Here is a 57,671-nt window from a genome sequence, read left to right on the forward strand (position 1 = left end):
AGAAAAATCATAGAGAAAGATTTAGATAATATTGAACACTTTGTCGAAAGGTGGCATGAAATGCATGAACCTTTAGTAACTACATGGGAAGGACACCTAATTGAAGGCAAATAGTTAAAATTATTAATTCATAAAAAGAACTTGCGCTAACCACACCTTTACGGCAGCTACGCCACCGCAAAGCCAAGTCCGTTAGGCACCATTTAAATTAAACTTACCAGATTCATGGAAAAACAAAACCCTTTCTCAGTGTATGATTTCTTAGGCTACCTGATTCCTGGTTCAGTATTAATTTATTCTTTGCACATCATTAATCAAATAGAGAATCCTGATAGGCTTATATTCAAAGAATTAACAACAGTTGTTAATGATTTTCAATTTGAGAAATTCTTTGTCCTGATTGTCTTTTCCTATATCCTTGGTCATTTTATTAGCTTTTTTTCATCAATTACCATAGAGCGTTATGCAAACTGGAAGTATAGTTTTCCTTCCAAGTACCTACTCGGCATGAGCCATAAGGGGTATTGGAAAACAGCACGTAATTGGACTGACTATGGCTGGAGGGTAGTATTAATCATAATTCTAGCTCCATGTGTTATTCTTGACTATTTATTAGGTTCAAAACTAGCCTTCAGCAGATTCTACCAACAACCTATGGACCCATTCCTCCAGGATATAACAAAGAGTAAAATCAGAAAGCTGATAAATCATATAAGCCCAGAACATTCAACAAATTTGGATGATGAGAAATTATCTCAGTATGATTTCCATAGAATTGTGACTCACTATTCTTATGAAACGAGTAAAAATCATCAATCAAGAATGAGTAATTATGTTGCTCTCTTTGGGTTTTTAAGAAATACATGTCTAATATTCAACGTGCTAACTATATATTCAATAGCTTACATGATTTTGAATGGAACAGAAAATTTTATATTTCCTGTCATGTTTACTTTAGCAACATATTTATCCTTTATGGCATTTATGAAATTTTACAGAAGGTATACATTAGAAGGATTTATGGTGTTGTTGATTAGTAATATAGAAAAAACAGTTCCTAACCACGCCTAAACTTTAGCTACGCCACAGTTTAGACCAGCCGATGAGAATAATCAATTTATGAAAAGGATCTATATCGGCCTGTTAGCCGCTTTACTTGCTTCATGTAGTCAAGTTGACGAACAGAAGCTAAGTACAAGCAAACACCAACCTGCACTTATGGATCAGGAAATAGCTGCAGATAGTAGTTCAATGAATCCTGAACAAGCAAAGGAAGAAGGCAGAAAGCCAAGCTACTACGAAAGGAACTTCAGAGAGATTAGACTTGATGAAATGGTTGGCTCTAAGACCTTACAAGAGCATCTTGCTGACCCCTTAATTCCCTTACTTTTCAAAGATATTTTTCAGAAGAAGGCAGAACTACAAGATGATCAGGCTCACGCTATTCCAGACAGCTTGTTCAGTAAAGATAAAGAAAGACATCCCTTTTATTTTACTCTTGTTACCAGAACAATTTGGTGGGCAGACGGAGCATTTGCTGAGCCTCTTTATTCAACTATGAAGGAGTACGTTGAAAGTAATCCAAAGCAGCTAATTGAGTATTTTAGAACTGCGCCTTACTTAACAGAAGCTGATTTTAATAATTGGGCTGACGGAGTTGCGATGGAAGTAGGCGTAGAGTTTGAGAATAAAGAAAGAGTAGAAATAGGGCAGATTGAAGAAAGAATGGTCAGGAACTGTACAGGCTGTAATAGGGAAGAATTAAGCGTGCTAAAGAAGTTTATTGAAAAGGTAAAGGAATACAGTCCATAACTGCACCTTTACGTTAGCTTCAACACGCAAATCCACTCTCCGTTCACAAAGTACACCATTTACACCTCCCAAACTACATCGCTCCCTGCTACGCTTCTTCCCCGATCTTGCGCAGCTTCAGGATCAGCGAGGTCTTGAACTGGTGCAGGTTTTCTTCCAGGCCGGCCGGGTAGGTGTGCGGGTTTAGCGGACGTCGTGTGGTTTCGTGCAGCATGCTGATCTCTTCTTTTACCTTCGCTTTTATACTTGCCAGCGCAGGCAGATCATACCTCAGTTCTCCGTTTACAAATACCGGTACCAGCAGGTCGCGGTGAGCGGTGCCCGGGGCTATGGCTTTGCGGCGGGTAATGTCGAGTGGGTCGATGATGAGCGGCTGGTCGGGCAGCGGTGCCTCTTCGTTGTAGACCATGTCGGCAATGTTGCCGTTTTGGTTGTAGTAGCGGCGCACCTGCTGTATGCCCGGGTTAGAGGTTTTAGCCAGTTGCTCCGATAGTTTGATGGTGTAGCTCCAGTCGCCGTTTTCCTGTTTCAGCGCTGACAATTTGTACACGCCTCCCAGAGCAGGCTGGTCGTAAGCGGTAGCCAGTTTAGTGCCTACACCCCATATATTTATCTTCGCTCCCTGCTGTTTCAGGCTGGAAATGATGTGCTCGTCCAGGTCGTTGCTGGCTACAATGTTTACGTTGGTAAAGCCTGCTTCATCGAGCAGTTTGCGTGCCTGAATGCTCAGGTAGGCCAGGTCACCGGAGTCGAGGCGAATGCCGTTGAGGTGATAACCCTCGTGTTGCAGTTTACGGGCTGTTTCAATTGCTTTTTCCACGCCCTCAAGGGTATCGTAGGTATCCACCAACAGCACCGAATCGTTCGGGAAGGCATCGCTGTAGGCATTAAAAGCATCCTGTTCGCTTTCAAAGGACTGTACCCAGCTATGTGCATGCGTACCGCTAACCGGTATGTCAAATAACTTACCTGCCAACGCATTGGACGTAGCGTCTGCTCCTCCGATATAAGCTGCCCGTGTAGCAGACAAAGCGCCGTCTATACCCTGTGCGCGCCGCATCCCGAATTCAATTACCCGGTCGCCCTGTGCTGCATCTATTATGCGGGCAGCTTTGGTAGCCACTAATGTCTGAAAGTTGATGATCGTCAGCAGCGTAGTCTCGATGAGCTGTGCCTGCAGCAATGGCCCACGCACCCTTACCAGCGGCTGGCTCGGGAACACCACAGTGCCTTCCGGAATAGCATCTACAGAGCAGGTAAAGCGCAGGTCGCGCAGGTAATCAAGGAAGGCCGGTTCGAACAGCGGCTGGCCTTTGCTGCCTTTCAGGCTTTCTAAATAGCTCAGGTCATCTTCCCGGAAATGCAGGTCCTGCAGGTAATCGATTGCCTGCTCCAGACCCGCAGCAATGGTGTATCCTCCGCTAAACGGGTTTTTGCGGAAGTATAAATGAAACACGGCTTCCTGCTCTGCTTTGCCCTGCTTCCAGTAGCCATAGGCCATGGTAAGTTGGTATAAATCGGTAAGAAGGCTAAGGGAAGTGCTGTAGATCTTTTTCAGGTTCATGGTACGTGTCTGGCCGATTTGGCTCTCTAAAACGAATGTAGCAGAGGCAGGGTTTAGAGGTAGCCACTGCTTTTACCTGCGGTTAAGGTACCGTAATTTTCCAGATTCCTGAAAAGAAAGTAGGAGATTTATTCCCGCTGCTGCCGTTTATACTTGTGAGTGGAGGTTGTTACACTTCGGGGTAGAAGAATAGTTTCTGCTGACGCCGGATCATAATTTCCGTACCTTTATACCATGAAACAGCGACAGTTTATACCTTTCTCAGAGGTCAAAAACCATAAGGCCATTATCGTAGACAGCACCCACCCGAACGGGCTTATACTTTCGCACTGGCGCGGAGCACCCACCCCGGAAGAGGTGCGCGACGATACTAGTGCTGCCATGGTGCTGAACGCGTTGCGGCTGAACATTCCGGGCTTGGAGCTGGAGTATGTAACGGCCAACCATTTTGATATCGATGGCTTTGTAGGCGTATGGGGCCTGCTGAACCCGGAACTGGCGCTGGAGAACGAGGAGCTGCTGCGGCAGATGGCCCTGATCGGTGATTTTAGGGAGCTGGACCTGAACCACCCACTGGCAGGAGAGGCGCTGAAACTGGTTTGCTGGATCAATGCCCGGGAACGTGACCTGTTTTACCCGCCTTTCGGAGCGGAGCAACTGCCCGAGGCCGAAGTAACGCTGTGCCCGAAGAAGTTCAGGTATTTTCTGCGGGAGTTTACGCGTGTGCTCAAAGATCCGGATTGGGAGAAAGGCGTGTGGGAAGACGAAGTGGCCGATGTACTGCTGGGCTACCGCGACATGTATAAACCAACCACAAAACTAAAGCGCTACCCGGAGATCGGGCTGGTGATCATCGAGACGCCGCAGCCGGTGCACTACTATGCCCTGTTCAGCCGCACCATCGGCTTCGACATCGTATTGGCCTGCTATGACCAGAACCGTTACGAACTGGAGTATAAGTATACCACCTGGGTAGACCTGGCTACCCGCCCGACACTGCCGCGCATTTCCATGGCGCCGCTGGCCGCACGCCTGAACGAACTGGAAACCTCCGGCCGCACCTGGACCCACGATTCCATTACCGACACCGGCCCGCTGCTGCGCCTGGATGGCAACAAGCTCTCGCGCATGGAAGCGTTCGATAGCCCCACTGCACGGGAGATTTACTCTTCCTCGATCCCGGCAGAAGAGCTGAAGCAGGTAGTGGTGGATTATTACAAAGCAGCTTATGCGGGCATACAGCCCAAACAATACTGGTCGTGGAAAGAGGTAAAGGCCCTATGACAACATGTCCTCACAGCGTCTTTCAGACCTGTGAGTGTCTAGGTGGCTACAGAGCAGAATACAAAAGTATAAACCCACCCCTGAGAGCTACGCTCGCTAGCTCAAAACTCTCGTTTTGGCTAGTCCACGGGAGGGGAATTCCCGCTAACTGTCTCCTTGTAAGTATAAGTTTCATAGTTAGCCTGTTGATCCAACCACTCCTAACACTCAGAGATATGCTCGCTAGCTTCGAACTCGAGTTCTCGGTAGTCTATTGCGGGGAGTTATGACACTGCTATACTACAGGTATAGTTTCATATCTGCTACAGATCATCCCCCTACCCCCCTTCAAAGGGGGACTTTCGGCTACTGCCAATTTATATTTTGTTCCCGCTCGCAACAAGCGCTTACGAAGCAGTATCATTTCCAGTCCTTGGGTTGAGCGCCTTCTGGGTTTCCGGTGCCACGCCAGTGGCAGCCGGGAGGCAGGAAAGCTAGACAGCGCGATGCCCGAGGACGAGGCCCCGCGGCCCTGAGCGCAATCAAAAATATAAAATGAAACTATAAGCAAGTAAGACTGAGGATGAAAGAAAGCTACGAAGTATAAGGCTTGTTAGCGTCATGTATAAACCTCAACTATAAGTATAAACTTGTTTAAAGACAGATTTATACTCTGGATACCACAACAGCACATCTAAAATGAGTTTAATGCTGGCATAAAGCCCGTTTTAATCCCTTAATCATGATTGTTGTCACTTTTATGTACTTATTTCTCTATCTCTTTGGCTTCTTCACGTATACATAGTAGAATTGAGATATTGAACACGCTTAAGCGGTATAACTTACATATCCAGACATGAAAAAGATCCTTTGCCCTACTGACTTCTCTAAAACTGCTTCCAAGGCCGTAGAGTATGCCGTACTTATTGCGCAACGCGCCGGGGGGCACCTCACGCTGATGCACGTCGTGCACCTGCCTATTGTAGATACTTCCGAAACTGCCCTGGTAGCAAGCGAACTGCTGGGCGAGCAAATGCGCGACGCCGAAGAAAGACTGAAAGCGCTGGTGCTTGAAGTAGAAGGGCGGCACGGTGCCAACAGAGGCGGGGGCTTCACCTGCGACTATATTCTGAAAGAAGCATTGCTCACCGATATTACAGAGCACCTGACCAAAACCCAGGGGTACGACCTGATCGTTATGGGTACAACCGGTGGCGGCAGTGCACTGGAAGAATTGCTGATCGGGAGCAACGCGGAAGCTGTGATCGAACAGGTGCAGTGCCCAGTGCTGACAGTTCCGGCCAATGTTGATATCCCGGCAGTTAACAGAATAATTTATGCGACAGACTACGTAGAGGCAGATAAAGATGCGCTGCGGGAGGTAGTGGAGTTTGCCCGTATGTTTGAAGCGCCGGTAGATGTAGTGCATGTTTCAAAAGAGGGCACTTCTGAGGGAACAGCCCGGGCAGAGCGTTTCTGGAACGAACTGCAGCAGGCCATTCCAAATTACCCGATCCATTTTCAGGAGGTGATCAACAGGCACCGTTCGGAAGGAATAAAAGAATACTTCACCCATACGGGGGCAAGTATGGTAGCCATTCTGCGCAAAGAAAAAGGCTTCCTGCGGGATCTCTTCTCCCAAAGCCTGGCAGAGAAGATGACTTACCAGGGCGAGGTGCCACTGCTGGTACTGAATGGTAAAAAGTATAAATAGGGACTAGAAAAAAAGGCTCCCCGGTTGGGGGAGTCCTTTTTATTTTACATTTCCTTCTTCAAAAATAAAGGCCAGGTCCTTGCTGCAGGTATCGCACTGGTAACGCCCATACGCTTCAACGGCGCGCAGCAACGTAACATTTTTGTAATTCGCTTTGCACTGCAACAATACCGGACAGTCATGCTTTACGTGAAAAACGTCTGACACTTCATCGTTGCAAAAGTAGACACGTTTCTTGGCCATGTCAGTCGGGATCTTGTGGAATTTCGGGGCCGGTCTGAGCGCTGCCTGCACGGTGTCGGCTGCAACAGTTTCTGTCTGCGGGGGAGCTGCTACAGCCTCCTCCTGGGAGCCGGAACTCTGGCAGGAGAACAGCGCGGCAAGGCAAAACAGAGCAAGAGGCAAAGTGCTTTTTTTAAGCTTCATAAATGGGAGAAGGAAGCAAAATTGTAATGTCATGTACGTATCGGCTGGCGTAAATTCAAAGGTATAAAAATTACCTAGTTCGGGCTACAGGTTTTATCGGCACGGCGGTTATAATCACGAATGGCTACGGCCTCGGTTATAGTTAGTATCTCTTCTTTGCAACGCTTCAAAACCGAGCAGTTTTTACTCAGGTGGTAAACCGAAGAACCGGTGCTGTTGCAGATGTACACCTGCCGTTTTTCTGCTCCTTTCGGCATCACGGTTATACTTGAGGTTGCTTCCGTTTTGGAAGAGGTGCCGCTGCGCTTCACCTTCCGGAACTCCCAGGGAGGAATTGGATTCGGGTCCTGCCACAGGCCGCGTTTGAAACGGCGGGCGTCTGCCTCCAGGTTAGCCAACCGGGTATCGTTGGAGTAAGCTTTGTAGTGCCAGGCGTAGCCTTCGCGCACCAGTTCTTCGTTCAGGTTTCGGCCATCCGGAAGTATGATGGTGCCCACCGTGCGGCCGTAGCGGTCTTTGTTGTGCTCGATCAGGCGCACACTTTTACCGAAAGCCAGGTCGGAGGCGAACTGCTTGGCGCGTTGCCCGTACGCCTGGTTCTTTTCGGGCGTATCAACTCCGAAAAGGCGCACCGTAACCGTTTGCCCGTTGCGGAGCAGCTCAAACGTATCGCCGTCTTTTACGCCAACTACTTTGTCGCCAACGGTGGTTTCCGGTTTTCTTGTTCTTGTTTCTTCAGGTGTCGTCGGCTCTTCTGACCGGGCGGCAGGCTCCTCTTCCAGTACTTCTTCCTGCGCATTTCCCTGTTGGCGCTCCCTGAATTCTTCCTGGGCTCTGCGGCGGTCTTCGGCCTGGTTGCAGGCAAAAGAAGATACCAGAGCAAGCAGTAGCAGCACCCGGATACTATACTTTTTCATACATCTATACTTATTGCTTGTACAGGTTAATCCTGTACATGTTGTTGCAAAGCTATACTTTATACTCAGGTTAATTTACAAAGTATAAAAGAAAAATCCCTCACCGAAAAGGCGAGGGATTTTGGGCTTGTTCAAAGTATAACTTACTCCTGTATACCTGGCACACCAACCGGCATGGCGCTGTGCCAATCGAAGTCCGGAGCTTTGCGCTTAGTAGGTGCCAGTTCGTCTAGGGTATTGGCGTCGTACAGGCGGCCGTTTCGCATCACATACTTGATAGTATTGGTGTTGCGGATGTTCTCCAGCGGGTTCTGATCCATGATCACCAGGTCCGCCAGCTTGCCGCTCTCCACAGAGCCGATGTCGCCATCCAGACCAAGCGACTGGGCACCCAGTATAGTGGCTACTTTCAGGGCATCATGGTTGCTCATGCCACCCGACTGTACTGACCATACTTCCCAGTGGTAACCCAAGCCTTGCAGCTGACCGTGTGAGCCCACCCCAGCCAGACCACCTGCTTTCACCAGGTTGTTCACGAACTCTGCGTGGCGTGAGAATATGTGCTCTTCTTTGCTGAACCAGCCTGGTCTGCGACGGGCTTTTTCGTCCAGTTCCAGCTTCGGCGTAAAATAGCTTAATTTCTTATCACCAATCACATTCTCGGTAGCATAGTAGTAGTTCTCCGCCCATGGGCCACCGTAAGATACCAGCAGGGTAGGTGTGTATGCCATCTTGGTCTGCGATACGAAGTCCACCACATCTTTGTACAGCGGGTAGATCGGGAAGGAGTGCTCATGGCCCGGATACCCGTCGATAGCCTGCGTCATGTTCAGTTTAAAATCAAGACCGCCTTCCGTTGTTGGCATCAGGCCTTGCTCTTTGGCAGCCATGATGATCCACTGTCGGTGCTGGCGGTTACCCACCAGGTACATCTTGATCGTTTTGGTGTTGTAGTACTCTGAATATTGGCGCAGCACGCTCTTGGCATGGTCGAGACTCTTGATGTTATAAGCCCAGTAGCCAACACCAGGACCGGTAGAGTATACTCTTGGACCCAACATTTTACCGGCATCCACCATATCGGCATAGGTTAACACGTCGGTGGTGGCGGTTTGCGGGTCGCGGGTGGTGGTTACGCCGTAAGCCAGGTTAGCGGCATAGATCCATACCTGGTTGGTGTGCACGCCCCAGCGTGGCCACATGTGCGCGTGGGTATCTACAAAGCCCGGTGCAATGGTCTTGCCTTTCACATCCATTACCGTCGCGCCTTTTGGTGCAGTCAACGTACCAGAAGCACCTACAGCCTTGATGCGGTTGTTCTCGATCAGGATATCGCCGCTTTCGATCACTTCATCACCCTTCATGGTAATGATGCGCGCACCCTGCAATAAGATGATACCCTGCGGAATGTCGCGGTCTACCTGAATGGCGATTTTGGTTTCTTTCGGCTTGTAGTTCTCAATCTTAATGGCCTCTTTTTCCTTGCGGGTGCTGTCGGTTTTGGCACTATCTACACGAACAGAAATCGTCTTCTCCTCTTTGGCCAGCTCGGCAGCTGTTTGCTTGGCTCTGGCCTCGTCTAAGTTATAGGCAAAGAAGCCGTTGCCAATCGACCAGTACACCGTCTTGCCATCCGCAGACCAGCTCGGGAATTGCCCACCAATATCGGTCAGTTTCCAGCTTGGGAACTGCGAGCTGGTTACTTCCGCTACAGAAATAGTTGGGGTTTCGCCGCCCACTTTCGGGATTGTAACTACATAGATCTCGTTGTTGATGAGGGCTAGGGCTTTGTCACCCACAGGGGCTTTGATCAGGGTAGAAGCATTAGAAGGTTTCTGCTCCGGCTCGCGCTCGTTCAGGTGCAGGTTGTGGCTCATCTCCTCTTCCAGCATATCAGCAAAGCTGCCGTACGTGGTGATACCCTTCACCTTCACATACGATTTCTTGTCGGTACCATCCCAGCGGATCGAGATCAATCCATCAGCAGGAGAGTAGAGGTAAATGCGTTCGTTTTCGCCTTTCACAAAGTGCGGGTTGGCACCCAGCGTTGCTTTCTTGATGAACGTGCTCTCGCCACCTTTAGCCGGAATCCAGTTGATGGACTGGCGTGAATCGAAAGCACCCGGACCTACTGCTTCGCGGTAGGCCTGAGAAGAGCCTTTTACGAACACGATCTTGTCGCCTTTCGGGGACCAAACCGGCTCCTGGAACACCGCATTCTCTTTGGTTAATTTTTCCGGTTTGCCTTTGCCATTGGCGTTGATCTTATGGATAGCGCCACCTGTTTTTTCATGCCAGGTAACGTAGGCAATGCTCTTTCCGTCCGGCGACCAGGTTGGCTGTGCTTCGGTATACTCCGCGTCTGTCAGGCGTTTCGGTGTGCCGTTCGGATAATCCATGATGTACAGGCGATCCAGGGCAGTGAACACCACGCGCTTTCCGTCCGGCGATACAGCGGCATCACGGATTTGCGTTACGGTCATCTGCTTGTCGTCCTTGATCGGGTACTTGAACGATACCTGCGGACCTACTTCCAGCTCTGTTTCTACAGAAAACGGAATTTCTTTGGCTGTACCGCCATTCATTGGCAGTCGGTAAATTTTACCACCGTAAGAAGCAATCAGCTCTTTGCTGTCCGGTGTGAACGACATGGCAGGCAACACGCCAAGCGGTGCAATAGATTCCTGCTCGTCGCGCTGTACCGGGTAAGCGAGCCATTTCTCGTTACCGGTTTTCAGGTTCTGGGCAATAAGGCCTGTTTTGTCGTTGTAACGGGTACCGTATACCAGCCAGGTGCCATCCGGAGAAAGGGTAGGAGAGAAGGCAGATCCGTAGCGGGATGTTTTGGTGTCGGTCTCACCGGTTTCGCGGTCGAAGGTGGCGAGTTGGTATTGCGGCAATTGTGCGTTATAGTTCCAGGCGCCTTTGCGCTGTGCGTACCAGATGTAGCGACCGTCGTTGCTTACAGTAGGCTCAATGGTTTTCAGCTCATCCGGCTTGCTCAGGATCTGCACACCGCTGCCGCCATCCTTGTGGTACAAGTATAGTTTCAGGTTACGCTTGCCCTTGGAGGCAACCACATACTCGCCGTCCGGCGTCCACTCCGCAGATTGGTAGTTCTCGTTTTTGCTTTTGGAAATCTGCTTTGCCTTTTTTGTTTTCAGGTCGATGGTCCACACGTTGTCGGAGCCGTCGCGGTCAGAAACGAAAAGGATGGATTTACCATCGGGGCTGAACTTTGGCTGCGTGTCGAAAGACATGCCTGTGGTAAGCTGCTGTGCTTTGCCGCCTGCTATCGGGAGCAGGTACAGGTCGCCGAGCATGTCGAACACCAGGTTGCTGCCATCGGGGCTCACGTCCAGCGCCAGCCAGGAACCCTCGCTTGTATTGATTTTGATTTTGCGGGCAGCCGCCAGCGGGAGGTCTTTTTTCTCCTCCTTTTTGACTTCCGGCTTTTTAGCAGTACCGGCATCCTGGGCAAGGGTTGGCTCCAGGAACAAGCCCAGCGAGCACAGCACCAGCAAGGACTTTTTCCAACGTCCGCCACTGCGAAGTATAACTTGCTTCATGTAAAGGTTAGTAGAGTTTAGTGTTTATGAAGTTCTGAAATTAGCAAAATATTCCAAAAACCTGTTCGGAATTATATCAACTGCCGAAAAGTATAGCCTGCACGTACTTTTTCATGGATGAACCCCTGCAAACAGCCTGAAAACTGAACAGCCAGTGCCGGCTGCTTTTAAGTATAGCGGCCAGCTCTGGCTGTCGTCAAACAAAAGGGTATACCCTATGTTATTGTCTGGCCTGTACTGCTTCAGTGCCAACCTTTATGTTAAGCGGGTTGTAGCTGCTGTTTGGCACTACCACCAGGCCGTGCAGTGTTTCCCCTGGCAGGATCTGCTTGTTGGCAATGTTGTAGCGCTCCAGGTTCTGCAGCATCTGCTGATTTGCGCCGCCTGCTCTTATCATGTTGAAAAGCGTAAGCCCGGGGCCCAGAATTACTCCTATTGGGAATGAGCCTGTTTCGGTTACCTGACCGTTCACCATTTCAGTAGAAGTAATTTTAGTGAATGTAAAACCTAGGTAAAGCAGGTAAATAGGTACGCCTTGCTTTAACCTGGCGTGAGCAACGTTCGGATCGAGCGGAGTAAACTGGTTTTCGCCAGAGAAAAACTTTACATCGTTAGAGACATTTATGGCCTGATCTGAATTATTGGTAAGTTTTACCGCTACTACCTGTACAAAATTGCGACTTTCCTTCTTCACATATTTCTTGTTTCCACGCTCAGCCAACACACCATGTTTGTACTGTAGCACCACGTTGTTGCTTTCTGATTTGGCTGAATAGGTTATGTTTTCAGGCGTGACAGCCTTGTAGCTGGAGGCACAGCTGCTTAAAAGTACTACTGTTGCTACAAAAGCAAATGTTTGAGTAAAAAATGTTCTCATAAAAGCTGGATAAAAGATTGAAAAATTTGAGACTTCTAAATTATAGGAATATCATATATAGTGTATCTGTTGTTATGAAAATTAAATGAAATTATTTTACCACTTGCAGCTCGAGTGCTAGTGGTACTGGGATAGAGAAATAAAGGGTACAAACAGTTATATGCAGCTGTACAGTAATTGCAGAAGGTGTAGGTGTGTAAGGGTGAATTTAGACTAGCTGAAGTTCATGTTCGCTTGCACTAAGGGCGGGGGCATCGCAGTTCTGAGATACAATTGCAGCCACAGGAAGTGTAAACTCGAACCTGCTTCCCTTACCAGGAGTACTTACAACCCGGATGGTGCCGCCATTCTGCTCTACAAAATCCTTGCAGAGCGCCAGCCCCAGGCCGCTGCCTTTTTCGTTGGCAGTGCCTTTGCTGGTATAGCTGCTGTGGCCGAATAGTTTTTGCTGCACTTCTTCGCTCATGCCAATGCCGGTGTCCTCTACTGAAATATGCAGCATTCCGTCTTTTTGGGTAGCTGCGAGCGTTACCTCTCCGCCTATATTGCAGAATTTTATACCGTTCGAAAGAAGGTTACGCAGCACCAGCCGCACCATTTCTTTGTCAGCCAGGGCTACAGGATCTGCAGCAATATGGTTTATCAGTTTAATATCCTTGCTGATGGCCTGCGGTGCCAGCAGGCGTATGTTCTCGTTTGCCAATTCCTGTATGGCAATCGGTACCCGGTTTACTTCAAAGCCCCGCATTTGTGCCCTGGCCCAGTCAAATAGGTTGTCCAGCATCCAAAGTACGTTTTGCTGTCCGCTAACAAGGCTGTTGAAAAGCTGCTGTTGCTTGTCGGCCGGCACTTTGCCCATGGCCATCACGTGGAGCAACCCTTTCAGGGAAACAAGCGGGCCGCGCAGGTCATGCGCGATCACGGAGAAAAGTTTGTCTTTTATGCCGTTGAGGCGCTCCAGTTCTTCTTTCTGTTTCTGAAGCTGCGCTGCCTGCAGGGTGAGTACTTCCTGGTGCTCGTTCAGTGCCAGGTTGCTCTGTGTTATCAGCTCATTTTTCTGGGTCAGCATGTTGTTGATGTGGCGCAGCCGCTGCCTGCCCCTGAAAAAAACAAACGCCACCACGCAGACCAAAAGCAGCAAGGCAATAATAAAATACTGAACAATGCTTTTATGCTCAAGCTCTTCCTGGTGCAGCTTGTGTTCTATTTTAAGTTCGAGGTTTTCCTTATCCTTCCGGGCTGTTTCATACTTTACCTGTACCTGTGCAATCTGGTTTGCAACCTGCTCATTTTTGATGCTGTCGTTGTAAACTGTATAAAGCGAAAGGTATTCGTGCGCCTTTACAAAGTTGCCCGTTTTGGTATAAATCTTATCCAGGAGGGCTGCCGTAATGCGTATCTCATCCCTGCCCTCGTATTTTTTTGCCAGATCCAGACTGGCATGCGCATCCTTCAGTGCTTTGTCGTATTGCTTGGCTACCAAGTACGCCTCGGCTTTTCCGCGCAGGATGTATACCTTATCGTGGAGACTGTTTATCTTTTCAGTATAAGGTAATGCTTTGTTGAAATAGGCAAGAGCGGTAGCATGGTCGCCTTTGCCTGTGTAAGCGATGCCGATGTTAATAAGGCAGATAAGTATACCTTGCGTGTCCTGGAGTTTCTCTTTTAGCGGAAGGCTGCGTTTGTAGTAAGCCAGGGAGCGGTCGAAATTTTCCTGTGCCAGGTGTATGTTACCGATGTTGTTGAGTATGCCACTGAGCAAGGTTGTATCGCGGGTGCGTGTAGCGATGGAAAGCGCTTTCTCATAGATAGGCAATGCCTTTTTATACTCTGCCTGGCTGTTATGGATGTTGGCAATGTTGTTGTAACTGGCACCTATACCTACTGAGTCGCGGACCTGCTCTCTTATCTTAAGTGCTTTGTAGTACAGATTGATCGCTTTTTCATAATCTCCCAATACATAGTAACCAGCACCTTCTGAGTTGTACGCCTTTGCGAGTGCTTTCTTATCTCCATACTTTGCCGCAAGCACTACTGCTTTTTTGCTGCTGTCTACAGCTGCCTTCGGGTTGGAGTTGCGAAGCTCCTTACTGACATCCAGTAAGTTTTCGATCTTCTGATCTGTTACTGCAGTTTGTTGCTCTGCCTGTGATTGCTTTACAATGTTTTTGTCCTGAGGGCCAAAAAGCGGAAGAAAGAGAAACAACCTGGTAAGAACAAGGAGCATCATAAAAGGCAAAACTTGGATTGGGGAAAGTATAAACTATCTGTCTTTTGATCAGCAAGTTAAAATAAAATTTTCTGTAATATAGCGACTATGCAATATTTATTAACAGATTAATACCTGTTGGTGCCCGGAAGCAGGTAAGAAAATGTCAGGAGTGTTTTTCTGTTGGGTTAAAATATCGAAGACAGCTCAATAGATATGTAGTTTTATTTGTTTTAGCAGGTTTGCTTGGGATATTCAGACGGAGGGAGCTATGCAACCCTCTCGGCACGTTTGAGCCAACTTCTTTTGAAAAAAAGCAGAGTTGTTACCGGCCGCAAAGTATATACCCCTGGCACGAGCGTAGCTGATCGTGCCAGGGGTACAGGTTGATGAAAATTCTGAATAGCTAACTTACCACTTCTACTTTACTTACACCACCGGGCTGTTTCTGAACACGAATCTGTGTACTGATCCGCTCTTTTAGTGCCTCTACGTGGGAAATGATGCCGATCATTTTCCCGCTGGACTGCAGGTTATCCAGGGTAGAAATAGCAGCCTCCAGCGTGTCGGAGTCGAGCGTGCCAAAGCCCTCATCAATAAACAGCGAATTGATCTGCGTGCGGCGGCCGGCCAGGTCAGAAAGGCCCAGTGCTAGCGCCAGGCTTACCAGGAAGCTTTCACCGCCGGATAGGGTGTTCATCGGGCGAACGGCTTCGGCCTGGTACGTATCCACGATCAGCAGCTCCAGGTCTTCGTCGGATGATTTTAGAATGCGGTAGCGGTCGTTTAGCTTCTGCAGGTGGCGGTTGGCCAGCTCCACTAATCTTGCCAGGGTAAGCCCCTGCGCAAAGCGGCTGAACTTGTTGCCGTCGGCAGAGCCGATCAGGTTGGATAGCTGATCCCAGCGGTTGCATTCCTGCTGCTGTACCTGCAGTTGCCCGGCCAGTTCGCGGTTCTTTTCGCGTTGCTGTTTGTCCTGTTCCAGCAACTGCTCATACCTGGCACGCGTGGCGATCAGTTCGCGCTGTTGTTGGGTTTTCTCCAGGTATAGTTTCTGCAGGTTTTCTATACTTTGAGTCGTCAGGTTTCTGGCCCTGGCCTGTTCCAGCTCGTGCTGTACATCTGCCAGCGTACGGCGTAGCTCGGTCAGGTGCTTTTCTGTTTGTGCTTTCAGGTTGGCCAGCCGGTCGGCTTCGTCGCGGTTCAGCAGCATCTGGCTCAGCATTTCTATGGTTTCGATACCCTGCTGCTTCAGCACGCGCAGTAGCCCGTCGCGCAGCTCATCGAGCATCGATTTATTTTGCTGATGTGCCTGCTTACACTCCTGCTGGCGCTGGCGGCTTTCCTGCAGTTCCTGTTGCTTGCGCTGGTGGGCAGCTCGGGCTTCTTCGGCCTGGGCAGCGCGCGTTTTCAGTTCGTGCTGCGCACGCTGGCGCTCCTGCTGCGGGTCTTTGTCGCCAAACAAGCGGGTACGCTCTTCTTTTAACTGCGTGAGTTGTGCGTGTGTGTCTTTCAGGTTTTGCTGACGCGTTGTAAGCTCCAGTGTTTTCTCCTGCACCTTGGCAGCCAGGTTTTTCACAAGCTCCTTCAGCTCGATGTACTTTTCGCGCATGGCCTCAAGTGCCTGCTGCTTTAGCAGGTAGTCGGCAGCCTGTTGCTCCAGCGTTTTCAAGAGATTCGTGCGTGTTTCCGGGCTATACTTTTGGTTATAAGTAGCGGCAAAAGATTCGGCCATTTGCGTGTGCGCCCGCTGCTGTTCCTGCTCATCGGTAAGCGCGGTTTGCAGCTTCTGTAGTTGCAACTGCAGGTGCTTCTCCGACTGTGCAAGCTGGTTGATTTGTGCCTGTACCTGTAATTGTGCTTCGCGCTGCTGCTGCGTTTGCTGGTTTATACTTTCCAGTTCGCGGCTTAAGGCGCGTGCCTGGGAAAGCGACTGCTGCAGCTGGCCAAGTGCCTGTTGTTGCGACTGCAGGTAATGCTCTAGTTTTTCGGTTTCTTCTATATTTATACTTGCATCCGGGGCTGTAGCTGCAAAAATCTGGCGCAGCCTGTTGAGCTCGGCCTCAGTTTCGGTTTTAGCAGTTGTTGCCAGCTGTGTTTTTTGCTGCACTGTGTTGAGTTGCAGCTGCAGCGCATGTATACCTTGCTGTAACTCCGTTACCAGTACCTGTTGTTTGTCCCTTTTTTGGACCTCTTCCGGTAGGCTGATGGTATAGTTATTTTCTACGAAAGGATGGTGCTCCGATCCGCACAGCGGGCAGGGGTGATCAGGTTGCAGGGTATGGCGCGCCTCCTCATACTTCTGTATCTGTTGCTGCAGCTGTACCAGTTTCTGCAGGTCCTCTAGACGTTCCAGAGACTCGGTATACTTCTGCTGCGTAGCCTCCAACTGAGCAGCATGTTCTTTTGTTTCCTGCTCGTGCCGGGTTAGCAGTTGAGTAAGCTCCTGTAATTTCTGCTGTAGGGATGTATGTTGTTTTGCCAGTTCCAGCAGCTTCTCAAATCGGGCTAGCAGCAGCGGCTGCTCCTGTGCCGAACGCTCCAGTTCCTCAAGGGTTCTTTCTGAAAGTATGGCTTGGAGCTGTGTTAGTTTCTCCTGTTTCTGATGCTCAAAAGCCTGGAGTTGGGCTTCTGTTCGCTGCTGTTTTATACCTTGCGCTTCGCGCTGTTTTGCCTCCTGCTGCAGTTGGGTTTGTAGCTCCTGCTGCTCCTGTTGGCTGCGCCTGATACGCTGCTCAACCTCATGCAGGTCTCGGAGGATCTGTCGGAACTCCGGCAGATGCTCGCGCAGATCCTGCAACCCGGCATGCTGCTGCAGCCAGTTTTTAGAGGCCGTAGCTTCTTGGGTTAGCTTGTCGAGCTCCTGTTCTTTTGTTTGCAGCAGTGCCTGTTCCAGCTTCAACGCTTCCTCGAAAGCCACATAGCTGGTTTTATCTTTCAGGTAAGTTTCCCGAATTGTATGCAGCTGGTGATCGAGCCTGGTTGCCTGTACCAGAACGGGTTCCAGTTTCTGCAATGCTTCTTCCTGCTGCTGGTGCGCTTTGCCTGCTTCGGTGGCAACACTGCCGCTTAGCTCTACTTCCGCCTCCAGCACAGGAATGCGCTGCACTAATGTGTCGAGTTGAGACTGTACCTGCACCAGCTGCCCGTTTGTTACTTCGATGCGTGTCAGCTGGCTTTCATACTGGCGGGCCTGCTCGTGTTGCTGCAGTTTCTGGAAATCAGGCTGCAGGCTTTCCAGCTTTTGCTCCTGTGCCTGCAGGGATACCTGCTGCCGTTCGGCTCTTTCCTGCAATTGCGTAACCTGCTGCAGCCACTGCACCTGTTCCTGCAGCGTTTTGGTCTCCTGATCAAGTGTGGTTTCCTGTGCGGTAAGTTCGGCTATACTTTGTTCGTAGCCCTGGCGCTGCTCTTCGGGGAGTAATTTACTGTCCTGCAGGCGGCGCTCCAGCTCCTCTTTCTTCTGACGTTCTGTTTTGGCTTTTTCATAGGCAAAGCGCGAGATGTCGGAGTAGATGCCCGTGTCGGTGATCTTCTCGAGCAAACTGCTGCGCTCATTAGGGTTGGCTTTCAGGAAACGGGCAAAGTCGCCCTGCGAGAGCATGACAGAGCGCAAAAACTGGCTGTAATCCAAACCGCAGATCTCGGCTACCTTGTCGGGTACCTGGCTAGGCTTCAGGTCAAAAAGCTCGTTGGCCTCACAGTCAAAAAGCTCCATGTGCACGGCCTGGATCTTGCCATCTACCTTGCCCCGGCTGCGGCGCAGGTGCCACTTGGATCGGTATACTTTGCCATTAGCTTCAAACTCCACCTCGGCGTAGGATTCTGCCGTGTGGCGTGTCATCAGTTCCAGTGGCTTATCGGTGCTGTGGCGGTGCACCATCCCGTACAACCCTACCGTGATCGCATCCAGGATCGTAGTTTTGCCGGCACCTGTTGGTCCGGTAATGGCAAACAAGCCGGCGTCGGCCAATGGACTTTGGTCGAAACGGATCTCATGTTCACCCTTCAGCGAGTTCAGGTTCAGGAAGCGTACGGCAAGAATTTTCATGGGAGTAATGAATATTTAATCAATTCAAATAGTGCAAATATGATGAACTGCACATATTCGGCATAAATGCGAGAGCGTAAGCTAATACTAAATATATACTATGAATTCTGAATTGATAATGACTTAGAGTAAAGAAGCTGATCTAAATAACATATAACCTTTCTAAATAATGTAATTACGTCATGAGATTTTTCTACCTTATTCAAACGCGTTAACACAGATAAGTAATATTGTGATGATTCGATAAGAATGTCAGAACTAATATTAGAAAATGCCTCAATGATACGCTTATTGTATTGGCTTAGAATATGTTCATGTATCTCTTGTTGCATACAGAGTGTATTGTAAAATAGTGTTCTCTCTATTTGAGTTTCATTATATTTTACCTTCTCTCTTGCCTTGATGTTCTTAACCTGTGTATCAATATCTAAGTTCTGATCTAAAGTATCCTTTATGTCTCGAATAATAGTTCCTTGAGGTCTGTAGTCGAATTTATTCAGTCTCTCGATTAATCTATCCCTCGTAAGTTTTACAACATCTGGCTTATTTATCGACTTAAGATATTCAATAGCGCCTTTTTTTGTAAGCTTAGCCTCTTTTATAAAAAAATAAATTGGAAAGTAGTAGCTGTTTAGAAAAACTAATTTTTCTAATATGACTTTTGGGGCATCACAATAAGAATTAAAGAAATTCTCGAGAATATCTGATTCATTAATAATTGAGGGTACAGCTTTTTCGACAACCTCTACATTTCCTACTTCAATATTCCCTTTTATTACATACGCAGGAGAACCATCTGTCTCGCTAAACTGCCCCTCTTTTATTAAGTTGAGTTTATCTAGGATCTTTTCATCAAGAACTAATTTAGGCCCCGTTGATCCAGCCTGAATTTCACCCGAGCTAGTATTGAGAATTGCGGCGGAATCACCTAATTCAACTAGATTTGAGATATTGCCAATCATGCTTTGTAGCCTTCTACTTACTTCATCGTTCAATATTCTGCGTAAATCAGCAGCTAGGATTTTAGTAGTTTGAGCTGGGTATCTGTAGTAAATCTCTCCAAGTCTGAAGGAAGAGGAGTCAACTTTCAGTATTACAGGCTTAGTTGCAGCTTCTTTGATAACTAAAAAGCCTATTACCTTATCTAAGAATCGCTGAGTATAAAAGGCGTAATCAAAAGAGCCATCAAGTCCCTCTCTTACTGAAGTGCTTACATATCTATTGTCTAAATTTTCAAATTGAGGTTTTATACCTACAAGCTCTTTTGTATTGGGCTCTATACCCATTATGATCACACCACCCTTATTATTGGCAAATCCGGAAATAGTTTTTAAATAGTCTTTATCTATAGATTCTCCTCTTGTGTGTAATGATTTTTTGAATTCGATGGTCGAATCTTCTTCAAGATTAGTCCTTAAAATTGGTTGAGTGATATCTAAGCTAGATTTAAAAATATCTAGATATTTTTGATAAAAATTATTCATCTTTTATTTCTTTAACTTTCTAACTCTCCTGCTCCTGCCGCATCAACTCCAGCAGTTCCGAGAAAGTGGCCACCAGTTCTGTATGATCGCTTTCGGGAAAAGCACTTTCGCAGCGTTTCAGGAAGACATCTTTCTCGCCTAACGTATGCAGGTCTGCTTCCTGCTGTACCTGTTGCTCCAGCGTTTGCCTGGCAGTTTTGATGATCGGCGGGCGGTGGATGAGCAGTTGCAATTCGTCTTTCTTAAGCTGCAGCACTTCTTCCAGTTGCTGATTCAGGTCGGGGAGAGCAGCCTCTAACTCGAGCTGCAGCTCGGCCCAGGCCGGTAAAGTATAGCTGCTGTTATCGTAAGCCGCCAGCTGCAGTTTTACCTTCTCCAATGGCCCTTTGAAGCGCACCAGTTTGCGGCAGGTGGGTATAGCCAACTCGCGCAGGTTGGTTAGTTTGCCCTCTTCAAAATCAAGTATAAAAACTACTTTCTTGTCGGTCACTTCGCTAAAACTTAGCGGAATAGGAGAGCCGGAGTAGCGGATGTGGTGCGTGTTATTAACCTGCTGCGGGCGGTGCAGGTGTCCGAGTGCGACATAGTCAAATTCCGCCGGAAACTGATCAGCCCCGATCTGGCCAAGGTTGCCCACGTGGATCTCTTTCTCGCTATCGGAAGCAGAGCCACCGGCAGCAAACAAATGCCCCATGGCTACCACCGGTATACTTTGCTCTTTATACTTTTGCACGTGCGGCACAAAGGCTGCATAATGTGCGGCTATGCCTTGCTTAATGCGTTGTTCACGCTCTTCGTAGCTCTCGCCTGGCACCGACAGGCGCACGTCGCGGTCACGGAGGAAAGGGACGGCACAAACTACAAGTTCCGGTTCGCCAGCCTTGTTGCGAAGCTCTATCAGTTCATCCAACGGATCCGGTGTGGCGCCGCCTATCACTTTTATGTTAAAGCAGTCGAGCAGTTCCTTGGGCGCGTTGAGCGTGGAAACTGAATCGTGGTTACCGCCCGTGATGATGATGTGGCGGCAGCAGGTAGCGCATACCCGGGTCAGGAAGTTATAGTATTGGCGCAGGGCCGTGTTGGATGGGGCACCGGTATCGAATACATCGCCGGCCATCAGCAGTACTTCTACCTGCTCCTGTTCAATGGTTTGCAGGAGCCAGTCCAGGAAATGCTGGTGCTCTTCGGTTCGTTCCAGATTAACGAGGCGCTGGCCCAAGTGCCAGTCTGAAGTGTGTAGTACGCGCATATCCCTGTTCCTTTCTCCTTTGCTGCACTAAGTTACATTAAGGTATATCTATACTGCAAATATATTATATAACTTTTTTTAGAAGAAAGTATAGTTGTTTTGCTATGTACTGTCTGGATCAGGATTTACAGGATTATAGGATAAACAGGATGAGGCGTACTTTACTTTGGCGCCCCTATGGATAAAGTGTAGCTTCGGGAAGAAGTGGAAGATTAACTACGAACTTAAATCAGTTTACATGAAGATGGATGTCTTCGCTCGCCGGACGTGAGCGAGGGCTATTGATACATGCAACTGGATAAACTAAAGTATAAGCGAGACCAAGTATAAACAGAAAAGGACAAGCCGAAGCCTGTCCTTTCATACATTTCAATTATAGAACACATTCCCTTGCTACGGGAAAACATTCCCATAGCATTGGGAATCCTGTTTATCCTACAGAATCCTGCAAATCCTGATCCGGGTTTACTCTTTTACAGATAGTCCGGCAGTCTTCAGTTCGCTGTAACCGCCTATGTTGTAGATCTTCTTAAAGCCGGCTTCTTCCATCAGTTTGGCCGCTTTGCCGCTGCGGTTACCGGAAGCGCAGTACAGGTAATAAGTCTTGTTCTTATCCCAGTTCTGCATTTCTTTCGCAAAGTCGCCGCTCAGGAAGTCGGCGTTTTTCGCGCCTTCGAGGTGTCCTGCTTCAAACTCAGCAGGAGTGCGAACATCAACCAGCACAGCTTTTTTGTCTTTGACATGTTGCTCTTTATATTCTGTTGCAGAGATACGTTGTGATACGGTTTCCGTTTGCTGCGGACCTGTGCAGGCGAGCGAAGTTACCAGTAAGCTAAGGGCGATCCATTTCATAGTACGATATTTTAAGAGGTTCTGAAGTATAAATTACAGTTCATGCAGGCAGTGTTGCCTGAGCAGGGTAGCGCGTAGAGCTGCCTAAAAGTACTAAAAAGTTTTGCAGCCATTAATACATTCAATGATGTTGGAGATGGTAAAGTCGGTCAGGGAGTAGTATACGTTCTTGCCGCCGCGCTGCGTACGTACCACGCCCTTGTCCCGCATATTGGTCAGGTGGTGCGAAAGCAAAGATTGTTCTATATTCAAAACGTCCTGCAGTTCGCTTACTGTCAGGCGCTCACGTTGCTCGAGCAGGTCAATGATGCTGATACGAACCGGATGAGCCACACACTTTAACACGTTGGCTGCCCGCTCTAATTTCTTCTGATCTACCCGTACTTTTAACTCTTCCATTCAGGCCCTCCTCTAATTTTATACATGAACATGTATTCATGTATCAATAAGATGACAATGGTAAAAGACAAGTAGTTCCAATGTACTTAAGTTTTGAGAGGGAAGGAAACTAAAAGAGCCGGCTTCAAAGGCCGGCTCTTTTGGTTGGATTAGTTGGCATGTACGCCTCCCGAGTGGGCGCTGATATCTACGCCTAACCCTTGCGCTACTCCCAACCCAAGGCCAATGTCGGCACGGAAGAAGTGGCACAGCTGACGGTTTATGATCTCTGCCCGCTTCGGTCCGTCTATACCTTGCATGGCACCTACGATGTTGCTGATAGTATGCTTCTTTTCCTCCGGCGTCATGAGTCGGAACAGATCGCCTGGCTGTGTGTAGTGGTCGTTTTCGCCTTCCGCGTTGCGATCGTACCAATCGGCTACCACGTTGCTGCCCAGGTGCTGCGCCGGCTCTTTGTAGCTTTCGTCTGCCTCTATGTTATCAAAGCTGTTCGGGAAGTAATTGGGTGCGCTGCCGCCGTTACCGTCTACGCGCATGGCTCCGTCGCGCTGGTAGTTGTTTACTGTAAACGGGCAACGGTTTACCGGAATCTGCTCGTAGTTTGCCCCGATGCGGTAACGGTGCGCGTCCGGGTAAGACAGGATGCGGCCCTGCAGCATGCGGTCTGGCGAGAAGCCGATGCCATCTACCAGGTGCGCCGGTGCAAAAGCGGCCTGCTCTACGTGGGCAAAGTAATTATCCGGAATTTCGTTCAGTTCCAGTACACCTACCTCAATCAATGGGTAATCTTTCTGCGACCATACTTTGGTCAAGTCAAACGGATTCCATTTATAGGTGGCAGCCTCGGCTTCCGGCATGATCTGTACTTTCAGGGCCCAGCGCGGATAGTCGCCACGATCAATGGCCTCTACCAGGTCGCGCTGCGCCTGGTCCGGATCCAGTCCCTTCATCACAGTAGCTTCTGAATCAGTGAAGTTCTGAATGCCCTGCAGCGTTTTAAAATGGAATTTCACAAAGAAGCGTTCGTTGTCCTGGTTGATGAACGAGAACGTATGGCTGCCAAAACCGTGCATGTGGCGGTACGAGAAAGGCGTGCCCCGGTTGCTCATCAAAATTACCACCTGGTGCAGGCTTTCCGGGTTCAGCGACCAGAAATCCCACATCATGGTTGCACTCTTGGTATTGGTGCGCGGGTCTCGTTTCTGGGTATGGATAAAGTCCGGAAATTTTTTCGGGTCTTTGATGAAAAACACCGGCGTGTTGTTGCCTACCAGGTCCCAATTGCCGTCTTCGGTATAAAACTTCACGGCAAAGCCACGCGGGTCACGCTCGCTGTCGGCACTGCCTTTTTCGCCCCCTACGGTAGAGAAGCGCAGGAAAACGCGTGTCTCCTTGCCGATCTCGTTGAAGAGTTTTGCTTTGGTATACTTCGTGATGTCATGGGTTACGGTAAAAGTACCGTAAGCTCCGGTACCTTTGGCATGTACAACACGCTCCGGGGTACGCTCTCGGTTAAAGTGCGCCAGCTTCTCGTGCAGTATGAAATCTTCCAGCAGGATAGGCCCGCGCGGACCTGCCGTCATGCTGTTCTCGTGCTCGTAATAAGGTTTGCCGGAGGCAGTAGTAAGTTTCGGATGGGATGTTTGCTCGCTCATGTTTCTGGGATTAAAGGGAAGTTTTTCCTTCCGTGATGTCCCAAAAGTATAGTAGCATTACATATAGTTCAAATTGATAATTTTTATACTAAGATAGTTATTGTCTATGAAGCACAAGTCTAACTGCTGAAGTAGATAATAGCCAGGGAGGTGGAAGCAACTATAATCCAAAGTATAAGCCCCTGCCAGAAAGGTTTGGCGCTGATCGATTTCAGGCTGCTGAGGCTGATGTTGGCCCCGATGAGAAAAAGACTGAGCAGGAGCCCTTTTTTCGCCAGCCAAAGTATGGCTGGGGTTATGGTTGCAAGGGCAGGCAGAAACGTATTCAGCACAGAAGCCGCCACGAAAAGCACGATGAACAGCGGGATGCTTACTTTGGCTTTGCCATCTTTATAAAGCAGTCCTGAGATCAGTGCCAGCGGCACGATCCAGAGGGCGCGGGTAAGTTTGAGGGTTGTGGCAATCTGCAGGGCTTCGTCGCCGTAACGGGCGGCAGCACCCACCACCGAACTGGTATCGTGTATGGCAATAGCCGCCCAGATACCAAACTGTTCCTGCGAGAGGTGCAGCAGGTTGCCTACCCAGGGGAAGATGAAAAGTGCCAGTGCATTAAGTATAAAAACGATCCCGAGCGCTACTGAAATGTCCCTGCCTTCGGCTTTGATGGCAGGAGCTACGGCTGCAATGGCGCTGCCGCCGCAAATAGCAGTGCCCGAGGAAACCAGGTGCGTAAGCTTAGAGGGCGTCTTGAAAAACCTGCCCAGCAGCAATCCAATGCCCATCGTGGCTGCCAGCGATGCAAAAGTATAGATGATCCCGCTCAGGCCGGTTTCGGCTACCTGGTAAAGGTTGATTCCAAAGCCCAGACCAACTACCGCGCCCTGCAGCACATGCTTGGATGCTTTACCCGAATACTTTGTGTACGGATTCCCGATCAGTAGCCCCACCACCAGACCGGCCAGTAGCGCCAGGGGAGAAGAAAAGAACGGAGAAAAGAGGATGAGTAGTACCAGGACAATAAAGATCGTTTTCTGCAGCAGGGGAGAGGTGAGCGGAAACAGCTTGGGCATGCTAGTGGGGTGTTTTTGCTTTCACGCGCAAATGTACACCACTTTATTTTTTTATTATGTGACTTTTGTCGCTTTTGGCTATGCAGCCTGGTGTGCGGGTGCCAAAGCAGGAAAATTACAGTGTTAAAGCGTTATACCTGAGGAGTTTAGTTAAAAAGCCTCGCCTATTACAATGTAGAAATTAACACCTTCCCGGCCATACCCAACATCTGCCCGGATGTTCAATTTCTGCTGCGGGTTCAGCGCATACCGGAGACCGGAACCAACCGAGTACTTCAACGTGGAAAATGTCACATCGCTGGGCTTTTCAAACACATCGCCGGCCCCGGCAAAGGCAGCCATGCCTAAACGCCAGAAAAGCGGGAAGCGGTACTCCAACTGTGCGCCTGCAAAATTATCCTCCAGGAAACGGTTCTTGGCATAACCCCGAAGTATGCGGTCGCCGCCGGCAGGGGCCATGCGCATCACCGGAATCTCGCCGTTATTTAAATTGAAGCTGGTGTTAAAAGCCAACACCTTGTTGGGCTTTAATTCAAAATACTTCCGGAAATCAAGGTTGAAATTGTTGTAGTTGAAGTCGCCACCAAACGTGCGGCCAAAGTGATACCCCGAAACTTCGAGGTAAATGCCGCTGCTGGCAAAGGCTACGTTGTCGCGGCTGTCAACTAAAAAGACTAAACCAAGGCCGCTGTTCAGCCCGCCCTGGTAGCCGGGTATGCGTTGCGCCTGTAGCAGGCTTTCCCTGTTCTCGTCCAGCGAATCAAGCTCCAGGTCATAGTAATTGGTTACCTGCAGGTCAGGGCCAACAAAAGTGCGGGCGCCTATCTTTTTCAGTCCTGCAAAACGGGCGCTCACATAATCGTAAGCATAGCGGCCTTCATCATCTGTAGAAGTGTTGTTGCCTATACCATAAAAACGGTCGGTGTAGATGCGGTGGCGCAGTTCGCCCCGCAGCAGGTATCCTTCATCCCTCGTAAAAATGACCCAGTCCAGCAACTGATCGGTCTGCTTGTTCAAAGTATAATCCACGATCAGGCGCACCGTCGACAGGCGGGTGTAGCTCGTGTCCACCTTACTCGGCAGCTTAAAATAGCCAAGTACAGCAGCTCCAAAGCCAAGTCTGGTGTCGGGAGTATAATAAAGTACGGGTATCGGAATAAACCCTTTTACAGTTTTCCTATCTAAGTCAGACTGAGCGGAAATCGGCTCCTGATCCTGGGCATACGTTTTCAGGCCTGTACCTGGCAGAAGGCAGGCCAGCAGCAGTGCTGCAGCAAGGTATTTTACCATAAATAGTACAGGTTTTGCGAACGGCAACAGAAGCAGGTTAAGCGGCGTGAACTACACATAACCCCTGGTAATATAGTAGCTTATAACGCATGATATAGTAATTTGTCAATTTAATTTATGAAATTATTTTGTGCACTTTACAGTTATAACATTTTGTGTTCCAACTGTGGAATTTTAGATACCGGATACTTACATTTGATAACTATAAACTAATCTAACTCAATCCTTTTCACCTAATACAATCTGATGAAAAAAGTCTTGATCATTGCTGCCTGCCTCGCCTGGGGCGCAGCTGGCAGGGTGATGGCACAGGAGACCTTTCCGCGCAACGGGGTGTACGACGAACGCTCCGGGCTGGTAGCCCTCACCAATGCCACGATTCACCCTGACTACAAAACCACCATCAACAACGGTACCCTGCTGATCCGCAACGGTAAAGTAGAAGCGGTAGGCACTAACGTAAAAGTGCCTGCCGGCGCTGTGGTAGTAGATGCCAAAGGCAAGCACATTTACCCGGGACTGGTAGACATGTACTCCAACTACGGTATGCCGGAGGTAAAACCTGCCCGCATAAACTATGGTTCGCCTCCGCAGGCCGAGTCCAAGAAGCAGGGAGCCTATAGCTGGAACCAGGCTATCCGACCGGAAACCAATGCCGCCGAGCTGTTTAAAGTAGATGCCAAGCAGGCAGAAGAGCTGCGTAAGCTGGGTTTTGGTGCGGTGCTTTCGGTGCACCAGGATGGCATTGCCCGCGGTACGGCCGCGCTGGTAACACTGGCTGACAAGCGCGAGAACGAGGTGGTGGTGCTGGACAAAGCTGCCGGTGCACTCTCTTTTGACCGTGGCTCCTCTACCCAGGATTACCCGAACTCGCTGATGGGGGCTGTTGCCTTGCTGCGCCAGACTTACCTCGATGCCCAGTGGAACACCATGAACCCAGGCCGCGAGCAAAATATCTCGTTAAAGGCTTTTGCCGACGCGAACAAGTATCCGCAGATATTTGAAGTAGATAACAAGCTGAACGTACTGCGCGCCGACAAGGTAGGCGATGAGTTCAAGAAGCAATACATCATCAAAGGTGCCGGCGACGAGTACCAGATGATCAAGGAAGTAAAAGCGACCAACGCCCCGCTGATCCTGACCTTGAACTTCCCGGATGCCTACAACGTGGAGGATACCTACGATGCCCGTCGTGTGCCATTGGAGGCGCTGAAGCACTGGGAAATGGCACCTGCCAACGCCGGCATGTTGCAGAAAGCAGGTGTAACATTCGCTTTCACGGCTGCTGATCTGAAAGACAAAAAAGATTTCCTGCCTAACCTGCGCAAAGCCGTACAATATGGCCTGCCGGAAGAGGAGGCGCTGAAAGCACTTACTGCTACGCCTGCCAAACTTCTGAATGCTGATAAGGTGATTGGTAGCCTGGACAAAGGCAAACTGGCCAACTTCATCATCACAAGTGGCAACCTGTTTGCAGATAACAACATCATCCTGGAAAACTGGATACAGGGCAACCAATACAAAATAACCGAAGTGCCTGCCGATTACCGTGGCGTTTATACATTGAAGATCGCGCAGCAGCCTGACCGTAAGCTGCAGATCACAGGCACACCGGATAAACCAGAGCTGAAAGTAATTGGCCAGGATACGGTTACCGGTAAAATATCTTTTAACGGTAACATGGTGACGCTGTCTTTCAACAAGGACAAGAAGAGCAACGAAGCCATCCGCCTGAGCGGCTGGTATGCGGATAAAAACCTGATGGGCGATGGCCAGCTGCCGGATGCAACGCCGGTAAAATGGTCTGCCACCTTCTCCGAAGCGATGACGCAGCAGGCGAAGAAAGACGCGGCTAAAGAAGCCAAAGCGCCTGAGTTCGGCAACATGGTATATCCATTCAGAGCGTTTGGACAAGCAGAGCTGCCGAAGCAGGAAACCGTGCTGATCAAGAATGCCACCGTTTGGACAAACGAAAAAGAGGGCAAGCTGGAGAACACCGACGTATTACTCAAGAATGGTAAGATCGCTAAAATTGGTAAGAACCTGAGCGAATCAGGAGCCCGTGTTATCGATGGTACCGGCAAGCACGTAACGCCAGGCATTATAGACGAACACTCGCATATTGCCCTGGATGACGTGAACGAAGGCACGCAGGCGGTAACTTCTGAAGTACGCATGAAAGATGTCGTGAACCACGAAGACATCAACATCTACCGTCAGCTGGCAGGTGGTGTAACAACTTCGCAACTGCTGCACGGTTCTGCCAACCCAATCGGAGGCCAGTCAGCCATTATCAAACTGCGCTGGGGTAAGAGCCCTGAGGAGTTGTTGATAGAGAATGCAGATGAGTTCATCAAGTTTGCACTTGGCGAGAACGTGAAGCACTCTAACCGCAGCAACCTGCACAGCGTGCGTTTCCCGCAGACCCGAATGGGTGTGGAGCAGGTATACGTTGATGCTTTCCAGCGTGCCAAAGAGTATGAGCAGGCCTGGAAGAGCTACAACAAACTTTCCAAAAAGAAAAAAGCTGCCGTTGGCGAACCACGCCGCGACCTGGAGCTCGAAGCACTGGTAGAAATCCTGAATGACAAGCGTTTTATCACCTGCCACTCTTACGTGCAGTCAGAGATCAACATGATGATGAAAGTGGCAGACCAGATGGGCTTTAAAGTAAATACGTTCACCCACATCCTGGAAGGCTATAAAGTAGCCGACAAAATGCGTGAGCACGGAGCCGGTGGCTCTACTTTCGCTGACTGGTGGGCTTACAAAATGGAGGTGAAAGACGCCATCCCTCAGAATGCTGGTCTTATGAATAAAATGGGTGTGGTAACTGCCATTAACTCAGACGATGCCGAGATGGCGCGCCGCCTGAACCAGGAAGCAGCCAAGAGCGTGAAGTATGCAGGTATGAGCGAAGAGGAAGCCCTGAAAATGGTAACCCTGAACCCTGCCAAACTCCTGCACTTAGACAACCGCATGGGCAGCATCAAAACTGGCAAAGACGCCGACGTAGTGCTGTGGAACAACCACCCGCTTTCTATCTACGCCAGAGCAGAAAAGACCTTCGTGGACGGTATCGCTTACTACGACCTGGAGCGTGACACCCAAATGCGTGAGCAACTGGAGAAAGAGCGTGTACGCCTGATCCAGAAAATGCTGAACGCGAAATCTAGCGGTGCGAAAACACAGGCTCCGGTAACAAGAAAAGCGAGCGTGCTGCATTGCGAAGATGTGGAGCACAACGAAGAAGAAGGTTACCTGGCGTATTAAATTGTTAGTTGTTGATTGTTAATTGTTGTTCCATACAATCAACAATAAGCAATCAGCAATCAAAAATTCAACAATTAAAATCATGAAGATTCATAAAAGATATATTTCAGCTTTTGTTGCGCTGATGCTGAGCGTGCCTGTGTTTGCACAGGTACCGGCACCTGCTCCAAAGCAAAGCAAACCTGTCTTACTTACAGGCGCTACCCTGCACGTGGGCAACGGTACCGTGGTAGAGAATGCTGCCGTAGCGTTCGATAACGGGAAGATCACCTACGCCGGTCCAAAGAGCGGTGCCAACACCAACGGGTATGAAGTAGTGGATGTAACAGGCCAGCACATCTACCCGGGCCTGATCCAGCCGAATGCACAACTAGGTCTTAACGAGATCGAAAGTGTGCGCGCGACACTCGACATGCGCGAGGTAGGGCAGATGAACCCGAACGTACGTTCTGTTATCGCTTATAATACCGACTCTGATATCATCCCGACCATTCGCGCGAATGGCGTGCTGATGTCGCAGGTAACGCCGGTGGGCGGTACTATTTCCGGTTCTTCTTCTGTTGTGCAACTGGATGCCTGGAATTGGGAAGATGCTGTTGTAAAAGCAGACGAAGGCATTCACCTCAACTGGCCGGCCATGCTTATCCAGACAGGCTCTACACCGGACCCAAGACTGGCAAATTTCAAACAGCAGCGCGAGCAGGCTTTAACCGACCTGGCACAATTGTTCCGGGATGCTTCTGTTTACAAAGCCGCCAAGAACGACAAGGAGAACCTGAAGCTTTCGTCTATGGCTGGCTTGTTCGACGGCTCCAAGAAGCTCTACATTCATGCGAACTATGGCAAGGAGATCATTGAGAGCGTGAACTTTGTGAAGCAGTTTGGCGTGAAGGATATCGTGATCGTGGGTGGCGGTGATGCTGTGGCGGTGATCGATTTCCTGAAGGCAAACAACCTGCCTGTGATCTACTCCGGTGTACACGCATTGCCATCTCGTGCGGAAGAAGATGTTGACATGCCGTACAAAACGCCATTCCTGCTGCAAAAAGCAGGCGTGCCGTTCGCACTGGATTATGACCTGAGCATCCACGGTATCCGTAACCTGCCTTTTATTGCAGGTACTGCCGTAGCGCACGGCCTGGACAAAGAGCAGGCACTTGCTGCCATCACGCTTAACACAGCCAAAATCCTGGGAATCGATAAAGAGGTGGGTTCTGTGGAAGTTGGCAAAAATGCAACGCTGGTAGTATCTTCCGGCGACCTGCTGGACATGCGTACCAACAACGTAACGCACGCGTTCATCCAGGGCCGTAAGATCGACCTGAACAACAAGCACCGCTACCTGTATCAGAAATTCGACAACAAGTATAATGCGGAAACGAAACCTGCTGAAGCAAAGCCTGCAACTAAAGCAATGACGAACTAGGGTTTGCAAATCATAAAAAAAGGAGCTGCCAGATTCTGGCAGCTCCTTTTTTTATGTTCATACTCAAATGTCATTTCGAGCAGAGCGAGAAATCTGATACAGTTTTATAGCTGAGTCGGCAAGCCATTGCTTCGTAGCTGCCTTTCTTCCTCAGTCTTACTTACCTATACTTTCATTGTCTGCTTTGGTGCGCTCACGGCCGCGGGGCCTCGTCCTTTGGGATCGCGCTGTCTAGCTTTCCTGCCTAACGGCTGCCACTGTCGTGGCACCGGAAACCCAGAAGGCGCTCAACCCAAGGACTGGAAACAGTTCGATAGCTGCTGTCTATGCAACTTCAACTAAGTGTCCCCTTGAAGGGACTACGGGGGTGTTAAGCAGAGGCTACAAAGCAATAGCATTAGCCATGTGCACTGATGACGATTTTTTGTTTGAGCGGTCAGCGAGTGGGGGTAGGGGCCCTCGACAAACAAAATCGTCTTGATTCTTTTGCACTCCCCTCCTTTTTTCAAGGAGGGGTGCCGCAGGCGGGGTGGTTTATCTCATCAAGAAGAAAAGTAAGGCCCAGCCGGCGAGGCGGGAGCCAGCTAAAAGCATGTAAGTATCTCTAAAGATGTGAGGCTAAAAGAGAGGTGATATTTTGTTGGGAATGGTAATTTATACTTGATTGTATCGATTCAGAACTGAACCCTCACTCCACCTCCACCACAAAAGCTCCCTTCTCCGTCACATCATAGAAAGGAATGCCGGTTGTGGTTAACTGCTGGCGCATACGCTGCAGGTACCAGGGCTTGTTGGAGGCGTCAAGTATAAGGTGCTTAAAGGAAAAGGGAAGTAGGTCCTCCGGATTTACACGAGCACTGTTTGTCAGCAGCACATAATCTATACTTAGGGCTGCCTTAGGCTGTACTTTCAGTGGTCTGGAAATAACCAGCAGTTTCTGCCCCTGCCATACATACAGGCTGTTGCTGTCTGGTAGCAGCGCGTGCGAAATACCCGAAGGCAAGTTTGCAGCTGAAAAAGTAGCAAACGCCGGCTGCTCTATCCCTTTGTGCCACAGGTGCGGCTGCATGTTAAACGTATAGTTGCGCTCATCCAACTCCAGCCCCTTGTCAGCTAAAACAATGGCATCCTGGCCTCGCACAAGACTAAGGGCGGAAGTGCCTCGCAAACTATAAATCGTAAGGGCGCGCTGTTGTTGCTGTTGCATACCTTCCCTTATTTCCTGCACCGCAAGTATGGCTACTATACCTGTAGCTAACACTAAGTATGGCAGACGCCGCAGCACCAGGAAAAGTATAAAGCACAGCATCAGGGCGTACAACATCCAGGCTTGGCCCGCACTGATGTCTATGCCTTGGATCAGTGCCTGAGGGAGTTGGTGAACCCGTATCGTAAATTCATTCATGAACCAGATGGTCCAGAAATGAAGCTGGAATAACAGAAAAGATAAGAATGGTACCCAGCTGAAAGCCAGCGCAGCCATACCTGTATAAAGCACGCCTGTCGATACCGGCACTACCACCAGGTTTGCCAGCCAGAAGTAAACCGGAAACTGATGGAAGTACAGCAAGCCCAACGGAAACGTTATGAGTTGTGCCGCGACCGAAACAGTGAAAAGCACCCATACTTTGTCGAGCAGCCGGTTATCGAACTCAAGTGTCTTGTAGAGCAAAGGCTGCAGGTAAACAATGCCTAAGACCGCCAGGAAGGAAAGCTGGAAGCCAACATCCAGCAGGTAATAAGGGTTGTAGAGCAAGAGGAAAAATGCTGCAACGGCCAGCGTGTTGTAGATGTTGGACTGCCGGCTTATGGCCCGTGCCACCGTCACCAGGCTGAACATAACTACTGCTCTTAACACAGAAGGCGAAAGCCCGGTAACAAATGCATACAGCCATAAAAAACTGATCAAGGCAACGGCTACTGCAATCCGTTGTTTGCGGGTACGGTTAACATGGACAAGCGCCAGCATCAGCACACCATAGATCAGGGCAACGTGTAAACCCGAGACAGCCAGCACATGGGTGGTGCCGGTGTTGTTGTATACTTTCAGAATCTCGTTGTCCAACTCATCTTTCACGCCAAGTATAAGTGCCGACGAGATCCCATACTCACGACGTTCTGCTATATGCTCCTTGAGCAGGCTGTCCAGTTTTCTGCGAAGGTGTATGCTGAAGTATAAAATGGGATTAGGAGGGGCGGAGCCAACCTTCAGGTACTGGTGCGACTGCAGGTAGTGGCGGTGGTATACTTGCTTGTTAGCCAGGTAAGCCCTGTAGTCGAACTGGTTCGGATTGAGTGCAGGCGTAACAGGTTGAGGTGCGCCTTTTATCAGCAACCTGTCGCCGTAACCAACTTCATACTCCTTATCAGAGTCGTGGGGAATGGAGAGCTGTACCTTGCCACTTGCGCTTTTCCATTCCCCATCAACCAGTAGCTGTTCTACAGACAGCACGGTACTCTGGTAGCCCGGCTTCTGCATTACATAATCATCTACAACTCCGGTGTAATAAGTGGCTGCTGAAGGTAATTTGCTGAGATGATTTGGTTGGTGTGACTCCGTGTTTAGGTTCGTAAACCAGGCGCCGCCCGCAGCAAAGCACAGCAGGGCAAGTATGCCGGCTGCCGCCGTTACGATAGCCGATTTGAGCCGCCACGAAAGTATAACTGCTACCAGGTAGGCAGCAACAAAAAAGGCAAAGACCTCCAAAGTATAGGGGAGGTCTCTGCCTGAAAAAATGTACAGCAGGATACCTGCTATAAAGCTAAGCGTAACGCGGACGAACGGATAAGGCGCCCACCGTAACATCAGCCTACGAAGTACATTTTATAGTGCTGGATATCGCACTCGCTGAACATATCGCCTTCTGTAGCGAAGCCGTGACGCTTATAAAAGTTAACAGCCGGCAACTGGGCATGCAGATATATTTTCTTGTCGGGGTGCGCAGCCTGCACATCCTGTAATACTGCTTTCAGAATCTCACCGCCTACGTTTCGGTTGCGGTATTCCGATAGCACGGCAAAGCGCTCCAGCTTTACGCCATGCTCTGTGGTGCGCCAGCGGGCGGCTCCGCAGGGCGTGCCCTCGCAAGTAGCCAGGTAGTGGCTGGCAGTTGGCTCATACTGGTCGTACTCGGCGTCGCGGGGTACGTTCTGTTCCTCTACAAATACTTTAGACCGTATGGCAAAAGCTGCCTGCAGGTCCTGCTCATTCTTAACTCTGGTAAGCTCAATCATGTTAAACACAAAGCCTTAGCATAAGTAAAGGGATAAGGCCAACAGACCTTATCCCTTTATACTTGAGTTCAGCTTTTAATCTGAATTTATACTTCTTTTACTTTACGTCCGTTCACTCTTTTCTTCTCCGGGCGGTCTGCAAGGTCCTCTTCAGCAGCTGCGGCTTCGAGTTTGGCAGCGCGGCGCTCGTCCTCTACTTTGGTATAGGCTGCCACGATGTCTTTCACCAGGCGGTGACGCACCACGTCATCAGCGCTCATCTCTACAAAGCCAATGCCTTTTACATCACGTAGGATGTGCAGTGCCTCTGATAAACCGGAACGCTGACTGCGCGGCAGGTCAACCTGAGAGCGGTCGCCGTTCACCATTACCTTCGAAGTAGGTCCCATACGTGTCAGGAACATCTTGATCTGGGCCGGTGTCGTGTTCTGGGCCTCATCGAGCAATACAAACGCGTTGCTCAGGGTACGGCCACGCATGTAAGCCAGCGGCGCGATCTCGATGATCTTGTTTTCCTGGTAGTACTTGAGCTTTTCCACCGGGATCATATCTTCGAGGGCATCGTAGATCGGGCGCAGATACGGGTCCACCTTCTCCTTCATATCACCGGGCAGGAAACCCAGGCTCTCGCCGGCCTCCACCACAGGTCTGGAGATGATGATCTTCTTTACCTCTTTGTTCTTGAGTGCACGCACAGCAAGCGCCACCGAGATATAGGTTTTACCGGTACCGGCTGGCCCCAGTGCAAACACCAGATCGTTCTTTTCCACGGCATCCACCAGTTTTTGCTGGTTTGGCGTCTTGGCCTTTATCACACCACCCTTGCTGCCATACAGCAACACGTCCGGCGACGTAACAATTACCTCCTCATCTGTAAAAGAATCGGCAGAAAGGTATCTGTTTACGCTGTTATGCGTAATCTTACCGAACTTATGGTAATGGTCGATCAGCGAAGACAGGATTTCGTGTATTTTAGTGATCTCAGGCGTCTGCCCTTGTATCTTTATCTCGTTACCTCTGGATATGATTTTGCTGCTTGGAAAAGCGGCTGCCAGTTGCTTTATGTTCTGATTCTCTGTCCCCAGAAAATCAATCAGAGATATGTTCTCTAATGTTATTACTTTCTCTACCAAATGCTTATCTTGTATATAGTCTGTTGGTAATATATTCTTGAATTTAACTAAATTTGTTTCATATAGATGACAAATCTACTCAAATTATAGTTCTATGGCTGTAATTACCTTTACCTCCGATTTTGGTTACACCGACCACTATGTGGCGGCCGTGAAGGCCAAAATACTATCGCAGGACCTCCAAGCGATCATCGTGGATATTTCCCATGCTGTTGAACCTTACAACATCCCGCAGGCAGAATACGTTCTCGGTTCTGTTTTTCAGGACTTTCCGGAAGGAACCGTACACCTGGTGGCCGTGGACACCCACGGTAGCAGGAAGGGCAAATATCATGCTGCAAAGTATAAAGGGCACTATTTTTTATTGCCCGACAACGGGTTGCTCTCACTGCTCACCGACGGAAACCCCGACAAAGTTGTTGAGATCCACTCCGATAACCAGCTCATGCCTTTTCCGGCCAAGGACCTGCTCGCGCAGGCGGCGGTCTTTCTGGCAAAAGGCGGCGACCTGGAAGTGCTGGGCGAACCAACACAGGACATGCGCCAGTTGCTGAACCGGCAGCTCCGCCTCAACGATCACTCCGTAACAGGGCATGTGATACACGTAGATCGTTATGGTAACCTGATCACCAACATCACCCGCGACTGCGTTGAAACCATCGCGCACGGACGCACCTTCACCATTCATTTTGGCCGGGAGACGCTGAGCCGCATCAACCCAAACTACAACCAGGTAGACGACGGCGATTGCTGCTGCATATACAACAGCCTGGGCCAGCTTTGCGTGGGCATCAACAAGGGCAATGCCTCTGAGCTGCTCGGCCTCGGCTTCGACTCCCAGATAGACGTGCGCTTTTACCCGGGAGGCTGAGGTAATTTGAAGATTTGTAAATTTGAAGATTTGAAATTGAAGCTGGGACTTAGTGTGCTGAGTTCGCAAAGGAATGTGTTATAAGAACAATCGTATCATCTTCTCAATTTCCTGACAAATATTGTCCATCTTCACATCTTTAAATTTCCAAATCTTCAAATTAAAAACTTATGCTAATTCGCATCGTCCGGATGACATTTCAGCCGGAGAAGACAGGGGAGTTCCTGGAGATATTCCGTACTTCGAAAGACAAGATCAGGGCGTTTGAAGGCTGCAACCATGTGGAGCTGCTCCAGGACCTGAACCACCCGAATGTGTACAGCACCTACAGCCTCTGGGACTCCGAAGAGCACCTGAACAACTACCGCGACTCGGAGCTGTTCGGCCAGGTATGGAAAGCAACCAAAGCGCTTTTTGCTGACAAGCCGCAGGCATGGTCGAATGTGTCAGTTAACATTTGAACAGTTAACAGGAAGCAATTAGCAGTAAGCAGTAAACAAGTATAAAGACAGCATTTGCAGTAGTTTTAAACATTACTACAGCTTTTCCTGTACTTTTGCTAAGTATACCATTTACATCAGAACTGATAACTGTTTAATGATTATTGGTTACTGAGATAACTATTAACTGCTTACTGCTAACTGTACCTATGAATTACTTCGAGTTTTATAATATACCGGAAAGCTTTCTGGTGGATGAGAAAGCGATCAAGAACAAGTACTACCAGCTGAGCCGCGAGTATCACCCGGACTTTTACGCCAACGATACGCCGGAAAAACAGCAGGAGATCCTGCAGCTTTCAACGCTCAACACCAACGCGTACCGCACCCTCAGCGATCCGGACCTGCGCATGCAGTACATCCTGAAAGAACACGGCAAACTGGAGGAGGGCAAGAACGAACTGCCATCTGATTTCCTGATGGAGATGATGGAAATTAATGAGGAGCTGATGGAGCTGGAATTCGACTTTGACGCAGCCAAACTGCACGAGATAGGAGAGAAGAGCACGGGCATTATGGCACAACTGGAAAACGATATTTTGCCGGTTTTGCAGCGCTACCCTGAGGTTCATGGTTTTACCAAAGAAGAGGCCCTGGACGAGGTAAAAACTTACTATCTGAAGAAAAAATATTTGTTGCGTATTCAGGAAACTTTATCTAAGTTTGCAACCCGTTCCTGATAGATGATCAGGAAAAAAGTAATGCCTTGGTGGCGGAATTGGTAGACGCGCTGGTCTCAAACACCTGTGAGGTTACACTCGTGCCGGTTCGACTCCGGCCCAAGGTACAAGTGCACATGAAAAGCCCTGTAAGTTAATTGCTTACAGGGCTTTTTGTTTTGGGGGACGGTATAGGGGACGGAATTTAAGCTATTAAGTGATATGTTATTATTGATCATCCATATCTCTTCCGTGAAATCCCCATCTTGATCCGGGCTCAGTTAATTCATCATAAGAGATAGTAGTAGCTTTGTTGTATATATTTCGAACCTTATTTTCGGTTCCTGAAGAACGTTCAAAGATTTCAAACATATACATTGTGAGTATAACATTCCAAATCACTAGAAGTCCAATAATAAGTCTTGTTCTGTTTTTCATTACTTGTTATTTTTTACAAAGAGAGAATCTAAGCTAATAGAAATATTCCCTCGTTAATATAATTGCTATATAATTTGTATTACCGCTCTAAGGATACAATTCTCACTTTCCATTTCTAGATATGGAAAGAGAATCTATGATTTTATTTAACAGATCTTTATTAACATCATTCTCCAATTTTATCCTCTCTAAATCAGATGTAGATTGATCTTTGGAAATAATCATGTTTCTCTCTGAGATAGTCAAGTCATTTACAAGCTTATTTATTGTTTCTTTATCATCATTTATCAATGCAGCTTTTGTAGCAATTAGTTTGAGATCAATATTTGTTAATTCATTTTGATAATACTTGACATCTATTATGTTTGTCTTGTACATTCTTATGAAATACAAGAATATTGTTAATAGGCTCAATATTGACACCATTTTAGGGACGAGCCTTACTGTAAAATCATTCCAGTCATTTACGTTTTTAAAATCTGTAGAAAAGAATGATGTGTAGGAAATAATTCCAATCATTATAAAGGCTATTAAGAAACATAAAAGTAAATTAATAATTGCCTGACGATTCAGTCTACTAGTTTCTTCTTTAAGTCTTTCTTGGGAATCTGAAAAGGAATTGATTATTGTACTAAATCGGTCATTTCTAACATCTTCTTCATTCCTTTTTAAATCTGTATACTCTATTACTAAATTTAAAAATTCATCTCTTTTATCTTGAAGAGGAGCAGATAAATCATACACTTGTTTAAGTATCTTGGCTCGTTTAATGTCAAGACCACTTAAGTTCTTTTCTGCTATCTCGTTGGTAGTGATCCAATTAATAAAACCTATGCTTTTTCTTTGATCCCCTTCTCTAATCCTTAAATAGTTTTGAATTGCATTTGACGTAGTAGATGGATACCTAAGTGATGAAGTGAAAAATGTTATTATGATAACACTTATTGCTCCAGCGATAGTTACAAATATCAGAAGTTCCGTACTGGGTTTTTGATTCAGTTCATCTAAATACTGTGTTGCTTCATCCCTTTGACGCTTTAGAAACTCAATTTGCTCTAAAACCTTTGCGCGCTCTGGGCTATTTAAGGAAGTACTATCAGTGTATGTCTTACTATATAGTGAGGAGAGCTGCTTATCAATTTGTGTAATCCTGCTTTTCTCAATGTCTAACTTACTATTGGTTATATCCTTCTGTTCTATTTCTCTTAAAACAAATGACAACAACAAACCTACTGCAAAACTTGAGATAACTATAAGTATAGCCAACTTATAGTATCTACTTTGCATTGGTAATAACAAGGATGTGATAAGGCTCATGAAAGATTATTAAATGAAGATTAGGGTAGCAATATATTTATAATATTACTATATATCTATTTTAAATAAAAAAACCGGTTTTACCCGGTTCTTCTAATTAAAACTCGGCTATCTCAAGTATAGCTGAATACTCATCACAACTAGGATAATAGAGAAAGTAATCTATTTAATTTACTATTACTGATCTTGCCCAATGTGGCTGTTCCATATTAGGCAGTTACTTGTAACTAAATTCGTCCCTTACACCTCTGATTTCCAGCAGCGACTTCTCAGAGCCTCTACCTGCCACTCTCCTACACTGCATCATTCCGCACAAGCACAGCAATTATCAGGCATCTCACATCATTTCCGTTGTCCTCCCGCTGCAGGCAAAGCATCTTTGCACAGGTTCTATCATAACCGAACACCACCATTCCTAAAACTGATAAACTATGAAAAAACGAGTAACCACTATCGTCCTGCTTGTGCTGCTGCAGTTGGTGCAGGCACAGGCGCAACAGGCACCTGCTATACATGGAAGCGTGGTAAGTGCAGAAGGCAAGGCCATAGAGTATGCGAATGTTATACTTTTGCAGGCAAAGGATTCCGCTGCCGTTATAAGCACGCTAGCGGATGAGTCAGGCAGATTCCATTTCACCTCCGTTAAGGCTGGCACTTACATGATCGCTGTTAAGCAACTGGGGTATCAGCAGGCATTCAGCCAAAGTATAACGGTAACAGGGCAGCCAGTTACTATTGAACCTATCATGCTTACACCAACTGTAAACCAGTTGGCTGAGGTAACGGTGCAGGGGCAAAAGCCATTGCTGGAAGTACAGGAAGACAAGCTGGTGCTGGATGTAGCCCAGAGTATAACGGCAAGCGGAGGCAACGGACTGGAGGTACTGGAGAAGCTCCCGGGTGTAAGTATAGATCAGGATGGCGGCATTACCCTGAACGGGAAAACAGGCATATTGGTAACCATTAACGGGAAACAGACAAACTTACCCGCAGCCGAGGTGGCAAACCTGCTCCGCAACATGAGTGCCAACACCATGGAAAAAGTGGAGCTTATCACGCATGCTTCTGCAAAGTATGATGCCGCCGGCAATGCAGGTATCATCAACATCAGGCTTAAAAAAGGACTGGCCGATGGCACCAACGGAAGTATAACGGCTGGCACAGGCTACGGCAAGTATGGCAAAGCCAATGCAGGCATCAACCTAAATACCCGGGGCGATAACTTTAACCTCTTCGGAAACTATAACTACCTGTATAATAAACGCTTTACAACCCTTGATCTGAAAAGAAGTGTAACGCATGAGGGCAAAACCACTTTTTTCGATCAGTTTAACTACAGACCTTCATTTTCACATAGCCATACTTACCAGGCCGGGGCAGACTTTACTTTAAGCAAAAACGATCAGCTGGGCATACTTTTCAATGGCAGTAACTACATCATGGAGGTAGATCCCAGAAATACCACAGACTTCAGAAGTAACCCGACTGCCGCGCCTGACTCCGCTTTGCGACTGAAAAACCACATCGACACGGAATGGTTTAACTACACGCTAAACGCTAACTACAAGCACAGTTTTGCTCAGAAAGGTCATGAGATAACCGCTGATGTAGATTACTCAGGTTTCGATTTTCAGCAGAACGATAACATTACCACGGACTTTACTTTCGCGAACCCGGCAAAACCAACTTACAGCCAGACCCTGAGAAGCGACGTGCCTGCCGATATTTCCATACTTGTATTTAAAACTGATTATGCATTGCCGCTTGGCCAGGGCACACAACTGGAAACCGGTGTAAAAATGAGCCATGTAAAAACCAAAACCGACATTTTGTATGAAGAACTGCATGATAACGTTTGGAGAACCGACGAGACCAGGACCAACGATTTCCTTTATACAGAAAACATCAGTGCAGCCTATTTAAACTTTTCAAAACAGATCCACACGTTCAGCATACAGGCAGGCTTACGCGCCGAGCATACTATGGCAGAAGGAGAATCTGAAAGAGCGGAGGTCACAGACAAAAAAGACTACCTGCAGTTTTTTCCGAGCATTTCGGTAAGGCAGCAACTAAGCGACAAGTATAGCATTGGCTTATCGTACAGCCGCCGAGTAGATCGCCCAGTGTACCGCGACCTGTTCCCGTTCATCTTCTTTATGGACCCTTATACGTATGTGAAGGGCACCCCATACCTGCAGCCGCAGTTTACCAATACCATACAGTTGTCGGGTAATTATAACAGCAGCTATACTTTAACCCTGGGCTACAGCCATACAAAAGACTTCTTTACAACCATTACCCACCAGGATGATAAAACAGGGATAGGCTATGCCTCTAAAGAAAATTTCAAAGACTACTACAATTATAACCTGAGCCTGATAGCCCCGATCGTAGTAACAAACTGGTGGGTGAGCAACAACAACGTAAGCGTGTTCTATAACAAGTTCAACACTGTGTTCCTGGAAGAGAAACTTGATATCGGGCAGTTGAGCGGCACTGTAAACTCAAGCAACTCCTTTAAACTACCCAATGCTTTATCGATGGAGCTGAGCGCCCTCTACCAGTCTCCTACGGTGATGGGGGCCTATCATGTAAAGTCTAATTACAACGTAAATCTGGGCGTACAAAAACAGGTCTTACAGCAGCGTGGGAACATCCGGTTAAGTATAACGGATATCTTTAAAACCAGCAGGATGAGCAATACCATAAACTTCGCGAACATGAACATGGACATGGATAGCCGCTGGGAAAGCCGCCAGGTGCGCCTGAACTTTACCTACAACTTCGGCAACAAAGACCTGAAACCGCTACGCCGAAGAAGCTCCGTTTCGGAAGAGGAACAACGCAGAGCCAGCCAGTCGAATTAGAAATTACAGGGAGCAGTTAGCAGTGAACAGTAATAAGTAAACAGTGATCAGTAACCATTAGTACAACATAAAACCATGAAAAACCTGTTTGTATTCACATTGATGGCGTTAGCCTTAGCTGTAGCCCAGGAAATTGAACTTACTAACCGGCCTGGCTTTAGACCGGTTAGTGATGCCTTTAAAGAGTAAAACACTGCGTTACGGAGCTGTTAGCCCCAATGCAGTCAACTTAAGGATGATCGTTGGTATGTGTCATTCCGAGCGAAGCCGAGGAATCTTATACAGCAGTTAGACAAATAAGATCTCTCACAGCTACGCTGGCTCTTCTCGGCTCGCGCCTCAAGAGTGTTCGAGATGACAACTTTGCATAAATTGACTGCATTGCTATTAGTACTGCCTTAAAAACAGGAATTTACTGTCGCATTTCACCACATATAAGTGACTGATACTAAAATTTGTACTGTCGTTAGCCATTTAAAAACTTTCTGATAACTTTCCTATAGTATTGACAATACACCAAAGTATGCTGCCGGTTAAAAGCGAAATCTTACACAAGTATAAATGGCCTGCCAGCCTGCTGTTCTGGCTTTTTGTGGGAATTCTGTATGTTTTATACACTACGCTGCTGGACCTGCATGCGTCAACTCCTCCAGTTGTATGGTATCAGCATAGCAGCTATAAAATTGCCGTTCACATTGTCTGGGGTGTTATAACGGTACCTTACCTGCAATTGCTTAGCAAAGCAGGGGCGCCAAATAAGTGGGTTAAATACATTTTATTAACTATTGCTGCCGCCGCCATTCATGCTTTTGTAAGTGTGGTAAGCTACGGGTTGCTGGCATCCATGATATCTTTTGATACCACATTTGAGGCAGGGCGCTACTGGGATGGTGGATTTTACCATTTCTCCAGACTGTACTTTATCAGCTGGCTTACAACAATCGTCATCTTTATAGCCTGGCTGGGCTGGGAAAACCTTCAGGCAAATCAAAGACAGGCCAAGCTTAATGCCGAACTGCAGTCGCAACTGGTACAAACCCAATTGCAGATGCTGCGCATGCAGCTAAACCCGCACTTTATCTTCAACACATTTAATACCATTTCGATGATGGTGCGGGCCAACAAAAACGAAGAAGCTACCGACATGCTGGCAAAACTGGCCGAGCTGCTGCGCGTCAGCCTTTATAAAAATGAAAAGCAACTAATTCCCCTTCACACAGAACTGGAGTATTGCCGCCACTACCTCGACATTGAACTGGTGCGTTTTAAAGACCGGTTAAAAGTTGAATTTGACGTGCAGCCGGAAACCGAAAAGATAATGGTGCCCGGTATGATTTTGCAGCCTCTGCTGGAGAACGCTTTTAAACATGGCCTGATGAATTCACTAGACGCTGCTCCTATTCTTAAAATTGAAAGCCATCAGCTGGAAAAGGATCTAATCATCAGTATTAAAAATACCGGTAAATTAGAAACCACGGTGTATAACGGAAATGGCATTGGGTTACAGAATGTACGGGAACGCTTAAAACTGCATTACGGCGATAAAGCACATTTTGCCTTAGAGCAGCAAAACGGTTTGGTGTTGGCAAGTATAAGTATAGCCTCATGAGCAAGTATAAAACCATAGTTGTTGACGATGAGCCGGCCGCTCGCGAAGGTTTGGCTGCACTACTACAAGCAGATGCTGAGGTAGAGGTGATCGGTATCTGCGCAAACGCTTTAGAAGCCATAGACCTGATGCAGCACACAACACCCGATATACTTTTCCTGGATATCCAGATGCCTGAAGTTAATGGCTTTGAACTGCTTCGGTCACTCTCTGTGACTCCTCCTGCCGTAGCTTTTGTTACCGCTTACGATCAATATGCCATTGCCGCTTTTGAGCACCACGCCATCGACTACCTTCTAAAGCCATTCACGAACGATCGCTTCCGCAACTGCCTTGCCAAGTGCAAAAGTGTAGTAGCGCAAAAGAACCAGGGAGACTTAAGCGAAAAAATCCGGCAACTGCTGCAGGAACAGACAACTCAGAAAGAAGAAAAACTGATTAGTCCGGTTACCTCCATTAATGCGCTGAACAAGCTAAGTATAAAAGCCAACGGCAAGATCCTTCTCCTGGACCTTAACGACATCTGGTACTTTGAGGCGGAAGACTATTATGTAAACATCCACTATAAATCACAACGCATTCTTATCCGGGACAGCATTAAAAACCTGGAGCAGCTGCTGGCAGAAAAGCAGTTTTGCAGAATTCATAAATCGTCGCTGGTGAATCTGCAAAAGGTAACGGAACTGGAAAACCACTTCAACGGCGGCTTAATTATGAAACTGCAGAACAACACGGAGCTTAAAGTAAGCAAGAACCACAAGCAAGCGCTTCTGGAGCGATTTGGACTAGGATAGCCCGCATGTGATGGAATGAGCCTTTATACCTGACAAAGGTTTTATCCCATAGTGATCCGGAAAGCAGGAGCCTTACTGGAAGCTGCAGCAAAGGCAGGGCTACTCACCGCTACGGCTGTACATCATAGCTGTTTTTAACGCAGACAAATGAGAGGTGGCAAAACTTCGCTTAAAGTTTGTTAACATTTATTAAACAACGAAAACAAGCTGAAATAGACGCTAGAAACACACATTCTAAAGCATCTGCAGCTGTTAAGAACTTACTATAGTCCGGCTCAAGGTACAAAAGCCCTGCAGATATTCTTCTGCAGGGCTTTTTGTTATCTAGCTTTATAGTTTCTATCACCCCACCAACTGCTTCTCCGGCTCCAGGCTATGCTCTTTCCGGGCCAGGTACTTATCTACAACAGGTGTGTAAATGGCAAGTAAGGTGAAGAGCAGCAACAGGTACAGGTACCATGCCTTGGAGAGCACGTCTACAAACGAGATATCGCCTTCGGTGTAGCTCAGCATGAGCAGCATTTGGGCACCGTAAGGCAGCAGGCCCTGCACAATGCAGGAGAAAATATCGATAATGGCGGCTACTTTGCGCTTGTCCAGGTGGTAGCGCTGGCTGATCTCTTTTGCCACCGGCCCCACCATAACAATCGAAACAGTGTTGTTGGCAATAGCGCTGTTCACGCCACTCACTAAAAAGCCAATACCCAGCTGCGAAGAGCGGAAACCACGAATAAGACCATTTACCTTGTTCAGCAGAAACTGAATGCCACCTGCCTCGCGCACCATTTCAGCCAGTCCGCCCGTCAGCATCGAGAGCAGGAAGATCTCTGTCATACTGGTAAAGCCTTCGTATACTTTCTTCCCGAACAAAAGCAGGTCGATGCTGCCTTGCTGCAGGCCAATTACGCCGGAGGCAACTGTGCCCAGCACCAGCACGGCAAACACATTCATGCCCGAAACGGCCAGCACCAGCACCAGCAAATACGGCACGATCTGCCAGAAAGAAACATCCGACAAGGAGGGCGCAACGGTACCTACAGCAGTGGAGCTTTCCTGTCCTGCAAAAAGTAAAAGCAGCATGGTCAGCAGTGCGGCCGGGCCTGCGATCATTACGTTCACCCGGAATTTATCTTTCATGCTGCAGTCCTGCGTTTGGGTAGCTGCAATGGTGGTGTCTGAGATAAAAGAAAGGTTGTCGCCGAACATAGCGCCACCCAGCAACGAGCCCAGCATGAGCGGAAGCGGAGTGCCACTTTGCTCGGCCAGCCCCACCACGATCGGGCCGAGCGCCACAATGGCTCCAACGGAAGTGCCGGTGGCCGTAGATAGAAAGCTGGCCAGCAGGAACACACCAAACGCCAGGTACTGAACCGGAATGATGCTGAGGCCCAAGTTCACGGTTGCATCCACGCCGCCAACTGCTTTGGTCACAACGGCAAAGGCACCCGCGAGCAGGTAAATAACGCACATGGTGATGATCTGGGAGTCGCCGCAGCCACGTATCAGGGCATCTACTTTGGCGTTTATGCTTCCTTTAAGTATAAAGAAGGCCGAAATAATGCCCAGCAGTACGGCAACCGGCGAAGGCAGGCCATAGAAGTCGTTCAGGACGATGCCAGCCCCTAAAAAAACAATTACAAAAATAAGAAAAGGCAGCAGCGCAGTACCGCCTGTTTTCTGAATAGAATTCATGTTAAGTGTGTAAAGTATAAATAGTTAATCCCGGCTGATGGTAATGCAAGTATGGTTACCGGTACAGTGGTGCAGCTCAGCCGGGATCAGCTGCACGTATTTATAAGGTTGGTAGACTGTCTTATTTGCCAGATAGGCTGCTGTAAACCGGAGCTACAGGAAGTATAAGAATAAGGGCATGTTGGTATTGTTTAAAATCGGATGATGCTTCTGCACTGCGCTGTTACAGCAGGTGCAGGAAGTATAATTTAACAGGGAAATTAGTTGAGGTACCAATGCTGCGGGCAAACTGCTGTATAGCCACAGGCCAAAGCATGAGCATACAGCCCTTAAGTAACAGATCAGGAAAGATTATTGAAAAGCTACCCCGCCGATATTGGAGTTAACAACAACAGCAACAACAACACATGCAGGCTGCAGGCGCGGCCGCTAAGGAAGCAATGGTTGATGAAAGGAATGCTGGTGTTGTGTACGGCTTGTTCATGCGTAAAATTTATATATCCCAAAACTGGGCAGGAGTTAGCACCTTTTCAGTTGTACTGTTGGTTGCTAGAGGTTCGCGGAGCCTGCTCTCTTCCCTCTTCTTTATAAATCTTTTTAATAAAGATGCTGCAAAGGTAAGCACGCGTTAGCTTAAGAAGCAAACGTAATTCTGTATTTTGTTCAATTCGTACCTTGCCGGGCTAACCTAGAATGCAGCTTATTAGTGGATTACCTGAACACGGGCTTATTTCTTTTCGCTTCGTGTAAACGGCACAAACAGCACCGGCATCAGGTTTCGGGTAGTTACCTTGCCGTTCTTTTTCTCGATGAGTTTCAGCGTTTGCATGGCAAATTGGGGGCCAACCGGAATCACCATTTTTCCGCCATCTTTTAGTTGTTCCACAAGGGGTGGGGGAACAGCTTCTGCGCCGGCAGTAACTACAATGGCATCGTAAGGGGCATGCTCTTCCCAGCCCTGGTAGCCATCGCCTATCCGTACCTGTACGTTAGCATAACCCAGGTTTTTCAGCCGCTCTGCGGCAGCTTTGCCATGTTCCGGAACAATCTCAATGGTGTAAACTTCCTTTACGATCTCGGCCAGCACCGCCGCCTGGTAGCCCGAGCCTGTGCCAATTTCCAGCACTTTCATCTGCGGCTTTGGATGGATCACCTGCGTCATGTAGGCAACAATGTAGGGCTGTGAAATGGTCTGGCCATGCCCAATGGGCAGGGGAGAGTCGTTGTACGCTTCGGCAGCCAAGTCGGGCGGAACAAACATGTGCCGCTTTACGGTGCGCATGGCATTGAGTACCGCCTTATCGGATACGCCCCTGCCTGCAATTTGCTCCCGCACCATCGTTTCCCGCTGCTTTTTATACACATCCTCCTGCACGGGATGTGAAACCAGCATAAACAAAAGCAGGAGATAAACCGGAAGTACCATTTTGCCAGAAAAATTTTCTATGAGAGAGTAACTTAGAAACTGCAGCAGTATCCGCTTAGAGCGTGCAGGGTATCAATTATTTATACTGCCTGTACCGGTAATTGTTCCTGTAGCTTGAGCTATGGTCTTTATACTTTATAACCCAATTCGTCCGGTTTAGAGTAAAGGAGAATCCAGGGGAAAAGTGGAGCTGTCAGCAGAAATAGTTTGGCCAATAATTCGTTGAGATGGACATGATCGAAAATATACAATCTGCCATAAACGACAAGCCTGACAGGCAAAAGGAAGCAGACAATGATCTGGTTTATTCTTATATGACCTTACGAAACCTGATCGGGTTAAGCGGAATGCTTTTGCCTTTGGCATTGGTGCTGACTACCAGCAGGGGATTGGATGATAAACTGATAGAACCTTCTATCAGCGATTACTACTATACCAGCAATGGCGATGTTCTTGTTGTATTGCTGAGTATACTGGGCGTGTTTCTCTTCACTTACAAGGGATACAATTGGGTAGAGCAGGTATTAACCGCACTTGCAGCCATCTGCGGAATAGGAGTGGCGTTCAGCCCGACAGCAACCAAGCATGCAAGAAGCTCTTTTAGCATTCATACTACACATGATGCCGTACCAACCATTCTAGGATTGGAGCGGCATTTGATCTTTGCTGCTGTATTCTTTATATCCCTGGCTTTTATCTCCTTGGTGTATTTTCCCAAATCAGATGCCCTCTTTTTAAAGGAGCCAACCGGAAAATGGAGCCCTAAAGCCAAACGAAACATGGTGTACAAAGTATGCGGCTGGATGATGATCGTATGCGTTCTATTGCTGGGTATTTACTTTATCTATGAGCCATTTCAGATCATGGCAGGAGAGTTTCCGGTCATCTTTACACTGGAAACAATAGCCGTGGAAGCATTTGGCATTTCCTGGTTAACAAAAGGGGAGACACTATGGCCGGACGGCGAGCACTATCTTGTAAGAGGTTACCGGAAGGCAAAACATACTTTAAAAGAAAAGCTTCAGCATAAATCAACCAATGCTTTCTAAAAGCGTTTTAACACAGCTGCACGTAATTTGCCAATAGCTCAAGTATAAATCAGCGAATCATACTATCGAATCCGACATGAAAATAGCTACCTACAACGTGAACGGAATCAATGCACGGCTGCCTGTGCTGCTGCGCTGGCTTAAGGAAACAAGTCCCGATGTTGTATGCCTGCAGGAACTGAAAGCACCCCAGGAAAAATTTCCGGAGCAAGCCATAGAGGAGGCAGGTTACCAGGCGATCTGGCACGGGCAAAAAAGCTGGAATGGCGTAGCCATACTTGCCCGCAATGTAAAACCGGAAGAAGTACGCCGCGAGCTTCCCGGTGACCCGGAGGATACGCACAGCCGCTACCTGGAAGCAAGCATCAACGGTATACTTGTAGGCTGCCTGTACCTGCCCAACGGCAACCCGGCTCCCGGCCCGAAGTTCGATTACAAGTTGCACTGGTTTGATCGATTGACTGCTCACGCAGCCGAACTACTCGCCTCTGAAAAGCCTGTTGTGCTCGCCGGAGATTTCAACGTTATGCCTACGGAACTGGATGTGTACAAACCGGAGCGCTGGCTCGACGACGCCTTGTTCCGGCCGGAAACACGCGCAGCTTACCAAAAGCTACTGGCGCAAGGCTGGACGGATGCGCTGCGCAAAGTATACCCTAACGAAGTAATTTATACTTTCTGGGATTATTTCCGGAATGCGTTTGGGCGGAATGCCGGGCTGCGCATCGATCATCTGCTGCTGAGCCCACAGCTGGAAAATCGCCTGAAGGGTGCTGGCGTCGATCGTGAGGTTCGCGGGTGGGAAAAGTCAAGCGATCATGCACCGGTCTGGATCGAGCTTGGCGATTGAGGCAGTAGCAATTCTTGGTAGGATGTATTCGAAGAATAGGAGGGAGCACTATCCCCGCTCAACTACGATATAGCGGGCCGAAAAACCATTGCTTTTGTAGAGCACCTGTAGGGCCGTGATGAGGGATTGGAGCGCTGATCTTTTTGTGTTCTGACCGCTGATCGGCTCCAGGTAATTCTTGTAGCCCTTGCCGTTAACGCGCCCCATAAAACTCCTGGCTTCGGATTCCTCTACTTCCGCAAGCCCTTTTGCCAGCACCACGCGCTGCATATAAGGCAGGGCAGCTTTCATATTCCGGTAATCCGGAAAAGCATAGAGGCGATGATAGGCGCTCAGTTTAACAGAGTTCATAAGAAGAAGTATAGCACGAAGGGCCGTTTATATTTCAAACAGCGGGCTAGCAAAGTATACTTTGTGTTCAGGCAATCAGCAGGTAATTTAGGCGCTTACTTCAGGTATACTTTAAACACAGAACCCTTGCCCAGTTCGCTTTCGAATTCGATCTTGCCGTCGCAGTTCTCCACAATCCTTTTCACGATGGCCAGCCCGACACCGGTGCCCTCCACATGCGAATGCAGGCGTTTGAACATGCCGAATACTTTCTGCTGATCTTCTTTTCGAAGGCCAAGGCCGTTGTCCCGAACCGTGAGCAGGGTATACCCATCGGATCTAGAAGTAGTAATTTCTATGATCGGTTTACGTTCCGGGGAGCTGTACTTGATCGAGTTTGAGACGAGGTTGTAAAGTATGCTCCGCAGGTTTTTACGGGAAAACAGGGTCTCCGGTACCTGGGTAAAGTCGGCAAGTATGGTCGCACTGTAACGCTGGATCAGATCCTGGATGTTAAGCTTTACATCGTCGAGTATTTCCTGAAAGCAGGCTTTATCTCTTTCTGCGGTTTCTTCGTGCTGCACTTTGGCAACTTCTGTCAGGTCCAGTAGGGTATTCTTAAAGCGGCTTACCGAGTCATTGATCATTTCCAGGATAGGCGTCACGTCCTCCAGGTCAAGCGTTTTCTCCTCCAAAGTTTCGCGCAGCGCGGTCATCAGCCCCTCTATGTTGTTGATGGGCGCTTTCAGGTCATGCGAAGCCGTATACACAAAGTTGTCGAGGTCCTTGTTAACGCGGGTCAGTTCCTTTGTGCGTTCCTTTACCCTTGCCTCCAGTTCCTGGTTTACTTCCAGCATCAGCTTGTTCACCTTCTCGAGCTCTTTCTTCTGCAGGTAGAACTTAACAAATGTAGAGACCTTTGCCTTCGTGATGTACGGGTGCAGGGGCTTGAACAGGAAATCCACGGCGCCGGCCTCGAAGCCTTCGATCACGTGGGCATCCTGCTCGTTTATGGCCGTAACAAAAATGATCGGTATATCCCGTGTTTTGGAGATATCCCGCAGGTAGCGCGCCACCTCATACCCGTTCATACCGGGCATCTGCACATCCAGCAGAATCAGGGCAAGTTCCTGCTGCAAAGCAATCTTTAACGCCTCTTCTCCGGAACGGGCAAAAAGGTATGTAATGTTCTCCTGTTCCTTCGAAAGCAAACTTTCCAGGCTCACCAGGTTCTCGGCCAGATCGTCAACCAGTAATATGTTAACCGGATGTAAACCCGCCTCTACGGTAAGAGTGTTCGTATCGTGATCAGTGTTCATGTAAGGAAAGCAAGTATGCTTGTATGTGCGCTGTACCCATTATCTGGCAGCCTGGTATACTATTAATAGCCGACAGCGGCATGGTGCTGACTTCGGCCTCGTCAGGGTCCTGGACTATCGTAGTGCCTCCGTTCTCAAAGATATACTTTAATCCTGAACTTCCGTCTTTACTGGCGCCACTCAGGAGTATTCCTATGGTATTATCGCCAAATACATCGGCAGCACTCATAAAGGTAACGTCGATGGACGGCCGGGAATAGTTCTCCAGTTCCGAGTCATCGAGCGAGAAAGTATGATCGTTCTCCAGCAAAACATGATAGTTGGAGGGTGCCAGGTATACATGCCCGGGCAGCAGTTTTTCTTTTTCTTCTACTTCCACCGCCTTCAAAGCGATTCTTTTTTCATACACCTCCTGCAGGCTGCCTTCAAAGTTGCGCAGCCGGTGCAGTACCAGTACAATGGGAATGCTATAGTTAGCCGGCAGTTTCCGCAACACTGCAAGCGAAGCCTGTATTCCTCCCCAGGAGCCCCCTATCACGATCACCTTGGATGATACTGCCATCAGTTAGATTTCCGGTAGATGCGGTTGTTCTTATCTACAAAGTTATAGTTGCTGCTGATCTGCGACATGGCCAGGGTTTCTTTTTTGCCTAACCCCAGGTAACCCAGGCTCACCATACTTTCATCAAACAACTTAAAAACACGTTCCTGCAATTCCCGGTTGAAGTATATCAGCACGTTGCGGCACAGGATCAGGTGAAATTCATTGAAAGAAGAATCGGTCGCCAGGTTGTGCGGATATACCACCACATTCTTTACCAGCGACGAGTCGAACTTTACGCTGCCGTAGTTGCTGCTATAGTAGCTCGAAAATTCCTGTTTGCCTCCCGCAGCGTAGTAGCCCGACGTATAAGCAGGCATGTTAGAAGCAGAAAAGATACCTTCCTTCGCCTGCTTCAACACTTTCTGGTTGATGTCAGTGGCATAGATCTTTGTTCTGTCCAGCAGACCCTCTTCCTTTAAAAGTATGGCCAGCGAGAAAAGCTCCTCGCCGGTAGAGCAGCCCGCATCCCATACTTTGATGAAGGGGTAGGTGCTAAGTATAGGCAGCACGTTCTGGCGCAGCGACAGAAAAAAAGAAGGATCACGGAACATCTCCGTTACGTTCACGGTGATCTCCTGCAGGAAATTCTCAAAGAAAAAGCTATCTGCAAAAATTGCCTCCCGCAGTTGCTCTACAGAACGCAGGTGCTTGTGGCTTAAAAACCGTTTGACCCTTCTGTACACCGATGCCCGTGCATACCCCCTGAAATCATACCCATAGTGCGTATGAATTTCGTTGATGAGCGCCTCAACCTCCTGCTCAAAAAGGGCTTCGTTAGCGAGCTTCATACAACCACACCCGCATCAGGGTCAGTAATTTGTCGGTGTCAACTGGTTTTGGTATGTAGTCTGAAGCGCCGGCTTCCAGGCATTTTTCTTTGTCTTCTTTCATGGCTTTCGCTGTGAGGGCAATAATAGGGAGTTGCTTAAAACGAGAAATCTCCCGGATTCGTTTTGTTGCCTCAATGCCGTCCATTTCGGGCATCATCACGTCCATCAGCACCATGTCAACGCCTTTTTCGGTCTCCAGCTTCTGCAGCGCCTCTTTGCCGTCGTAGGCTACTACCACTTCCATGCCGTGCAGCTCCAGCAGGCTGCTCAGCGAGTAAATGTTGCGTACGTCGTCGTCTGCCACCAGCACTTTTTTACCGCGCAGCACTTCTTCCGGCACGTGCAGTTTCATCTTGAACTTGTTGTTGCCTGCAGGAAGCTTCTGGTTTACCTTGTGCAGAAATAACTGCACCTCGTCGAGCAGGCGCAGGTACGAGTACTCGTTTTTGATGATGATGGTGTTGGCAAATTCTTTCAGGGCTGCTTCCTCTTCCTCGTTCAGGTCTTTACCGGAGTAAATGATGATCGGAATATCGGCAAGACCGGTCTGCGATTTGATTTTTTTCATCCAGTCATACCCCTTCATGCCCGGCAGGTTCAGGTCGAGAATGATGCAGTCTACTTTCTGCTTGGCCAGTACCTGTTCGGCTTCTTCGGCAGAGTAAGCCGACGTAGATTTCAGACCGTGCGCCAGCAGCAGTTCCGCCACCGCCTTGTTCTCGATCTCGTTGTCTTCCACGATCAGGATGTTCTCGATCGAAGCGTCTGATATGCCGGAGATGGTAGTAAACGCCTTGTTGAGCATTTCGAGCGTGACTGGTTTGGGCAGGTACTCTTCGTTATCTGCGTGCTCGCCGATCACTTCCTTGTCGTAAGCCGACATTACGTGTACGTTTGTGTGGCGCAGCTCTTTATCTTCCCGGATCTGGCGGAGGACATCCCAGCCGGTTGTATCCGGCAGGTGAATGTCGAGCAGCATGGCGTCCGGCTTTTCTGCACGCGCCATGCGCAGGCCTTCTTTGCCGGTGTAAGCCTGGTGCACTTTAAAGTTTTTGGCCGTGGCAAAATCAGCCAGTATGTCGCTGAAGCCTTTGTCATCTTCCACGATAAGCACCGAGATGTCTTTCTTGTCGTTTTTCTCGATCTTATCAAAAACATGATTCACCGTTTCTGACCTGCTGTGCGCAGATGTGGTTGCTGTTGCCTTTGATGCCTGTGCTTTTTTAGGTTCGGTTACCGGTGCTTTGGGCAGGTACAGCGTAAACGTGCTGCCTTTGCCCGGCTCGCTTTCCAGCAGGATCTCGCCTCCGAGCAGCGCCGCCAGTTCCTTGCTGATGGTAAGCCCCAGGCCGGTGCCGCCATACTTGCGTGTGGTGGAAGTATCGGCCTGCTGAAACGCCTCAAATACCACATCCTGCTTTTCCTGCGGAATCCCGATGCCGGTATCGCGAACGGCGAAGGCCACAATATCTGCCTGTTCCCGGAGCTGTTCCGATCTGAAGTTAGGTCTTTTTTCAACCGGATGAATGGAAAGCTCTACTTCGCCTCCTTCGTTTGTGAATTTGATGGCATTACCGATAAAGTTCTTCAGGATCTGCTCCAGTCGGAAGCGGTCTGTTGTGATGGTATCGAAGCTGCCGGGAGTATGGCGTTCGCTGAAGCGGATCTTCTTTTTGGAAGCCATTTCCCTGAACATCGGCTCCAGTGAGATGTCCTGCAGCTTTATTTCGTTCGTCTCCAGCTTGATCATACCCGACTCGATCTTCGAGAGGTCCAGGATCTCGTTGATCAGTTTCAGCAGGTCGTTGCCAGACTTGTGGATGATCTGGGCATGATCCACCTGCTTGGTAGACAATGTGTTTTCCACGTTATCGGCAAGTAGCCTGGAAAGTATAAGTATACTGTTGAGCGGTGTGCGCAACTCGTGGCTCATGTTCGCCAGGAAGTCGCTCTTATACTTGCTTACGGTTTCTACCTGCTGTATTTTCAGCTCGATGGCTTCGCGGGCATCTTCAAGGGCTTTGTTTTTGGAGCTGAGGGATTCGTACTGTTCCTCCAGCAGCTGCGCTTTCTCTTCCAGTTCTGCATTCTTCTCCTGAAGCTCTTCCTGGTTTACGCGCAGCTCTTCTTCCGATGCTTTCAGCTCTGCATTCAGCTGTCGCAGCTCTTCCTGCTGTGTTTCCAGTTCTTCGGCCTGGTTCTGTGTTTCGAACAGCAGTTCCTGTGTTTGCAGGTGGGCTTTCAAAGTATAAATAAGTACGGAGATGCGTTCGGCAGCAGCATTGAGCAGACGGCGTTTGAGCTCGGTGTAAGGCTGCCGCGAGGCAAGCTCCAGGGCTCCTACAACGGTGTTGCCGAAGTATAGCGGGAGAATCATGACCGTGGCAGGTTCAATATCAGACAAGCCGGTTCTGATGCGTAAATACTCATTCGGTACCTGGTCGAGTACTTTTACCTTCCGATCACGCACAGCCTGTCCTACTTTCCCGGTGCCGATTTCGAAAACAGGCAGTTGCTCCAGGTTATGCTGTACGCCATAGTTGGCAGCCGGCTCCAGTTTGCCATTGTCGTTGTGCAGGTATAGTACGCCAGCCTCCGAATCGGTGTAGTTGCAGAGGTAGGAGAGGGCCAAAGCGGATAGTTTTTCCAATGAGCTCTCGCCACCGGTCAGGTTATTGAGTTCCGCCACACCCGAAAGTACCCAGTTGCGGTTAGCGTTCTCTGTCGTAAAGGCCTGCAGGTTGTCTTTCATGTCCCTGATGGCATAGCTCAATACGTCTTCCTTGCTCTGCACGGCTACCTCCACATCATACCTTCCCTGGCCAATGGCCTGGGCTACCTGCGAGAGCGAAACGGTCTTATCCAGCACTCCTCTGAAAGATGCTGCCACGCTGCCGATCTCGTCTTTGCTGTCGATGTCGATCATCACATCGGTAGCACCCAGCCGGATGCGGTCGGCAGCAGTTTTCAGGGTAGAAAGCGACGAAGAGATCAGGTTGACGATGTAAAACGAAAGCACCATCGTGAGGGCAAGTATAAGTATGAAAATCACGATCAGTACCACCATGTACTGTTCGCGCTGCATACTTTCTTCTTTTACCTGATCCTGGATACGGGCTATCAGCAGGCTTTCGGCCTTTCTGTAGTCTTCTATGCTTTGGGTAAATAAATTGAACGTAGCAGTGGTGTTGAAAGAAGACATGTCCAGCTCAGGATTTCGCTCGATACGCTGTAAGATGCCTGCTACCTGCTTGTAGTTTTCAGAGGAAATTATTTTCTGAACGTCCTGTACGGACGTTGCATCCGAAAACCTTGTGAAATTATTCAGCGACCTGTTGTAAGAATCGATCTGTGTGTTGATCTGTGCATAGTTCTGGTACGAAAAAGATCCGTCCTTAATTACCATCATCAGCAGGCTTCTGATCCTGCCTAACTGTATTTTAGCCTCTGCAAGGTTTCTGAAGCTTATCAGTTGCTTTTGGATCTCAGCATTGCCAATACCGGTTGCATTGGCATCCATTCTGTCCAGGAAAGTATAAATCAGGCTTGTTGAATAACGCCTGAACTCCTGCACATCCAGCTTGTTCTGATCAAGATCGTTCCGGTAGCTTTTAAGTTCGTTTAGTAAGGCCAGATCGGGAAATGGTCTGCCGGAACTGGTTATAAAATTTCTAACATCCTGCTGTGCCGCATCGGTTATACTTCGGAGTGTTTTTGCTTCTATCAGGAAAGCTGTTTCTCCTCCGGCAGCTGCCAGTATGCGCGCCCGCTCTTTCTGAAAGGCATGTAGAAGAGCCGATATCTTTTCAGATTCTGCTAATTGAATTGATTCCTGCTTTAGTTTGTCGTTCTCATCTATCTCCAGCCTGATGGTTGAAACAACAAAGTAAACCAGCGGAAATAGCAGCAAAGAGAGCAGGATCAATAATTTGTCTCTGATCTTTAAATTCTTAATGATGTTCATCTGTTGAGCTTCAGTTCTACCTGGGAAAGTAATAGAAGTGCAAATTATAAAATTGCACCCGAAAAGTATGCTTTATTAAGATATAAACCCTTAAAAGGTAAGGTATAATGATTTAAGAAGCCTGCCTGAAAGGTTATCGGTGGTAAGTTTTGTTATAACTTCTAAAGCTTACCTGAAAGGTATAGTATTTTTTTTCCGGGAAGTGCCTGCAAAAACCAGCCGGTGCTCTCCGTTCAGGCAAAAGTTAAGAAGCTTATAACTGTGTAAGCTTTAGCATAAGTTGTTGCTCACCTTTAATGGTTTTTTCCGGATTAGAATAAGGTCAGAATGATAAAACAAGAAAAAACCTATTCTTCCATACTCCCCCTGATTTTTAGCGCTCTTACCTAGTTGGAATATACTTGTGCTAAATTCTATTATTATAGTGCAATTATATAATAGCTTAGCACAGAACCAGCCGTACTTTATGTATAGGTGCATTCCAAATTGTCCCTTCAGTAGCACCCTCATCTATCAAAGATGCCCGACTTGCCTGCCACACCTGCAGGAGCAACACGTTTGATCTCGGCACTATACAATTACACAAACACAGTTAACAGCTATGAATAAAAAACTACCTTCTTGGCTCGGGCTTATGCTTTGTTTCATTAGCCTTACAGCCCCGGCACAATTAGTAACCGAAGAATGGGCCAGGCGGTATGACAGCAAAGGGGCGACTGGTGAATCCACTGAAAAAGATATGATTGCGGTAGATGCTGCGGGTAACAGTTATGTAACTGGGAGTATTAATAACTACAGTACAGGTAGTAGCAGCATCATAACTATTAAGTATTCACCTACAGGTGATAAGCTTTGGGCAAAAGTGTACGACGAAGCCCTTTTTAATTCTCCTTCTGGTATTGCAGTTGATAGCCAAGGGGGCGTCTATGTCACAGGCGGTAGCGTAGTCATCCGATACGATGCTAACACAGGTATGCAGAATTGGGATATCTCTGATAGTATCAATACCACGGCCATTGCAGTTGACAACAAAGGTGGGGTATACATAACTGGCGAAATCTTAAGCAACAAAACTAACTGGGATT

General features: G+C 48.3%; 41 protein-coding genes, 1 tRNA gene and 1 riboswitch (1 of these 43 running past the window's edge). Of the genes, 16 read left to right on the forward strand and 26 right to left on the reverse strand.

Translation table 11 applies throughout. The annotated features are described in order from the left end of the window. Positions 1 to 225 precede the first annotated feature (225 nt). Positions 226 to 1,071 carry a hypothetical protein gene (locus MJ611_RS11965; RefSeq protein WP_250430049.1) on the forward strand — a complete coding sequence of 282 codons (846 nt, stop codon included), beginning with the start codon at positions 226 to 228 and terminating at the stop codon, positions 1,069 to 1,071. A 48-nt stretch (positions 1,072 to 1,119) separates the two neighbouring features. Then, positions 1,120 to 1,812 (forward strand): putative periplasmic lipoprotein, encoded by a 693-nt coding sequence (locus tag MJ611_RS11970; protein WP_250430050.1) that lies wholly within the window; start codon positions 1,120 to 1,122, stop codon positions 1,810 to 1,812. An 88-nt stretch (positions 1,813 to 1,900) separates the two neighbouring features. On the opposite strand, the gene MJ611_RS11975 is transcribed toward MJ611_RS11970, so the two are convergent. After that, entirely contained in the window at positions 1,901 to 3,376 is a 1,476-nt protein-coding gene (locus MJ611_RS11975; RefSeq protein ID WP_250430051.1) for a nicotinate phosphoribosyltransferase, read from the reverse strand. A 234-nt stretch (positions 3,377 to 3,610) separates the two neighbouring features. On the opposite strand from MJ611_RS11975, the gene MJ611_RS11980 reads away from it, so the two are divergent. Then, positions 3,611 to 4,660, forward strand: coding sequence for a DUF6687 family protein (locus MJ611_RS11980; protein WP_250430052.1), 1,050 nt, complete (start codon positions 3,611 to 3,613; stop codon positions 4,658 to 4,660). An 835-nt stretch (positions 4,661 to 5,495) separates the two neighbouring features. Continuing rightward, positions 5,496 to 6,353 carry a universal stress protein gene (locus MJ611_RS11985; protein ID WP_250430053.1) on the forward strand — a complete coding sequence of 286 codons (858 nt, stop codon included), beginning with the start codon at positions 5,496 to 5,498 and terminating at the stop codon, positions 6,351 to 6,353. Between the two features lie 39 nt (positions 6,354 to 6,392). On the opposite strand, the gene MJ611_RS11990 is transcribed toward MJ611_RS11985, so the two are convergent. The 13 genes from MJ611_RS11990 to MJ611_RS12050 all read right to left on the reverse strand — a co-directional run bounded on the left by MJ611_RS11990 (position 6,393) and on the right by MJ611_RS12050 (position 26,401). Next, positions 6,393 to 6,779, reverse strand: coding sequence for a hypothetical protein (locus MJ611_RS11990; protein ID WP_250430054.1), 387 nt, complete (start codon positions 6,777 to 6,779; stop codon positions 6,393 to 6,395). Positions 6,780 to 6,853: 74 nt separating this feature from the next. Further along, entirely contained in the window at positions 6,854 to 7,696 is an 843-nt protein-coding gene (locus MJ611_RS11995) for a thermonuclease family protein (RefSeq protein ID WP_250430055.1), read from the reverse strand. A gap of 143 nt (positions 7,697 to 7,839) precedes the next feature. Beyond that, complete coding sequence (locus MJ611_RS12000) at positions 7,840 to 11,265, reverse strand: amidohydrolase family protein (RefSeq protein ID WP_250430056.1); 3,426 nt, start codon at positions 11,263 to 11,265, stop codon at positions 7,840 to 7,842. A gap of 220 nt (positions 11,266 to 11,485) precedes the next feature. Then, complete coding sequence (locus MJ611_RS12005; protein WP_250430057.1) at positions 11,486 to 12,142, reverse strand: hypothetical protein; 657 nt, start codon at positions 12,140 to 12,142, stop codon at positions 11,486 to 11,488. A 208-nt stretch (positions 12,143 to 12,350) separates the two neighbouring features. Then, positions 12,351 to 14,372, reverse strand: a complete 2,022-nt coding sequence (locus MJ611_RS12010; RefSeq protein ID WP_250430058.1) for a tetratricopeptide repeat-containing sensor histidine kinase — start codon at positions 14,370 to 14,372, stop codon at positions 12,351 to 12,353. Between the two features lie 385 nt (positions 14,373 to 14,757). Continuing rightward, a complete protein-coding gene (locus MJ611_RS12015; RefSeq protein ID WP_250430059.1) occupies positions 14,758 to 18,402 on the reverse strand; it encodes an AAA family ATPase in 3,645 nt (1,214 codons plus the stop codon). 98 nt (positions 18,403 to 18,500) lie between these two features. After that, the gene (locus MJ611_RS12020) at positions 18,501 to 19,886 is read right to left on the reverse strand and encodes an ATP-binding protein (RefSeq protein WP_250430060.1); all 1,386 of its coding nucleotides are present in this window, start codon (positions 19,884 to 19,886) and stop codon (positions 18,501 to 18,503) included. A gap of 19 nt (positions 19,887 to 19,905) precedes the next feature. After that, on the reverse strand, positions 19,906 to 21,135 hold the full coding sequence (locus MJ611_RS12025; protein WP_250430061.1) for an exonuclease SbcCD subunit D C-terminal domain-containing protein: 1,230 nt from the start codon (positions 21,133 to 21,135) through the stop codon (positions 19,906 to 19,908). Between the two features lie 465 nt (positions 21,136 to 21,600). Next, positions 21,601 to 21,987, reverse strand: a complete 387-nt coding sequence (locus MJ611_RS12030; RefSeq protein ID WP_250430062.1) for a rhodanese-like domain-containing protein — start codon at positions 21,985 to 21,987, stop codon at positions 21,601 to 21,603. A 93-nt stretch (positions 21,988 to 22,080) separates the two neighbouring features. Continuing rightward, positions 22,081 to 22,386, reverse strand: coding sequence for an ArsR/SmtB family transcription factor (locus MJ611_RS12035; RefSeq protein ID WP_250430063.1), 306 nt, complete (start codon positions 22,384 to 22,386; stop codon positions 22,081 to 22,083). 149 nt (positions 22,387 to 22,535) lie between these two features. After that, the gene (locus MJ611_RS12040) at positions 22,536 to 24,041 is read right to left on the reverse strand and encodes a catalase (RefSeq protein WP_250430064.1); all 1,506 of its coding nucleotides are present in this window, start codon (positions 24,039 to 24,041) and stop codon (positions 22,536 to 22,538) included. Between the two features lie 119 nt (positions 24,042 to 24,160). Beyond that, positions 24,161 to 25,111 carry a YeiH family protein gene (locus MJ611_RS12045; protein ID WP_250430065.1) on the reverse strand — a complete coding sequence of 317 codons (951 nt, stop codon included), beginning with the start codon at positions 25,109 to 25,111 and terminating at the stop codon, positions 24,161 to 24,163. 150 nt (positions 25,112 to 25,261) lie between these two features. Continuing rightward, the gene (locus tag MJ611_RS12050; protein WP_250430066.1) at positions 25,262 to 26,401 is read right to left on the reverse strand and encodes a BamA/TamA family outer membrane protein; all 1,140 of its coding nucleotides are present in this window, start codon (positions 26,399 to 26,401) and stop codon (positions 25,262 to 25,264) included. A 246-nt stretch (positions 26,402 to 26,647) separates the two neighbouring features. On the opposite strand from MJ611_RS12050, the gene MJ611_RS12055 reads away from it, so the two are divergent. Together MJ611_RS12055 and MJ611_RS12060 are read left to right on the forward strand one after the other, a co-directional pair. After that, positions 26,648 to 29,674 (forward strand): amidohydrolase family protein, encoded by a 3,027-nt coding sequence (locus tag MJ611_RS12055; protein ID WP_250430067.1) that lies wholly within the window; start codon positions 26,648 to 26,650, stop codon positions 29,672 to 29,674. Between the two features lie 82 nt (positions 29,675 to 29,756). Beyond that, positions 29,757 to 31,100 (forward strand): amidohydrolase family protein, encoded by a 1,344-nt coding sequence (locus tag MJ611_RS12060; protein ID WP_250430068.1) that lies wholly within the window; start codon positions 29,757 to 29,759, stop codon positions 31,098 to 31,100. 688 nt (positions 31,101 to 31,788) lie between these two features. Here the strand turns inward: MJ611_RS12060 and MJ611_RS12065 are convergent. From MJ611_RS12065 to MJ611_RS12075, 3 genes are all read right to left on the reverse strand, one after another. Then, entirely contained in the window at positions 31,789 to 33,906 is a 2,118-nt protein-coding gene (locus MJ611_RS12065; RefSeq protein ID WP_250430069.1) for a ComEC/Rec2 family competence protein, read from the reverse strand. Continuing rightward, positions 33,906 to 34,334 carry a GNAT family N-acetyltransferase gene (locus tag MJ611_RS12070; RefSeq protein WP_250430070.1) on the reverse strand — a complete coding sequence of 143 codons (429 nt, stop codon included), beginning with the start codon at positions 34,332 to 34,334 and terminating at the stop codon, positions 33,906 to 33,908. Before MJ611_RS12070 ends, MJ611_RS12065 begins: the two co-directional genes overlap by 1 nt. 86 nt (positions 34,335 to 34,420) lie before the next feature. Then, positions 34,421 to 35,467 (reverse strand): PhoH family protein, encoded by a 1,047-nt coding sequence (locus MJ611_RS12075; protein ID WP_250430071.1) that lies wholly within the window; start codon positions 35,465 to 35,467, stop codon positions 34,421 to 34,423. Between the two features lie 94 nt (positions 35,468 to 35,561). Between MJ611_RS12075 and MJ611_RS12080 the strand changes: the two genes are divergently transcribed. The 4 genes from MJ611_RS12080 to MJ611_RS12095 all read left to right on the forward strand — a co-directional run bounded on the left by MJ611_RS12080 (position 35,562) and on the right by MJ611_RS12095 (position 37,625). Further along, positions 35,562 to 36,338 (forward strand): SAM hydrolase/SAM-dependent halogenase family protein, encoded by a 777-nt coding sequence (locus tag MJ611_RS12080; RefSeq protein ID WP_250430072.1) that lies wholly within the window; start codon positions 35,562 to 35,564, stop codon positions 36,336 to 36,338. A gap of 170 nt (positions 36,339 to 36,508) precedes the next feature. Next, on the forward strand, positions 36,509 to 36,799 hold the full coding sequence (locus tag MJ611_RS12085; protein ID WP_250430073.1) for a putative quinol monooxygenase: 291 nt from the start codon (positions 36,509 to 36,511) through the stop codon (positions 36,797 to 36,799). Positions 36,800 to 36,987: 188 nt separating this feature from the next. Continuing rightward, positions 36,988 to 37,518, forward strand: a complete 531-nt coding sequence (hscB, locus tag MJ611_RS12090) for a Fe-S protein assembly co-chaperone HscB (protein ID WP_250430074.1) — start codon at positions 36,988 to 36,990, stop codon at positions 37,516 to 37,518. Between the two features lie 23 nt (positions 37,519 to 37,541). Beyond that, positions 37,542 to 37,625 (forward strand) — tRNA-Leu (locus tag MJ611_RS12095). 100 nt (positions 37,626 to 37,725) lie between these two features. On the opposite strand, the gene MJ611_RS12100 is transcribed toward MJ611_RS12095, so the two are convergent. Together MJ611_RS12100 and MJ611_RS12105 are read right to left on the reverse strand one after the other, a co-directional pair. Beyond that, positions 37,726 to 37,935 (reverse strand): hypothetical protein, encoded by a 210-nt coding sequence (locus MJ611_RS12100; protein WP_250430075.1) that lies wholly within the window; start codon positions 37,933 to 37,935, stop codon positions 37,726 to 37,728. A 102-nt stretch (positions 37,936 to 38,037) separates the two neighbouring features. Next, positions 38,038 to 39,252 carry a hypothetical protein gene (locus tag MJ611_RS12105; RefSeq protein ID WP_250430076.1) on the reverse strand — a complete coding sequence of 405 codons (1,215 nt, stop codon included), beginning with the start codon at positions 39,250 to 39,252 and terminating at the stop codon, positions 38,038 to 38,040. Positions 39,253 to 39,683: 431 nt separating this feature from the next. Between MJ611_RS12105 and MJ611_RS12110 the strand changes: the two genes are divergently transcribed. The 3 genes from MJ611_RS12110 (at position 39,684) to MJ611_RS12120 (ending at position 44,522) form a co-directional block, all read left to right on the forward strand. After that, positions 39,684 to 42,119, forward strand: coding sequence for an outer membrane beta-barrel protein (locus MJ611_RS12110; protein WP_250430077.1), 2,436 nt, complete (start codon positions 39,684 to 39,686; stop codon positions 42,117 to 42,119). A gap of 523 nt (positions 42,120 to 42,642) precedes the next feature. Beyond that, on the forward strand, positions 42,643 to 43,728 hold the full coding sequence (locus MJ611_RS12115) for a sensor histidine kinase (RefSeq protein ID WP_250430078.1): 1,086 nt from the start codon (positions 42,643 to 42,645) through the stop codon (positions 43,726 to 43,728). Then, complete coding sequence (locus tag MJ611_RS12120) at positions 43,725 to 44,522, forward strand: LytR/AlgR family response regulator transcription factor (RefSeq protein ID WP_250430079.1); 798 nt, start codon at positions 43,725 to 43,727, stop codon at positions 44,520 to 44,522. The genes MJ611_RS12115 and MJ611_RS12120 overlap by 4 nt, the downstream gene beginning before the upstream one ends. Positions 44,523 to 44,864: 342 nt before the next feature. On the opposite strand, the gene MJ611_RS12125 is transcribed toward MJ611_RS12120, so the two are convergent. Together MJ611_RS12125 and MJ611_RS12130 are read right to left on the reverse strand one after the other, a co-directional pair. Further along, positions 44,865 to 46,214, reverse strand: coding sequence for a Na+/H+ antiporter NhaC family protein (locus MJ611_RS12125; RefSeq protein WP_250430080.1), 1,350 nt, complete (start codon positions 46,212 to 46,214; stop codon positions 44,865 to 44,867). A 490-nt stretch (positions 46,215 to 46,704) separates the two neighbouring features. Beyond that, positions 46,705 to 46,808: riboswitch (SAM riboswitch) on the reverse strand. 133 nt (positions 46,809 to 46,941) lie between these two features. Then, positions 46,942 to 47,607 carry a protein-L-isoaspartate(D-aspartate) O-methyltransferase gene (locus MJ611_RS12130; protein ID WP_250430081.1) on the reverse strand — a complete coding sequence of 222 codons (666 nt, stop codon included), beginning with the start codon at positions 47,605 to 47,607 and terminating at the stop codon, positions 46,942 to 46,944. Between the two features lie 266 nt (positions 47,608 to 47,873). On the opposite strand from MJ611_RS12130, the gene MJ611_RS12135 reads away from it, so the two are divergent. Next, on the forward strand, positions 47,874 to 48,689 hold the full coding sequence (locus MJ611_RS12135; protein ID WP_250430082.1) for a hypothetical protein: 816 nt from the start codon (positions 47,874 to 47,876) through the stop codon (positions 48,687 to 48,689). A 76-nt stretch (positions 48,690 to 48,765) separates the two neighbouring features. Then, the gene (gene xth, locus MJ611_RS12140) at positions 48,766 to 49,539 is read left to right on the forward strand and encodes an exodeoxyribonuclease III (RefSeq protein ID WP_250430083.1); all 774 of its coding nucleotides are present in this window, start codon (positions 48,766 to 48,768) and stop codon (positions 49,537 to 49,539) included. A 48-nt stretch (positions 49,540 to 49,587) separates the two neighbouring features. Here the strand turns inward: xth and MJ611_RS12145 are convergent, their stop codons facing one another. The 5 genes from MJ611_RS12145 to MJ611_RS12165 form a co-directional block, all read right to left on the reverse strand. Then, positions 49,588 to 49,890, reverse strand: coding sequence for a hypothetical protein (locus MJ611_RS12145; RefSeq protein ID WP_250430084.1), 303 nt, complete (start codon positions 49,888 to 49,890; stop codon positions 49,588 to 49,590). Between the two features lie 95 nt (positions 49,891 to 49,985). After that, positions 49,986 to 51,188, reverse strand: coding sequence for a sensor histidine kinase (locus MJ611_RS12150; RefSeq protein ID WP_250430085.1), 1,203 nt, complete (start codon positions 51,186 to 51,188; stop codon positions 49,986 to 49,988). Next, complete coding sequence (locus tag MJ611_RS12155; protein WP_250430086.1) at positions 51,178 to 51,750, reverse strand: chemotaxis protein CheB; 573 nt, start codon at positions 51,748 to 51,750, stop codon at positions 51,178 to 51,180. Before MJ611_RS12155 ends, MJ611_RS12150 begins: the two co-directional genes overlap by 11 nt. Further along, complete coding sequence (locus MJ611_RS12160) at positions 51,750 to 52,580, reverse strand: CheR family methyltransferase (protein WP_250430087.1); 831 nt, start codon at positions 52,578 to 52,580, stop codon at positions 51,750 to 51,752. Before MJ611_RS12160 ends, MJ611_RS12155 begins: the two co-directional genes overlap by 1 nt. Further along, positions 52,567 to 56,586 (reverse strand): response regulator, encoded by a 4,020-nt coding sequence (locus MJ611_RS12165; RefSeq protein WP_250430088.1) that lies wholly within the window; start codon positions 56,584 to 56,586, stop codon positions 52,567 to 52,569. Before MJ611_RS12165 ends, MJ611_RS12160 begins: the two co-directional genes overlap by 14 nt. Before the next feature lie 973 nt (positions 56,587 to 57,559). Here MJ611_RS12165 and MJ611_RS12170 point away from each other — a divergent pair. Beyond that, positions 57,560 to 57,671, forward strand: the 5' end (the start) of a protein-coding gene (locus tag MJ611_RS12170) for a T9SS type A sorting domain-containing protein (protein WP_250430089.1). The gene runs 3,209 nt beyond the window's last position; only the first 112 of its 3,321 coding nucleotides appear in the window; it begins with the start codon at positions 57,560 to 57,562; its stop codon lies beyond the right edge, outside the window.

This window comes from Pontibacter ruber (assembly GCF_023630205.1).
GTDB lineage: Bacteria > Bacteroidota > Bacteroidia > Cytophagales > Hymenobacteraceae > Pontibacter > Pontibacter ruber.

Bases quoted from the DNA above. Each gene is read 5' to 3' on its own strand.
- MJ611_RS11975 (WP_250430051.1), bottom strand. From the start codon at position 3,376: ATGAACCTGAAAAAGATCTACAGCACTTCCCTTAGCCTTCTTACCGAT.
- MJ611_RS11980 (WP_250430052.1), top strand. From the start codon at position 3,611: ATGAAACAGCGACAGTTTATACCTTTCTCAGAGGTCAAAAACCATAAG.
- MJ611_RS12050 (WP_250430066.1), bottom strand. From the start codon at position 26,401: ATGGTAAAATACCTTGCTGCAGCACTGCTGCTGGCCTGCCTTCTGCCA.
- MJ611_RS12155 (WP_250430086.1), bottom strand. From the start codon at position 51,750: ATGGCAGTATCATCCAAGGTGATCGTGATAGGGGGCTCCTGGGGAGGA.
- hscB (WP_250430074.1), top strand. From the start codon at position 36,988: ATGAATTACTTCGAGTTTTATAATATACCGGAAAGCTTTCTGGTGGAT.
- MJ611_RS12105 (WP_250430076.1), bottom strand. From the start codon at position 39,252: ATGAGCCTTATCACATCCTTGTTATTACCAATGCAAAGTAGATACTAT.
- MJ611_RS12035 (WP_250430063.1), bottom strand. From the start codon at position 22,386: ATGGAAGAGTTAAAAGTACGGGTAGATCAGAAGAAATTAGAGCGGGCA.
- MJ611_RS12110 (WP_250430077.1), top strand. From the start codon at position 39,684: ATGAAAAAACGAGTAACCACTATCGTCCTGCTTGTGCTGCTGCAGTTG.
- MJ611_RS12055 (WP_250430067.1), top strand. From the start codon at position 26,648: ATGAAAAAAGTCTTGATCATTGCTGCCTGCCTCGCCTGGGGCGCAGCT.
- MJ611_RS11985 (WP_250430053.1), top strand. From the start codon at position 5,496: ATGAAAAAGATCCTTTGCCCTACTGACTTCTCTAAAACTGCTTCCAAG.
- MJ611_RS12135 (WP_250430082.1), top strand. From the start codon at position 47,874: ATGATCGAAAATATACAATCTGCCATAAACGACAAGCCTGACAGGCAA.
- MJ611_RS12025 (WP_250430061.1), bottom strand. From the start codon at position 21,135: ATGCGCGTACTACACACTTCAGACTGGCACTTGGGCCAGCGCCTCGTT.
- MJ611_RS12100 (WP_250430075.1), bottom strand. From the start codon at position 37,935: ATGAAAAACAGAACAAGACTTATTATTGGACTTCTAGTGATTTGGAAT.
- MJ611_RS11990 (WP_250430054.1), bottom strand. From the start codon at position 6,779: ATGAAGCTTAAAAAAAGCACTTTGCCTCTTGCTCTGTTTTGCCTTGCC.
- MJ611_RS11995 (WP_250430055.1), bottom strand. From the start codon at position 7,696: ATGAAAAAGTATAGTATCCGGGTGCTGCTACTGCTTGCTCTGGTATCT.
- MJ611_RS12010 (WP_250430058.1), bottom strand. From the start codon at position 14,372: ATGATGCTCCTTGTTCTTACCAGGTTGTTTCTCTTTCTTCCGCTTTTT.
- MJ611_RS12070 (WP_250430070.1), bottom strand. From the start codon at position 34,334: ATGATTGAGCTTACCAGAGTTAAGAATGAGCAGGACCTGCAGGCAGCT.
- MJ611_RS12125 (WP_250430080.1), bottom strand. From the start codon at position 46,214: ATGAATTCTATTCAGAAAACAGGCGGTACTGCGCTGCTGCCTTTTCTT.
- MJ611_RS12065 (WP_250430069.1), bottom strand. From the start codon at position 33,906: ATGTTACGGTGGGCGCCTTATCCGTTCGTCCGCGTTACGCTTAGCTTT.
- MJ611_RS12030 (WP_250430062.1), bottom strand. From the start codon at position 21,987: ATGAAATGGATCGCCCTTAGCTTACTGGTAACTTCGCTCGCCTGCACA.
- MJ611_RS12005 (WP_250430057.1), bottom strand. From the start codon at position 12,142: ATGAGAACATTTTTTACTCAAACATTTGCTTTTGTAGCAACAGTAGTA.
- MJ611_RS12115 (WP_250430078.1), top strand. From the start codon at position 42,643: ATGCTGCCGGTTAAAAGCGAAATCTTACACAAGTATAAATGGCCTGCC.
- MJ611_RS11970 (WP_250430050.1), top strand. From the start codon at position 1,120: ATGAAAAGGATCTATATCGGCCTGTTAGCCGCTTTACTTGCTTCATGT.
- MJ611_RS12160 (WP_250430087.1), bottom strand. From the start codon at position 52,580: ATGAAGCTCGCTAACGAAGCCCTTTTTGAGCAGGAGGTTGAGGCGCTC.
- MJ611_RS12080 (WP_250430072.1), top strand. From the start codon at position 35,562: ATGGCTGTAATTACCTTTACCTCCGATTTTGGTTACACCGACCACTAT.
- MJ611_RS12015 (WP_250430059.1), bottom strand. From the start codon at position 18,402: ATGAAAATTCTTGCCGTACGCTTCCTGAACCTGAACTCGCTGAAGGGT.
- MJ611_RS12165 (WP_250430088.1), bottom strand. From the start codon at position 56,586: ATGAACATCATTAAGAATTTAAAGATCAGAGACAAATTATTGATCCTG.
- MJ611_RS11965 (WP_250430049.1), top strand. From the start codon at position 226: ATGGAAAAACAAAACCCTTTCTCAGTGTATGATTTCTTAGGCTACCTG.
- MJ611_RS12150 (WP_250430085.1), bottom strand. From the start codon at position 51,188: ATGAACACTGATCACGATACGAACACTCTTACCGTAGAGGCGGGTTTA.
- MJ611_RS12120 (WP_250430079.1), top strand. From the start codon at position 43,725: ATGAGCAAGTATAAAACCATAGTTGTTGACGATGAGCCGGCCGCTCGC.
- MJ611_RS12085 (WP_250430073.1), top strand. From the start codon at position 36,509: ATGCTAATTCGCATCGTCCGGATGACATTTCAGCCGGAGAAGACAGGG.
- MJ611_RS12020 (WP_250430060.1), bottom strand. From the start codon at position 19,886: ATGAATAATTTTTATCAAAAATATCTAGATATTTTTAAATCTAGCTTA.
- MJ611_RS12060 (WP_250430068.1), top strand. From the start codon at position 29,757: ATGAAGATTCATAAAAGATATATTTCAGCTTTTGTTGCGCTGATGCTG.
- MJ611_RS12130 (WP_250430081.1), bottom strand. From the start codon at position 47,607: ATGCTGGTTTCACATCCCGTGCAGGAGGATGTGTATAAAAAGCAGCGG.
- MJ611_RS12145 (WP_250430084.1), bottom strand. From the start codon at position 49,890: ATGAACTCTGTTAAACTGAGCGCCTATCATCGCCTCTATGCTTTTCCG.
- MJ611_RS12045 (WP_250430065.1), bottom strand. From the start codon at position 25,111: ATGCCCAAGCTGTTTCCGCTCACCTCTCCCCTGCTGCAGAAAACGATC.
- xth (WP_250430083.1), top strand. From the start codon at position 48,766: ATGAAAATAGCTACCTACAACGTGAACGGAATCAATGCACGGCTGCCT.
- MJ611_RS12000 (WP_250430056.1), bottom strand. From the start codon at position 11,265: ATGAAGCAAGTTATACTTCGCAGTGGCGGACGTTGGAAAAAGTCCTTG.
- MJ611_RS12040 (WP_250430064.1), bottom strand. From the start codon at position 24,041: ATGAGCGAGCAAACATCCCATCCGAAACTTACTACTGCCTCCGGCAAA.